The organism is Streptomyces sp. S3(2020) (genome assembly GCF_013044505.1).
In the GTDB taxonomy this organism is placed as follows: domain Bacteria; phylum Actinomycetota; class Actinomycetes; order Streptomycetales; family Streptomycetaceae; genus Streptomyces.
This window is the reverse complement of record NZ_JABERD010000035.1, coordinates 1-55554: the sequence shown is the minus strand read 5'-3', so window position 1 is coordinate 55554 and position 55554 is coordinate 1. Positions and strand designations below refer to the sequence as shown.

At 70.3% G+C, this 55554-nt stretch carries 55 protein-coding genes and 1 tRNA gene (1 of these 56 only partly in view); 26 read left to right on the top strand and 30 right to left on the bottom strand.

From position 1 onward, the window contains the following. On the bottom strand, positions 1 to 332 hold the beginning of the coding sequence (locus HLK59_RS14470; RefSeq protein WP_171141811.1) for an aminotransferase class I/II-fold pyridoxal phosphate-dependent enzyme. It extends 853 nt beyond the left edge of the window; only the first 332 of its 1185 coding nucleotides appear in the window; the start codon lies at positions 330 to 332; its stop codon lies off the left edge, out of view. 153 nt (positions 333 to 485) lie between these two features. Between HLK59_RS14470 and HLK59_RS14465 the strand changes: the two genes are divergently transcribed. From HLK59_RS14465 to HLK59_RS14455, 3 genes are all read left to right on the top strand, one after another. Further along, positions 486 to 929, top strand: a complete 444-nt coding sequence (locus HLK59_RS14465; RefSeq protein WP_171141810.1) for an Lrp/AsnC family transcriptional regulator — start codon at positions 486 to 488, stop codon at positions 927 to 929. 450 nt (positions 930 to 1379) lie between these two features. After that, positions 1380 to 3815, top strand: a complete 2436-nt coding sequence (locus HLK59_RS14460) for a helicase-associated domain-containing protein (RefSeq protein ID WP_171141809.1) — start codon at positions 1380 to 1382, stop codon at positions 3813 to 3815. 63 nt (positions 3816 to 3878) lie between these two features. Continuing rightward, positions 3879 to 5300: an ATP-binding protein gene (locus tag HLK59_RS14455; RefSeq protein WP_171141808.1), complete on the top strand. Its 1422-nt coding sequence runs from the start codon at positions 3879 to 3881 to the stop codon at positions 5298 to 5300. A gap of 1016 nt (positions 5301 to 6316) precedes the next feature. On the opposite strand, the gene HLK59_RS14450 is transcribed toward HLK59_RS14455, so the two are convergent. The 8 genes from HLK59_RS14450 to HLK59_RS14415 form a co-directional block, all read right to left on the bottom strand. Beyond that, complete coding sequence (locus tag HLK59_RS14450; protein ID WP_240982409.1) at positions 6317 to 8083, bottom strand: stealth family protein; 1767 nt, start codon at positions 8081 to 8083, stop codon at positions 6317 to 6319. Between the two features lie 20 nt (positions 8084 to 8103). Further along, positions 8104 to 9801, bottom strand: a complete 1698-nt coding sequence (locus tag HLK59_RS14445; protein ID WP_171141806.1) for a stealth family protein — start codon at positions 9799 to 9801, stop codon at positions 8104 to 8106. 149 nt (positions 9802 to 9950) lie between these two features. Then, a complete protein-coding gene (locus HLK59_RS14440) occupies positions 9951 to 10157 on the bottom strand; it encodes a DUF4287 domain-containing protein (protein WP_171141805.1) in 207 nt (68 codons plus the stop codon). A 58-nt stretch (positions 10158 to 10215) separates the two neighbouring features. After that, positions 10216 to 12204: a beta-galactosidase gene (locus HLK59_RS14435; protein ID WP_171141804.1), complete on the bottom strand. Its 1989-nt coding sequence runs from the start codon at positions 12202 to 12204 to the stop codon at positions 10216 to 10218. Next, positions 12201 to 13514, bottom strand: coding sequence for a glycoside hydrolase family 36 protein (locus HLK59_RS14430; RefSeq protein WP_171141803.1), 1314 nt, complete (start codon positions 13512 to 13514; stop codon positions 12201 to 12203). The genes HLK59_RS14435 and HLK59_RS14430 overlap by 4 nt, the downstream gene beginning before the upstream one ends. A gap of 27 nt (positions 13515 to 13541) precedes the next feature. Further along, complete coding sequence (locus HLK59_RS14425; RefSeq protein ID WP_171141802.1) at positions 13542 to 14426, bottom strand: carbohydrate ABC transporter permease; 885 nt, start codon at positions 14424 to 14426, stop codon at positions 13542 to 13544. Further along, entirely contained in the window at positions 14423 to 15403 is a 981-nt protein-coding gene (locus HLK59_RS14420; protein ID WP_171141801.1) for a sugar ABC transporter permease, read from the bottom strand. The genes HLK59_RS14425 and HLK59_RS14420 overlap by 4 nt, the downstream gene beginning before the upstream one ends. Positions 15404 to 15408: 5 nt before the next feature. After that, complete coding sequence (locus HLK59_RS14415; protein ID WP_171141800.1) at positions 15409 to 16707, bottom strand: ABC transporter substrate-binding protein; 1299 nt, start codon at positions 16705 to 16707, stop codon at positions 15409 to 15411. A gap of 231 nt (positions 16708 to 16938) precedes the next feature. Here HLK59_RS14415 and HLK59_RS14410 point away from each other — a divergent pair, with 231 nt between their 5' ends. After that, entirely contained in the window at positions 16939 to 17784 is an 846-nt protein-coding gene (locus tag HLK59_RS14410; RefSeq protein WP_171141799.1) for a hypothetical protein, read from the top strand. On the opposite strand, the gene HLK59_RS14405 is transcribed toward HLK59_RS14410, so the two are convergent. From HLK59_RS14405 to HLK59_RS14385, 5 genes are all read right to left on the bottom strand, one after another. Then, complete coding sequence (locus HLK59_RS14405) at positions 17781 to 19526, bottom strand: copper resistance protein CopC (RefSeq protein ID WP_171141818.1); 1746 nt, start codon at positions 19524 to 19526, stop codon at positions 17781 to 17783. The genes HLK59_RS14410 and HLK59_RS14405 overlap by 4 nt on opposite strands. Positions 19527 to 19626: 100 nt before the next feature. After that, the gene (locus HLK59_RS14400; RefSeq protein WP_171141798.1) at positions 19627 to 20385 is read right to left on the bottom strand and encodes an SDR family NAD(P)-dependent oxidoreductase; all 759 of its coding nucleotides are present in this window, start codon (positions 20383 to 20385) and stop codon (positions 19627 to 19629) included. After that, complete coding sequence (locus HLK59_RS14395; RefSeq protein WP_171141797.1) at positions 20382 to 20849, bottom strand: cupin domain-containing protein; 468 nt, start codon at positions 20847 to 20849, stop codon at positions 20382 to 20384. The genes HLK59_RS14400 and HLK59_RS14395 overlap by 4 nt, the downstream gene beginning before the upstream one ends. Next, the gene (locus HLK59_RS14390; protein ID WP_171141796.1) at positions 20846 to 21445 is read right to left on the bottom strand and encodes a GNAT family N-acetyltransferase; all 600 of its coding nucleotides are present in this window, start codon (positions 21443 to 21445) and stop codon (positions 20846 to 20848) included. Before HLK59_RS14390 ends, HLK59_RS14395 begins: the two co-directional genes overlap by 4 nt. Then, on the bottom strand, positions 21438 to 23561 hold the full coding sequence (locus HLK59_RS14385) for a penicillin acylase family protein (protein ID WP_171141795.1): 2124 nt from the start codon (positions 23559 to 23561) through the stop codon (positions 21438 to 21440). Before HLK59_RS14385 ends, HLK59_RS14390 begins: the two co-directional genes overlap by 8 nt. Before the next feature lie 78 nt (positions 23562 to 23639). Between HLK59_RS14385 and HLK59_RS14380 the strand changes: the two genes are divergently transcribed. From HLK59_RS14380 to HLK59_RS14365, 4 genes are all read left to right on the top strand, one after another. Beyond that, positions 23640 to 24344 (top strand): siderophore-interacting protein, encoded by a 705-nt coding sequence (locus HLK59_RS14380; protein ID WP_171141794.1) that lies wholly within the window; start codon positions 23640 to 23642, stop codon positions 24342 to 24344. A 25-nt stretch (positions 24345 to 24369) separates the two neighbouring features. Then, positions 24370 to 24963: an HhH-GPD-type base excision DNA repair protein gene (locus HLK59_RS14375; protein ID WP_171141793.1), complete on the top strand. Its 594-nt coding sequence runs from the start codon at positions 24370 to 24372 to the stop codon at positions 24961 to 24963. A gap of 55 nt (positions 24964 to 25018) precedes the next feature. Further along, on the top strand, positions 25019 to 25675 hold the full coding sequence (locus HLK59_RS14370; protein WP_171141792.1) for an HdeD family acid-resistance protein: 657 nt from the start codon (positions 25019 to 25021) through the stop codon (positions 25673 to 25675). Positions 25676 to 25744: 69 nt separating this feature from the next. Continuing rightward, the gene (locus HLK59_RS14365; RefSeq protein WP_171141791.1) at positions 25745 to 26050 is read left to right on the top strand and encodes a hypothetical protein; all 306 of its coding nucleotides are present in this window, start codon (positions 25745 to 25747) and stop codon (positions 26048 to 26050) included. A gap of 195 nt (positions 26051 to 26245) precedes the next feature. On the opposite strand, the gene HLK59_RS14360 is transcribed toward HLK59_RS14365, so the two are convergent. After that, the gene (locus HLK59_RS14360) at positions 26246 to 27844 is read right to left on the bottom strand and encodes a helicase HerA-like domain-containing protein (protein ID WP_171141790.1); all 1599 of its coding nucleotides are present in this window, start codon (positions 27842 to 27844) and stop codon (positions 26246 to 26248) included. A 104-nt stretch (positions 27845 to 27948) separates the two neighbouring features. Between HLK59_RS14360 and HLK59_RS14355 the strand changes: the two genes are divergently transcribed. Together HLK59_RS14355 and HLK59_RS14350 are read left to right on the top strand one after the other, a co-directional pair. Next, positions 27949 to 28245: a type II toxin-antitoxin system VapB family antitoxin gene (locus tag HLK59_RS14355; protein ID WP_003999914.1), complete on the top strand. Its 297-nt coding sequence runs from the start codon at positions 27949 to 27951 to the stop codon at positions 28243 to 28245. Positions 28246 to 28344: 99 nt separating this feature from the next. Next, the gene (locus HLK59_RS14350) at positions 28345 to 28992 is read left to right on the top strand and encodes a LytR C-terminal domain-containing protein (RefSeq protein ID WP_240982408.1); all 648 of its coding nucleotides are present in this window, start codon (positions 28345 to 28347) and stop codon (positions 28990 to 28992) included. Between the two features lie 94 nt (positions 28993 to 29086). Here the strand turns inward: HLK59_RS14350 and upp are convergent, their stop codons facing one another. Further along, the gene (gene upp, locus HLK59_RS14345; protein WP_171141789.1) at positions 29087 to 29722 is read right to left on the bottom strand and encodes a uracil phosphoribosyltransferase; all 636 of its coding nucleotides are present in this window, start codon (positions 29720 to 29722) and stop codon (positions 29087 to 29089) included. A 141-nt stretch (positions 29723 to 29863) separates the two neighbouring features. Between upp and HLK59_RS14340 the strand changes: the two genes are divergently transcribed. From HLK59_RS14340 to HLK59_RS14300, 9 genes are all read left to right on the top strand, one after another. After that, a complete protein-coding gene (locus HLK59_RS14340; protein WP_171141788.1) occupies positions 29864 to 30046 on the top strand; it encodes a hypothetical protein in 183 nt (60 codons plus the stop codon). A gap of 243 nt (positions 30047 to 30289) precedes the next feature. Beyond that, positions 30290 to 30826 (top strand): hypothetical protein, encoded by a 537-nt coding sequence (locus tag HLK59_RS14335; RefSeq protein ID WP_171141816.1) that lies wholly within the window; start codon positions 30290 to 30292, stop codon positions 30824 to 30826. Between the two features lie 56 nt (positions 30827 to 30882). After that, on the top strand, positions 30883 to 31308 hold the full coding sequence (gene tadA / locus HLK59_RS14330) for a tRNA adenosine(34) deaminase TadA (protein WP_240982407.1): 426 nt from the start codon (positions 30883 to 30885) through the stop codon (positions 31306 to 31308). A gap of 44 nt (positions 31309 to 31352) precedes the next feature. Next, positions 31353 to 31437 (top strand) — tRNA-Ser (locus tag HLK59_RS14325). Between the two features lie 345 nt (positions 31438 to 31782). Next, the gene (locus HLK59_RS14320) at positions 31783 to 31959 is read left to right on the top strand and encodes a hypothetical protein (RefSeq protein ID WP_171141787.1); all 177 of its coding nucleotides are present in this window, start codon (positions 31783 to 31785) and stop codon (positions 31957 to 31959) included. 19 nt (positions 31960 to 31978) lie between these two features. Beyond that, entirely contained in the window at positions 31979 to 32272 is a 294-nt protein-coding gene (locus HLK59_RS14315) for a Dabb family protein (RefSeq protein WP_171141786.1), read from the top strand. A gap of 174 nt (positions 32273 to 32446) precedes the next feature. Further along, entirely contained in the window at positions 32447 to 33295 is an 849-nt protein-coding gene (locus tag HLK59_RS14310) for an RNA polymerase sigma factor SigF (RefSeq protein WP_171141785.1), read from the top strand. A 302-nt stretch (positions 33296 to 33597) separates the two neighbouring features. Next, a complete protein-coding gene (locus HLK59_RS14305) occupies positions 33598 to 34485 on the top strand; it encodes an RNA polymerase sigma factor SigF (protein ID WP_171141784.1) in 888 nt (295 codons plus the stop codon). A 68-nt stretch (positions 34486 to 34553) separates the two neighbouring features. Beyond that, entirely contained in the window at positions 34554 to 35291 is a 738-nt protein-coding gene (locus tag HLK59_RS14300; protein ID WP_171141783.1) for a hypothetical protein, read from the top strand. A 15-nt stretch (positions 35292 to 35306) separates the two neighbouring features. Here the strand turns inward: HLK59_RS14300 and HLK59_RS14295 are convergent, their stop codons facing one another. Beyond that, positions 35307 to 35501 (bottom strand): hypothetical protein, encoded by a 195-nt coding sequence (locus tag HLK59_RS14295; protein ID WP_171141782.1) that lies wholly within the window; start codon positions 35499 to 35501, stop codon positions 35307 to 35309. A 301-nt stretch (positions 35502 to 35802) separates the two neighbouring features. On the opposite strand from HLK59_RS14295, the gene HLK59_RS14290 reads away from it, so the two are divergent. The 4 genes from HLK59_RS14290 to HLK59_RS14275 all read left to right on the top strand — a co-directional run bounded on the left by HLK59_RS14290 (position 35803) and on the right by HLK59_RS14275 (position 40475). After that, complete coding sequence (locus tag HLK59_RS14290; RefSeq protein ID WP_171141781.1) at positions 35803 to 36285, top strand: MarR family transcriptional regulator; 483 nt, start codon at positions 35803 to 35805, stop codon at positions 36283 to 36285. A 13-nt stretch (positions 36286 to 36298) separates the two neighbouring features. Further along, positions 36299 to 38812, top strand: a complete 2514-nt coding sequence (locus tag HLK59_RS14285; RefSeq protein WP_171141780.1) for an MFS transporter — start codon at positions 36299 to 36301, stop codon at positions 38810 to 38812. A 158-nt stretch (positions 38813 to 38970) separates the two neighbouring features. Then, a complete protein-coding gene (locus HLK59_RS14280) occupies positions 38971 to 39792 on the top strand; it encodes a YceI family protein (protein WP_171141779.1) in 822 nt (273 codons plus the stop codon). Between the two features lie 209 nt (positions 39793 to 40001). After that, positions 40002 to 40475, top strand: coding sequence for a PPOX class F420-dependent oxidoreductase (locus HLK59_RS14275; RefSeq protein WP_171141778.1), 474 nt, complete (start codon positions 40002 to 40004; stop codon positions 40473 to 40475). Positions 40476 to 40491: 16 nt separating this feature from the next. Here the strand turns inward: HLK59_RS14275 and HLK59_RS50980 are convergent, their stop codons facing one another. From HLK59_RS50980 to HLK59_RS14225, 10 genes are all read right to left on the bottom strand, one after another. After that, positions 40492 to 40827 (bottom strand): hypothetical protein, encoded by a 336-nt coding sequence (locus HLK59_RS50980; RefSeq protein WP_240982406.1) that lies wholly within the window; start codon positions 40825 to 40827, stop codon positions 40492 to 40494. A 296-nt stretch (positions 40828 to 41123) separates the two neighbouring features. Continuing rightward, entirely contained in the window at positions 41124 to 41873 is a 750-nt protein-coding gene (locus tag HLK59_RS14265) for a TetR/AcrR family transcriptional regulator (RefSeq protein WP_171141777.1), read from the bottom strand. 144 nt (positions 41874 to 42017) lie between these two features. Then, a complete protein-coding gene (locus HLK59_RS14260; RefSeq protein ID WP_171141776.1) occupies positions 42018 to 43499 on the bottom strand; it encodes an MFS transporter in 1482 nt (493 codons plus the stop codon). Positions 43500 to 43602: 103 nt separating this feature from the next. Beyond that, positions 43603 to 45843, bottom strand: coding sequence for a glycosyltransferase family 39 protein (locus HLK59_RS14255; RefSeq protein WP_171141775.1), 2241 nt, complete (start codon positions 45841 to 45843; stop codon positions 43603 to 43605). Continuing rightward, complete coding sequence (locus tag HLK59_RS14250) at positions 45840 to 47348, bottom strand: glycosyltransferase (protein WP_171141774.1); 1509 nt, start codon at positions 47346 to 47348, stop codon at positions 45840 to 45842. The genes HLK59_RS14255 and HLK59_RS14250 overlap by 4 nt, the downstream gene beginning before the upstream one ends. 14 nt (positions 47349 to 47362) lie before the next feature. Then, positions 47363 to 48961: a HAMP domain-containing sensor histidine kinase gene (locus HLK59_RS14245; protein WP_171141773.1), complete on the bottom strand. Its 1599-nt coding sequence runs from the start codon at positions 48959 to 48961 to the stop codon at positions 47363 to 47365. Further along, positions 48958 to 49698 carry a response regulator transcription factor gene (locus tag HLK59_RS14240; protein WP_171141772.1) on the bottom strand — a complete coding sequence of 247 codons (741 nt, stop codon included), beginning with the start codon at positions 49696 to 49698 and terminating at the stop codon, positions 48958 to 48960. The genes HLK59_RS14245 and HLK59_RS14240 overlap by 4 nt, the downstream gene beginning before the upstream one ends. Before the next feature lie 140 nt (positions 49699 to 49838). Then, the gene (locus HLK59_RS14235) at positions 49839 to 50216 is read right to left on the bottom strand and encodes an antibiotic biosynthesis monooxygenase (protein ID WP_171141771.1); all 378 of its coding nucleotides are present in this window, start codon (positions 50214 to 50216) and stop codon (positions 49839 to 49841) included. A 108-nt stretch (positions 50217 to 50324) separates the two neighbouring features. After that, complete coding sequence (locus tag HLK59_RS14230) at positions 50325 to 51197, bottom strand: DUF2797 domain-containing protein (protein ID WP_171141770.1); 873 nt, start codon at positions 51195 to 51197, stop codon at positions 50325 to 50327. A 67-nt stretch (positions 51198 to 51264) separates the two neighbouring features. Continuing rightward, entirely contained in the window at positions 51265 to 51639 is a 375-nt protein-coding gene (locus HLK59_RS14225; protein WP_171141769.1) for an HGxxPAAW family protein, read from the bottom strand. A 110-nt stretch (positions 51640 to 51749) separates the two neighbouring features. Here HLK59_RS14225 and HLK59_RS14220 point away from each other — a divergent pair, with 110 nt between their 5' ends. Together HLK59_RS14220 and HLK59_RS14215 are read left to right on the top strand one after the other, a co-directional pair. Continuing rightward, on the top strand, positions 51750 to 52232 hold the full coding sequence (locus HLK59_RS14220; RefSeq protein WP_171141768.1) for a helix-turn-helix domain-containing protein: 483 nt from the start codon (positions 51750 to 51752) through the stop codon (positions 52230 to 52232). A gap of 164 nt (positions 52233 to 52396) precedes the next feature. Then, a complete protein-coding gene (locus tag HLK59_RS14215; protein ID WP_240982405.1) occupies positions 52397 to 52894 on the top strand; it encodes a hypothetical protein in 498 nt (165 codons plus the stop codon). Positions 52895 to 52946: 52 nt separating this feature from the next. Here HLK59_RS14215 and HLK59_RS14210 read toward each other — a convergent pair whose 3' ends face one another. Then, positions 52947 to 54227: a hypothetical protein gene (locus HLK59_RS14210; protein WP_171141767.1), complete on the bottom strand. Its 1281-nt coding sequence runs from the start codon at positions 54225 to 54227 to the stop codon at positions 52947 to 52949. A 380-nt stretch (positions 54228 to 54607) separates the two neighbouring features. Here HLK59_RS14210 and HLK59_RS14205 point away from each other — a divergent pair, with 380 nt between their 5' ends. Beyond that, positions 54608 to 54814: a hypothetical protein gene (locus HLK59_RS14205; RefSeq protein WP_171141766.1), complete on the top strand. Its 207-nt coding sequence runs from the start codon at positions 54608 to 54610 to the stop codon at positions 54812 to 54814. Between the two features lie 94 nt (positions 54815 to 54908). Here HLK59_RS14205 and HLK59_RS14200 read toward each other — a convergent pair whose 3' ends face one another. After that, positions 54909 to 55289, bottom strand: a complete 381-nt coding sequence (locus tag HLK59_RS14200; protein WP_171141765.1) for a hypothetical protein — start codon at positions 55287 to 55289, stop codon at positions 54909 to 54911. Between the two features lie 13 nt (positions 55290 to 55302). Then, positions 55303 to 55554: hypothetical protein (locus tag HLK59_RS14195; RefSeq protein ID WP_206327119.1), on the bottom strand; the 252-nt coding region annotated here is incomplete at its 5' end.

The window sequence follows — 55554 nt, the reverse complement described above, 5'->3', positions numbered from 1 at the left end:
CCGGTGCCGCCGTAGGTGGACTTCTGCCCGATCACATGGTCGCCGGCGGAGACCAGGGCGAGGACGGTGGTGGTGAGGGCGGCCATCCCGGACGCGGTGACCATGGCCGCCTCGGTGCCCTCCAGCTCCGCGACGACGGCTGCGACCTGTGCGTGGTTGGGGTTGCCGAAGCGGGTGTAGAAGTCCTTGCCCCGCGGTTCGACGGCGCCCTGCGCGAACGTCTCGCCGTCCCCGGACCAGAACGCCGCCGTCTGGTAGATGGGCGGTGCCACGGCGCGGCTGGGATGGATCTCGCGATCGGCGTGGACGGTGATGGTGCTCTTGCCCGGCATGGCTGCCCTCCGTGGACCGTTGGGGGTGATGCCATGAAGCGTGGGCGACCGTCACTCAGAAATGGACTGATCACGGCAACTTTGGCAGCAAATTGCGCTCACTGCGGGTTCGTGATTGTGGTACTCCGCTGCCAGGCGCAATAATCTGCCGCCATGGACGAGGTGGACCGGTCGATCCTGGCCGTACTCGAAAGCAATGGCCGGATCAGCAACAACGAGCTGGCCGCCCGGGTCGGGCTGTCGCCGTCGCCCTGCCTGCGGCGCGTGCGGCAGCTGGAGGAAGCCGGGGTCATCCGTGGCTACCGGGCGCTGATCGATCCCGCCGCGGTCGGCCGCGGTCTGCGGGTGTTCGCCGGGGTACGGCTGATGCGGCACACCCGGGCGGACGTCGTCGCGTTCGAGCGTGGGATCACACAGTTGCCCGAGGTGGTCGCCTGTCACCACATCACCGGCAACTTCGACTACCTCCTCCAGGTCGAGGTCGCCGACCTGCCCGCCTACGAGGACTTCCACGCCAACCAGCTGGCCGCCCTGCCCGGTGTGGCCACGGTGACCAGCTACGTCACCATGAAGACGCTCTCCCCCGACACCACATGACGATCCACTCCCGACGGCTGCGGGCCGACGCGGGGCGGCCCGCGCTCCGCCAACTGCGGCGGGAGCGCGGGCGGCGGGGCGGTCAGAGGGTGATGGTGCCGCGATGCAGGCGGTGGCGGCTCCGCTGACCCAGACGGTGCCGTCCTTATCGGCGGTGATCTCGGTACTGGCGGCCCGTCCCAGCCTCGCGCCCGGGGAGACCCGGTAGGAGGAGGGCGCCGCGCCGCTGACGCGGTGAGCCACTGCCCGACGCCGGCGTTCATGCTGCCGCACGCGGGGTCCTCGGACACACCGGCGCCGGGGGCGAGGCAGGCCACAAGCCGCCAACGCCCCTTGGGAGGAACTTGCCCTGATGCGGCACCCGCCGACCATGGAGGTACGCCATTCTTGAAACCCGGCGCCGAGCCTCCCGCCCCACTGCGACTCCCCGGTCTGACGAGGTGCACCCCCATGAAGTCCCGATCGACGCTGGCGACATGGCTGGGCGGTCTCGACGGCTCTCGGCTGGCTCGCGTGCTCGAAGCGCGGAAGGACGCCGTGTCTCCTCCGGAGCCGCGCTCGGTGGGGGAACTGGCGGACCGTCTTCAGCGGCCCGGGTCGGTGGCGCTGGTGCTGCCTCGGCTCGCGCTGCCGCACCTTCAGGTGGCCGAGGCGCTGGCGGCGCTGGACGCACCCGCGTCACGCAAGGCACTGGCAGGGGTGCTGGGGGCTACGGACGACGAGACCGCCCGCCAACTGGACGTCGTACTGGAAGCACTGGCCGATCAGGCCCTGGTCTGGCCGGACGGCGCGGGTGGACTCCGTACCGCCGGACCACTGCGCCAGGCGTGGGACGCGCCCCTGGGACTGGATGCGCCGCTGGAGCAGCTGCTCGCGGGCGTGACCTCCGAGGAGCTGCGCGGCATGCTGGCGGCCCTGGGCATCAAGCCGCCGGGTACCAAGCCGCAGCGTCTGGCCGCACTGGTGGCACATCACAGCGACCCGGAACAGGTCGTCCCACTGGTCGCGAAAGCTCCTGCGGCGGCCCGGAAGCTGCTCGAACGCCGCGCGGAGGGCGTGCCGGGGCAGCCGCGGTTCATCGTGTTCGGCGCTCCCGGCCCCGGTCTCGCGCCGGACGAGCGATGGGCGCTGGAGCGGGGGCTGCTGATCCAGGACCGTCATCGCCACGAGCCGGCCCGTATGCCCGCCGAGGTCGCGTTCGCGCTGCGCGGACCCGGCTGGCATGCCCCGTTCGACCCCGTACCGCCTTCCGTGCCCTCGGCCTCCGTCACCCCGGCCGAGGTGGATCACGAGGCGTCGGCCGCGGCCACGGCGTTCGCGTCACGTGCCGTCTCGGTCCTGTCGACCTGCTCGGGCACCGCGCCGACCCGACTGAAGTCCGGCGGGATAGGGGCGCGTGAACTGGCCCGCATCGGCAAGGCCGCACAGGCCGACGACGCCGTCGTACGCCTTGCTCTTGAGACGGCGTACGCCGCCGGGCTCCTGGGCCGGGACGGCGACCGCGTGGCGCCCACCGAGGCGTACGACGCCTGGGCGGAGCAGGAACCCCCGGAGCAGTTCGCGGTACTGCTCCAGGCATGGCGGAGCCTGCCGCTCACCCCGACCGAGTCGCGCGACGAGGACAACAAGGCGCTTCCCGCTCTCGCGGGAGCACCGCCCTGCAATGGCTGCGTGCAGGCTCGCGACGGGCTGTTGGACGCAGCCGGACAGCTTCCGGCGGGGCAGGGCGCGACGGTCACCTCGGATCTGGGTCCCCTGATCACCTGGCACCGCCCGCTCACCCACTCATCGCCCCAGGACGGAACACCGTTCGCCACCGTGATCCGTGAGGCCGAAATTCTCGGCGTACTCGCTCGCGGCGCTCTGTCCGCTTTCGGTATCCATCTGCGGAACGGCGACACGGAGGCGCTGGGCAGGGAGTGCCGACGACTGCTGTCCTCGGCCACCGCGACGGCACGGATCGGCGCCGATCTCACCGCCGTCGTCACCGGCACGCCGTCCGCGCGGCTGGCCTCGCTGCTGGACTCCGTCGCCGACCGGGAGACCAGCGGTACGGCTTCGGTGTGGCGGTTCAGTGCCGGCAGCATCCGCCGGGCACTGGACGCCGGCCGTCTCTGCGACGACGTCACGGCCGATCTGGCCGCTGTCGCCGCCGGGCCCCTGCCGCAGCCGCTGTCCTACCTGATCGCCGATACCGCACGCGGCCACGGCCGGGTGCGCGTCACCCCCGTCACCTGCGTCATCCACGGCGACGAACCCGCTCTCCTGGCCGAACTCGCCGCCCACCGCAGGCTCGCGGGGCTTGGGCTCCGGCAGTTGGCGCCCACGGTGCTGATCAGCCGCAGTCCGCTCGACACGACCCTCGCCACGCTCCGGGCCGAGGGATACGCCCCCGTCGCCGAGACGGCCGAGGGCACGGTACGGGTCGAGAAGACCCGGCCTCGGCGGGTCGCCGCGCCGGTGCCTGCTCCGCGCGGGGCCGACGCGAGCGGCAGGAGCCGGGGCACTGCCACAGGCGGTGCGCGGAACCCCACCCCGGTCGACCCGATCACCTTGGCGACCCAGCTGCTGGCCGCCCCGCCGACACCTCCGGACCCCGCGCCGTTCGACGGAGGAGCACCCTTCGCCACGGACACCGAGGAGATCGTCGCAACGTGGGCGAAGCGCCTGCCGTACAGCGATGTCCGCCAGCTCGCCCACGCCATCGATGCCGGCGCGCCCATCACCGTCGACTACGTCGCCGCCTCGGGGAATCGGACGGTACGCACCCTCAGCCGCCTCGAACTCGACCCGCCCTACCTCGAAGCCTGGTGCCACCTGCGAGAGGACGATCGCGTCTTCACCCTCTCCCGCATCCACGGCGTCATGAGCCCCGTGCCCGAATGAAGGAAAGATGGTATCGATAGGGATAGTATCTCTGCCGATACTATCCCTATCGGGAGGCTTGCTGTGCGTCGCTTCATCGGGCGGGATCGCGAGCTGAGCGTGCTCGGCAACGCCTTGCGGGCGGTCCGTGATGCCGTCGGGTCGGCGAAGCCGGGGCAGTGCGTCCTCATGCGGGGAAGACGGCGAGTCGGCAAGTCCAGCCTCGTCGAGGAGTTCCTCCGGCGTACCGACACTCCGTACCTCTTCTTCACCGCTGCGGGCGGCACGGCGGAGGACGAACTGACGGAGCTGCTCGACGCCGTCGCCAGATCCAACCTGCCGGAGCGGGAACTGTTCTCCGAGGAAACCCCGGCGCAGTGGAACGCGGCCTTGAGGCTGCTCGCGGAAATGCTTCCCGACGACACCCCGAGCGTGGTGGTCATCGACGAGGTTCCGTATCTCATGGACCGCATCGACGCCTTCGAGGGCATGCTCCAGCGGGCATGGGACCGGCTGCTCAGCCGAAAGCCGGTACTTCTCCTCCTGGTCGGGTCCGATCTGTCGATGATGGAGGCGCTGAACAGCTACGACCGCCCCTTTCACCAGCGGGGGCGGGAAATGATCGTCGGCCCCCTGAACCCCGCCGACATCGGCGAGATGCTCGGTCTGTCTCCGGCGGCCGCGTTCGACGCCGCGCTGGTCACCGGGGGTCTCCCCCTGATCTGCGCGGAGTGGCAGGCCGGGGCCGACGTCTGGGAGTTCCTCCGCGACTCGCTGGACAACCCCATCTCGGCCCTGCTGGTCTCCGCCGAACGCTCAATGGCCGCGGAGTTTCCACCGCAGGCGATGAGCAGGGAGGTACTGCGGGCCATCGGATCCGGAGAGCGGACCTTCACCAACATCGCGCGCGCGGCCGGCGGCATCGCCCACACCACTCTCACCCGAGCCACCGACGTGCTGACCGGGAAACGGGTCGTGGCCGCCGAACTTCCCCTCTCACTGAGGCCGTCGAAGGAACGCCGCTACCGGGTGGCAGACCCCTACCTGCGGTTCTGGCTCACGTTTCTGGATCCGCACATGGCGGAGATCGAACGGATGCGGGGGGATCTCACGCTGAGCCGCATCCAGGAGCGGTGGACGAGCTGGCGGGGCCGCGCCATCGAGCCCCTGGTGCGGGAATCCCTCGCCCGTCTCCTGCCGGACGGGCTCCTGCCCGCCGCCCCCGCGATCGGCGGGTACTGGACCCGCAGCAACGACGTCGAAATCGACTTGGTGGGCGCCGACCGGCAACCAGTGGCCAAGCAGTTGCTCTTCCTCGGCTCGGTCAAGTGGCTCGAGAACTCCGCGTTCGACAGCCACGACCTGGCCGCACTGCAGAAGCACCGGGCGGCGATCACCGACGAGCCGGTGCCGCTCGTGGCGGTCTCCCGCAACGGGGTCGGTTGTTCCGGCCTTCAGGCGGTGTACGGCCCCGAAGAACTGCTCGGCGCCTGGCTCAGGACGTGAGCGGGAACTGAACCCCGGTGGTTGCAGTTCTGGTTGCATGGGGCCCTTCGACGTTGTCGTCGAGCGTCCTTGTCCTGGTGGCTGTGTGCCGGGCGTTGCGGACCCCCGTGTCTTCCAGCAGCCGCTTCAGTGGCTTGGTGAACACGTAGCCGAGGGGGGTGCCCGAAATCCTCGTCCGGCGGACAGGCGTCAGTCGGCGCGGCAGGGGCCACGGTGCCATCGAAACGGCGAGTCGCGCCCCAATCCGCTTCGGGATGCGGAGGTCGCCGTCTCTAGTGCCGCTCAGGTCTCGTCGGTGTGCGTGCGTTCGCCAAGCTTCGCCACCCCAAAACCATCGCTTGCGCTACTGGGGCGCCGGTTAACTTGCGGGGGTCCGATGCGTCTCTCCCCACGCGCCCGCCTGAATCGGGCGGGTCCCAACGCTGTTGGGAACGTTGAGAGATGGGAGATCGGATCAGATGGAGCGATCGACACGAAGAAGACGATGCCGCAGGCGAAGCCAGTTACCGGACTGGGTTCAGCTGGCGGCCCTGATTCTTACGGCGGTCAGTGCCATCGCGGGGTGTGTCGAGCACTTTGTGTGATGCGCCAGGGGGGTCCGGACGACGGCTGGGGCGGCAAGCGAGCCCGACCGCTACCTATTCGGCCGGGCCCGCCTGTAGCCCCGCACGGGAGCCTGGCTTCGGGGTGTCGCCCGGAGCCAGGCCCTATGCGTACGCAGGGAACCTTTCGGCCCTCTGACGAGGAAACCCCAAGTCACCGGGAGCGGCAAGCTTCCGAGCCGGAACCATGATCAAGATCATGGCGAAGAACCCGGGTGAGACATGGCGTTGAGGGGTGGCGTGGGACTCATCGAACGTAGATCGTTTAGAACTGCCTGATGAGCGGTTCGTGGAGGGTGGCGAAACCTGGCGAATGCCGTCGGCATCCGTGAGCACAGCTTTGTGTTCGTCACGGGCAGCCAACCGTAGGAGAGCGGAGTTCGTTGTCGGCCTGCCCCGTGAGATGGCTGCCGATCAGGCGGAGCGGACCGCGTCGGCCGATGGTTCGTCGCGCAGTCGGCCGGCGTCACGGTGCCGGACCGGTCTTTCGTAGCGGCTCGGGAAGGGGTACTTGCGTTCCAGGAAGGCGCTGATGGCCGCCTGGGCGGATGGTCTGGCCTCGGGGGGTGTGTCCACGTCGTTGAGGCAGAAGAAGTCGACGTCCTCGCCGGCCGCGAGGCGGGACAGACGGCGGCGCATGTCCGGGGTGCCCAGTTGGACGTAGCGGAAGCGGTAGTCGGCCGGGACGGCGCGGGCGGTCGCCATCGCCCAGTGGTGGTGGAGGGTCGATGCCGGAGCCACGTCGGCTGTGGAGCGGAAGCGGGAGTACGAGGTGCGGTCCAGTTCCTCGATGCCCAGGCTCTCCATCTCCCGCATGACCGACAGCAGTTGGGGGTGCGGAGTGTGCAGGGACTTGTGGGTGATGTGTCTGCCGTGGAAGCGGCTGATGATCTCGCGGGCGTTCTTGCCGGCCGAGTTGGGGGCCGGTTCCAGGGGGTGGGGGGTGCCGAGGCCGAGCTTCAGGGGCGACAGCGGGATGCGGGCGATGCCGTTGCCGTGGAAGAAGTGCTCGGCCCGTACCGGGCGGTTGATGAAGACGTCGTCGTTGAAGTAGAGGTAGTGCTCCGACAGGCCCGGGATGTGGTGCAGGCGGCTCTCTATCGCGTGCGAGTTGAAGACGGGGAGCGCGTCCGCCGGGAGGATGTCCCGGTGGTCGATCACGGTCAGGCCCGCCGCCCGCGGGTCCAGCCAGTCCGGGATCTGGGAGTCGGTCACCAGGTAGACGTGCCGGACGAAACCGGCGTACATCTCCAGCGAGCGCAGGGCGTACCTCAGTTCGTCATGGCTGGTGTACCGGGAGGCGCCGGTCTCGCGCGGGGCGATGGTGTCGTGGGAGAGCGCCTGGTGGGCGCGGCGCTTGGCCGCCATCGCCGGGTCGTCGCCGTCGACCCAGGTGTAGACGGCGTCGACGGGGAAGCGCACGTCGTCGATGCCGGGCTCGGCGAACGGGGCGAACGTCGGCACCCCGCGATGGCGGCCCGCGATCACGGCGGGGCGTTGCGCCGTCAGCGGGAGCACCTCCGACACCGGGTTGTGGCGCGGGGCGACCAGGGCCGGGCCGAAGACCTCCGGCAGGCGGTCGCCGGGCACCGTGAGCCAGGCGGGGTCCCTGCCGAGGTCCCGGCCGTGCCGCCAGAACTCGATGTCGCAGCCCGTTTCGAGGCCGGTGAGGATCTGCCCGTCCGGGCCCAGGCGGACCACTCCGGTGCGCAGTACCGCGGCTCGCCGCAGCAGCCTCGGGAGCCTGCCGTCGGACCACAGGGCGGTGGCGGTCACGTGGCCGTCCGGCCCCACCGCGCCGACGTACCCCACACCCGAGGCGAAACGCTGGGCGGCGCGGGAGAGCACCGCCTCACGGTAGGTCTCCGGCACGCCGATGACCTGGCGGCCATGGTCGGCGGGGACGAGGAAGTACGGGACGCCGAGTCCGTCCAGCAGGGTGCAGACCCGTTCCAGGTCGGCCTCGACGGCGTCCGCGGCGGTGTATCCGGCGACTGTACGGCCGTAGAGCCGGGTCGGTCCGAAGGCCACCCGGACCAGTCCGGGGACGGCGGCCCGCAGGCGCCGGCGGGCCCGGGCCGCGCGCAGCGACCAGAGCCGGGCCGCGAGCCGGAGTCGTAGGCGCACCAGCAGGTCCCGGACCGCCCGAATGCCCCCCGGCACTTCGAAGCGGTGACGCATGTTCATTCCCCCCGGCCCCCTCAGCCCTGCTTCTCGTACGGGCTCGCGAAGGGGAAGTAGTCCTCCAGGAACTCGTTCATCCGGACGCTCACCTGTTCCCGCTCCTCGGGCGGTACGTCGACGTCGTTGAGGCAGAAGAAGTCGAAACGGCGGTTGCGGCGCAGGTCGGCCAGGCGTCGGTCGGCGTCCGGGCGGCTGATGTTGACGTACCGGAAGCTGTACTTGCCCGGCAGGCCGTGGCCGGTCATCAGGGCGTACTGGTACAGCAGCGGGGCCGTGACGGCGATGTCCTGCGGGGCGCGGAAGCGGGACGCGGTGGTGCGGCGGATGTCCTCGGGGAAGAGTTCCTCCAGGACCTGGTGGGTGCGGCGCTGCTGGGGCAGCGGGGTGTGCATGAAGTTGTTCGTGGTCATCCGGCCGAACCGCTCCAGGAGCAGTCGGCGGACGTTCTTGCTGGCGGAGTTGGTGGCCGTCTCCTCGGCGTGCGGCTTGCCGACGCCGATCTTGAGCGGGGACACCGGGATCTTCATCAGGCCGCTGCCGTGGAAGAAGTGCTCGGGGGTGACGCGGCGGCCGACGAACACGTCGTCGTTGAAGTACAGGTAGTGGTCCGACAGGCCCGGGATGTGGTGCAGCCGGGTCTCGATCGCGTGCGAGTTGAAGACCGGCAGGACGTCCTCGGGGAAGATGTCGCGGTGGTCGACGACCGTGATCCCGGGGGCCGTGTCGTCGAGCCAGTGCGGCTTCTGGCCGTCGGTCACGAGGTAGATGTGCCGGACGAAGTCGGCGTACATCGCGAGCGAGCGCAGCGAGTACTTCAGCTCGTCATGGCTGGTGTAGCGGGAGGCGTTGGTCTCCTTGTCCAGGATCTCGGCGGTGCCGCGGTCCTGGTAGCCGGCCCGCTTGGCCCGCATCGCGGGCTCCTCGCCGTCGACCCAGGTGTAGACGACGTCGACGGGGAAGGTCACGTCGTCGACGGTCGGCAGGGTGAGCGGGACGAAGCTCGGCAGCTCGCGGTCGCCGACCCGCACCGTGGCCGGCTGCTGCTCGGAGGCCGGGAGGACGTCGGTGATGCCGTTGTTCCGGGGGGCGACGAGGGAGTCGGCGAAGATGTCCTCGGACGCCTGCGGCTGCACCTTGGCCAGGCGCCGGGGGCCGTCGGCGGAGGCGAGGAGTTCGGCCCCGTCCTCCCAGAACTCGATGTCGCAGGCGAGTTCGGGGCCGGCGAGCAGCTGGCCCGAGGGGCCGAGGTGGTTCTCCCCGACGCGCAGGATGGGGGCGGTCCGCAGGCCGGCCGGCAGCGCGCCGTCCATGAACAGCGCGGGGTGCTTGAGCTTTCCGCCGGGCATCGGGCGGCCGATGAAGACCGCCCTGCCCTCGTTCTGTGCCTCCAGGGCGGTGAGCAGACGCTCGCGGTCCACGACGTTCACGCCGACCGTGTGGCGGGTGCGGGCGGCCGGGACCAGGAAGTACGGGATCCCTTCCCGTTCCAGCGCGGCGACGACCAGGCCGAGGTTGGCGGCGGCCGCCTCGGCGGCGCTGAACCGCGTGACGACCCGGCCGTAGAGCTGCTGGCCGCGCACCGCCACCGGGCGGAGCACCGGATCCGTGACCGCGGCCCGGCGGCGGCGCCGCATGGTACGCAGCTGCCACACGCTCTCGGCGGCCTTCCGCTCGACTCGCGGGCGCATCCGCCGGGCAAAGGAACGCACGGTCACGTTCTGAGCTCCTCTTCCATGAACCTGTCGAACATCTCTGCGTAAGGCAGACAGACGTATGTGACGGATGGTTGTAGAAGAGTTCTCCGGGATTTAACGGACTAAGGGGTTCCAGTACAGCCGGGCCACAGCTGGGAGTGGTAGAGGAGCTACTTGCCCTCGGCCAGTGTGTGCGCCACCAGCGCGTTGGCGTGGCCGTGCCCCAGGCCGTGTTCCGTCTTGAGCCAGGCGACGAGCTGCATGTGCTTGGTCAGGGGAGAGGAGCGGATCAGTTCCTGCCAGTGGGCGATCGGCCGGCCGTACTTCTTCTCGATGGACGGGAAGTAGCTGGCGGGGCCCTTCACGGGTTCGGTCATGGCGGTCGTGTCCTCTCAGGAAAGGTGTCGGAGGTGAGACCGGCCCGGAAGGCCGAACTCATCGGTCGGCATCCTTCACCACCATCACCCCGCCCGCCGGGACGACGGCCGTACCCGACAACGGCTTCCCCGTGAGCAGTTCGGTGGCCCCCGCGGACACGGGGATCTCCGCGCTCTCCTCGGTGTGGTTGATCAGGAAGAGGTAGTCCGCGTCCGCGCCTCGCCTCAGCACCGCCTCGACCCCCGCCGGAGCCTCGACGACGGGCAGCACACCCGCCTCCGTGCGAATGCGGTCGAGGAGAGCGGCGAGCGTCGCGGGGTCCGGCTGTGTGGCCAGATACCAAGTGGTGCCCGTACCGAAGGAGTTGCGGGTCACCGCGGGTACGTCCGCCAGCGGGCCGGACGTGTACGTCGTGACCGCCTCCGCACCCGCCAGCCGCACCCGTTCCGACCAGAGCCACGCGGTACCCCCGGCGCTCAGCTCCAGCGACTGGCCGGGCAGCAGCGGGAACAGCTCGTCCGTGCGCACGCCGAGGGCCTCGCGGAACGCGCCCGGGTAACCTCCCAGCCGCACATGGCAGTTGGCGTCGACCGCCCCGCTGTGGAAGCCCACGGCCAGCGTGCCGCCGCGCTCCGCGAAGCCCGTCAGGTTCGCCGCGCCCTCGTCGCCGACCAGGTAGAGCGAAGGTGCCAGGACCAGGCGGTACGACGACAGGTCCGCCTCCGGGTGGACGAAGTCCACCGCGATGCCCGATCGCCACAACGGCTCGTACCAGGCACGGACCAGCTCCTGGAAGCGGAGCTCCGCGCTCGGCTGCGAGGGCAGTTCCAGGGCCCAGCGGGCGTTCCAGTCCCAGACGACGGCCACCTGTGCCGGGACGGTCGAGCCGCGCACCTCCCCCAACGCCTTGAGATCCGCGCCCAGTCGGACCACGTCCCGCCAGATCTGGCTGTCCGTCCCGGCGTGCGGCAGCATCGCCGAGTGCCACTGCTCGGCGCCCGCCTTCGCCGCCCGCCACTGGAAGTAGGCGATGCCGTCGGCGCCCCGGGCCACGTGCGCGAGGGCGTTGCGGCGCAACTCCCCCGGATTCTTGGCCCGGTTGACCGGCTGCCAGTTCACCGCGCCCGTCGAGTGCTCCATCAGCAGCCAGGGGCCGCCGGCGAGGGAACGGGTCAGGTCGCCGCTGAGCGCGAGGTCGATGTGCGACTCGGGGTCCGTGGACCGGAGGTAGTGGTCGTTGGAGACCACGTCCAGCTTCGGGGCCCAGCGCCAGTAGTCCAGCGCGTCGAAGTTGTGCATCACCATGAAGTTGGTGGTCGCGGGGATCTCCGGCGCCGCCTCCCGCAGCACCTCCCGCTCCGCCTCGCACAGCGAGAGCAGCGCGTCGCTGCAGAAGCGGCGCCAGTCCAGCTGGTGGGTGGGGTTGGGGACGGCTCCGGTGGCGCGGGGCGGGATGATCTCGTCCCAGTCGTAGTACCACTGGCTCCAGAAGCGGGTGCCCCAGGCGTCGTTGAGCTCCGCCAGACTGCTGTACCTCGCGCGCAGCCAGCCCCGGAACGCCTCCGCGCTCTCCTCGCAGAAGCACTCCGGGTTGTGGCAGCCGTACTCGTTGTGGACGTGCCACATCACGACCGCCGGGTGCCCGGCGTACCGCCGTCCCAGCTGCCCCGCCATCCGCAGCGCCGCCTCCCGGTACGCCGGGCTCGACGGGCAGAACGTCTGGCGGCTGCCGTACGACAGTCCCCTGCCGTCCTTGTCCACGGGCAGCGCCTCGGGGTGCTTGACGAAGAACCACGCCGGCGGTGCCGCCGACGGGGTCGCCAGGTCCGCCGCGATGCCGTGGGCGTGGAGCATGTCGAGGACGCGGTCCAGGAGGGTGAAGTCGTACTCGCCCTCCTTCGGCTCAAGGAGTGCCCAGGAGAAGATCCCGACGCTGACCATGGTCACCCCGGCCTCGGCCATCAGGCGCATGTCCTCGGCCCAGACCTCCTCGGGCCACTGCTCGGGGTTGTAGTCGCCGCCGTAGGCGATGCCCTGCGGGATCATCGGGTGTCTCCGCCCAGGAGTCGGCGGGTCGTCTCCACGCCCCACTGGTCCAGGGACAGCAGCCGGTCGCTCGACGCCATCAGGCCGCCGGTCGCCTCGACATGGGCCGCCCAGCGTTCACGGGTCTCCACGGCGGGGCGGGCCATCAGGCAGTCGGGGTCGTTGACCCAGAACCGGCCGTGCTGCCACTGGCGTCCGACGCCGGTGAACTCCGCCGGGTCTTGTCCGGGCTGACTGAAGTCGTCGGCCTCGGGGCGGCGGTGCGGGGCCGTGTCGGGGCTGACGCGCATGGCGTCGAAGAGGCCGACGGAGGCCAGCAGCGGTGCCCCGCAGCCCAGCAGGTAGGCCTCCTCGCCGATCGCCTCGCGGATCAGGCGGATGCCTTCGCGGTACGCCGTGAGGGGGTCCGCGTCGGAGTGTCGTACGCCCTCCAGCGCGCCCGCGTACAGGAAGTCGACCTTGAAGTAGTCGTAGCCCTCGGCCACGAGGGTCCGGAAGACGTCCGCCAGATACTCAGCCGCCCCCGGGTGAGTGGTGTCCAGGACGCTCAGGTCGTGGCCCCAGTTGCGGCCGGCGTGCAGGAAGCCGCCCTCCGCGTCCCGGACCAGCCAGTCCGGGTGCTCGGCGGCCAGGTCGCTCGCCGGGTCGACGAGGAAGGGTGCCGTCCAGATGCCGGCCCGGCGGCCCCGTGCCCGGATCGCGTCCGCGATGCCCCGGCGGGAGCGGAAGCGGCCGGAGAGGGTGAGCCAGTCGCCGAGGGCCTTCTGGTAGCCGTCGTCGATCTGGACCACGTCGATGGGCAGGTCGAGGGTGTCCATCGCCCGCAGGTTCTCGTGGATGTCGTCCTCGGTGACCTGCGTGAAGTACTCGTACCAGGAGCACCAGACGGTGGGCGCCGGGCGCGGGGGCGCGACCTCCAGGGAGGTGGCCCAACTGCCCAGCACCTCCTGGATGTCCGTGCCCGTCCACTCCTTCACCGGCCCGTCGGCGCTGATCTCCGCCAGGTCGCCGGTGACGGTCAGGCGGATCGACGGGACCTCCCGTGCCGGGTCCACCGCGGCCCAGAGGCGGACCGCCGAGCCGTCGCCCGGGTCCAGGGCCAGCAGGCCCTCGCCCTGGAATGCGCCTACGGGGACGGTGACGCCGGGCCGGTAGCAGACCGTCGCCCAGTTGTCGTTCGTCGGGCGGTACGGCTGGTCGGCGAGCGCGTAGGCGCCGCTGGGGCTCCAGGACTGCCAGCCCTCCTCGTGGACACGGGCGGTGCGCGCGTCCACGGGCACGGAGGCGACCGGGGTGAAGGAGTGGGACACGGTGGTTCTCTTTCAGGTGAAGGGCGGTCAGCCCTTGTTGGCACCGAGCGTCAGACCGCTCACGAACTGCCGCTGGAGTACGAAATAGACGATCAGGGTCGGGATCGCGGTCAGCAGCGCACCGGCCGCGACCAGGTTCGGGTCCGTGAAGTACGTACCGGAGAGGTTGTTCAGCGCCGAGGTGATCGGCATGTTCTCACCGGTGGAGATCAGGACCAGCGCCCAGAAGAAGTCGTTGTAGATCCAGATGGACAGCAAGGTGCCCAGGGCGGCCATCGCGGGCTTGCACAGCGGGAGCACGATCTGCCAGTACTGCCGCCACACGGAGGCACCGTCGACCAGTGCGGCCTCGGTCAGTTCGTGCGGGAGCGAGCGCATGTAGTTGCTGAGCACGAACGCGCAGAAGCCGGACTGGAACGCCACGTGGATCAGCACCAGGCCCAGCGCGGAGTCGTACAGCTTGCCGCTCATCGTGATGCCCGGCAGGTCGATCAGGAGGTACAGCCGGTACAGCGGGGTGATGATGACCTGCTGCGGGAGCAGGTTGCCGGCCGTGAAGACCAGCAGCAGGGCGAGGTTGAGGCGGAAATCGAAGCGGCTGACGTAGAAGGCCACCATCGAGGAGAGGAACAGGGTGAGCAGGACCGCCGGCACGGCGATGACCACCGTGTTGACGAAGTAGTGCGTCATGTCCGACTGCTCGAAGGCGTTGGTGAAGTTGTCCAGGCTCAGGGAGTCCGGCCAGGACACATAGCCCTTCTCGCTGGTCTCCGCGTACGGGCGCAGGGCCGCGTAGACCGCCCACAGCAGCGGGGCGAGCCAGGCCAGGGCCATGGTGGTCAGGACGACGTGCAGCAGGACCCGGGCGGGGCGCACCGGTGCCTTCGGCTTCTTCAGGGCGAGGGTGCTCATGCGCGCCGCTCCTTGCGGAAGGTGCTCACCAGGTACGGGATGATCACGACGAGCGAGATCAGCAGGAGCACGACGGCGATCGCCGAGCCGTACCCGATCCGGCTGGACTCACCGATGATGTTGTTGGTCACGAGGATCGACAGCAGCTCGGTGCCCTCGGCGCCCTTGTTGAAGACGAAGACCAGGTCGAAGGCGCGCAGCGCCTCGATGATCGTGACGACCAGGACGACGGTGTTGGTGGGGCGCAGCACCGGGAAGATGACGTTCTTGAACGTCTGCCACTCGCCCGCCCCGTCCAGCGCGGACGCCTCCCGCAGGGACGGGTCGACGCCCTTCAGGCCGGCCAGGTAGAGGATCATCATGTACCCGGTGTGCCGCCAGCTCGCGGCGATGAGGATCGCCCAGAGGTTGAGGTTCGGGTCGCCGATCCAGTCGATGTAGTGGCCGGGCTTGTTGGCGCCGATGATGCTGTTGATCAGGCCGGTGTCCGGGTTGTAGACGAGCTGCCAGACGAAACCGATGACCGCCATCGACAGCACGACCGGCAGGAAGAAGGCCGTCTGGTAGACCCGGCTGAAGCGGATCTTCTTGTCCAGCTGCACGGCCAGGAACAGGCCGAGCGGGGTCGGGATGCAGATGAGCACCACGAACCAGATGACGTTGTGCTCCACAGCGGGCCAGAACTGCGGGTTGTTGGTGAACAGTTCCCTGAAGTTGTCGAGCCCGACCCACTGGATGGAGTCGAAGCCGATGCCGTTCCAGGAGGTGAAGGCGAGGAGGATCGACGCGAGCGCGGTGACCCAGACCAGGGCCACGTGCAGGATCGTCGGCAGGCCGGCCATCAGGCCGAGCGTGAGCCGGTCGCGGCGGGTGAGCAGGCGCTTGTGGCCCTGCGGGACGCGCTTGTCGACCGGGGCAGCGCCCGAAGGCGGCTCGGGGGCCGCCTCCGGGGACTTCGTGGGGGTGTCGGTGGTCATCTGGATCAGCTGGACGCGAAGATCGTCTTCTTCTGGCGCTCGATCGAGCTGAGCAGACTGTCGATGCCCTTGGGGTCGCGGACGAACTTCTGGAGCGCCGGCTGCATGACCGTCGAGGTGAAGTCGGGGCGGCTGTCGCGGTCCATGAACTGGGTGAGGCTCTTGGCGCCGGAGATCATCTCGTACGCCTTCTTCTGGATCGCGGTGTACGAGGAGGTGTCGGCGCCGGTGGCGGCGTGGACGACGCTCGGGTCGGCCTTGAGGTAGATGTCCTCGGCGGCCGTGGTGCCCAGGTACTCCAGGAGCTTGACCGCGCCGGCCTTGTTCTTCGGGCTCTTGCTCAGCATGAAGCCGTCGGTCGGGGCCTCGACGGTGTCCTGGCCGTACGCCGGGTCGATCTCCGGGAAGGCGAAGAAGTCGAGGTCCTCCAGGGCGGCCTTGTCGGTGAACTGCTGGGCCACGAAGGTGCCCAGGAGGTACATGCCGGCCTTCTTGGAGGCGAGGGTCTGGGCCGCGTCCTGCCAGGTGCGGCCGGTGGCGCCCTCCTGGTGGTACGGGAGGATCTCGGTCCACAGGTCGAAGACCTTGCGCACCTTGGCGTCGGTCCAGGCGGCCTTTCCGGCCATCAGGTCGACGTGGAAGTCGTAGCCGTTCTGGCGGAAATTGATCTGGTCGAAGGTGCCGAGCGCGGGCCAGGCGTCCTTGTCGCCGAAGGCGATCGGGACCAGCTTGTCCTTCTCCATCTGCTTGCACAGGGCGACGAGCTGGTCCCAGGTGGTGGGGACCTCGTAGCCGTACTGCTGGAAGACGCTCTTGCGGTAGAAGAGCGCCCACGGGTACGTGTACAGCGGCACGAAGTAGTACTTGCCGTCCTCGCCCTTGCTGAGCTTGTGCATCGCCTCGGGGAAGTTGCCGCCGATCGTCTTCCACACGTCGTCGATCGGCGTGGCCAGGCCCTTGGCCGCGAAGAACTGCATGCGGTAGCCCGCGAACCAGGTGAACACGTCGTCCGGCGTGCCCTGGAGGTAGGCGTTGATCTGCTCCTGGAAGGTGTTGGAGTCCTTGGTGTTCACGTCGACCGTGATCCCGGAGTCCTTCTTGAAGGCCGCGTAGATGTCCGCGAAGGCCTTCTTCGGGACCGGGTCGGACGCCTTCGAGCCGAGGGTGACCGTCTTCGGGTCGGAGGAGGCGCCGCTGCCGCCGCAGGCGCTCAGCAGGGGGATGCCGGCGCCGAGAACGGCGGCGCCGCCTATGCCGCGCAGGACGGAGCGGCGGCTCGCGGAGGGGAGGGAGAAGTCGGGCATGAACGGCTCCTGGGGAGGGGCAGGTTTCGGCCAGGCAGGGGAGTGTCGAAGTCCGTCGTAACCGACCAGAAATCAACTTGACCGAACACGGTGGCGTAATGACAGCCGTATGTCCTGTCATGCGTCAAGAGGCGCCCGTCACCTTTGTGGAAACGTGACCGACACATCCAAGATCGATCCGATCGCCCGAATCGCCTTCGACCCGTCGAACAAGCCGCTAGCTTTTCCGCCATGACGACATCGCATCTCCCGACCGTGTCCCTGCGTAGCCGCTCCGGCGGGCTGTGGGCGGAGAACGGGAGACTCACCCTGGAGCAGGACGGGGTCCGAAGACGGATACCGCTGGCGGCCGTGCGGGAGGTTCGCGCCACCGACGGCCCGCGCGGCGTGGAGGTGGTGCTGACGGCTCCCGAGGGCGCGCGCCCGACCGTCTACCGCCTCGCCCACCGCAAGGCCGCCGAGGTGGCCGTGTTCGTCTCGGCCGTGAACGCCGGGCTGCCCGCCCCGCGGGACCCGGTGGACGGGGCCGCGCTCGTGGTGGTGGAACCGGGCGGGGCGCGCACACCGTTCTGGGCGTCCCCCGAGTTCTGGCTGTGGACCGTGATCGGGCTCGTGGGCGCGGGCTGGGTCGCCGGGCTGACCACGCTGATCGCGCACTCCGACGTCATCGGCGCGATCCTCTGGGTCTTCGGGACGAAACCCCTGATCGCCGGCGTCGTCATCTACGCGCTCGCCGCGGGTGAGCTGTACGACCGCGCGATCCTGTGGCGGCGCGGCGTCCCCGTCGTGGCGACCTTCTCGCACACCGCCGGCAAGAAGAACCTGTACCGCTTCACGGACCTGGACGGTGTGCAGCGCCACTGCGAACCCGACAGCTCCGCCCACAGCGCCGTGCACTACCTCGGCCTCAAGGAGGTGCAGGTCTCCTACGACCCGCGCAGGCCGGACCGGGTCAAGGCCCGGCTCACGGTGGGCACCTGGGTGCTGCGGTCCCTCGGTGTGGGGATCTTCGGCACGGCCCTGCTGTACACGGGCCTCTGGATGGTCCCGTACCAGCTCTACCAGGTGCTGTCCTAGCCGATCACCACGGACTTCGTCACGCTGGCCTGGTCGATCTCGGAGACCCGGACCGTCACCTTCATCTCCCAGGTGCCGGCGATCGGCAGATCGAAGCCACTGCTTCCCCAATAGCCGCCCTTGTCGGTCAGCTTGGCGTCCAGCGGGCCGATGTCCTGGGACGGGAGCGTGAAGGAGAGGCGGAGTTCGGGGACGATGGCGAAACCGCCCTGGGCGTCGAGGACGACCGCCTCCACCGAGTTCCGGCCGACCCGGCCCGGGTCGAGGGTGATCTGCACCTTGCCCCGGGCGCCGCCGATGTCGAAGGGGACGTAGGAGACGGACGCGACGGGCAGCCCGGTCGCCACGGGGCTCTGCGCGGCCTCCGCCTCCGCGCGGCCCGGCACGGTGCCGGTGAGCACGGTCGTGATCACCAGCACCACGACACCGATGGTGACTTCGGCGAGGACGGACCGTCGCAGACCACGGCGGTCCACAGCGACCGGCGGCTGCTCGGGCGCCTCCGGCACCGGCGGCTCCTCGGGTGCCTCCGGCAGCGGCGGCCCGCCCACCGGCTCCGGCACCCGTTCCGGTACGGCGGTGCGCGCGTCCGCCGTCGCCAGCCGTACCGTCCACAGCCGCGAGAACCCGGCCGCCGTCAGCAGTACGACCACCACGATCAGCTTGGCGACCAGGAGCCGGCCGTACGTCGTGTCCGTCAGCGCGCCCCAGGAACCGAGGCCACGCCAGGACTGGTAGACGCCGGTGAGGACCAGGGCGGTCACGGAGGCGAAGGCGAGGCGGGAGAAGCGGGTGACCGTGGCCGGTTCGACGACCGCCGCCCGGTACAGCGTGACGACCAGTGCCGTCAGTCCGCCCAGCCAGACCGCCATCGCCAGGACGTGCAGGACCGAGGAGGCCATCGCCACGGGCACCTGGATGCCGGCGGAGGCGTGCTCACCGGCGGCCCAGGTGAGGGCGAGACCGAGGGCGAGGACGGTGCCGATCGCGTACGAGGACCGGCGGTGCCGGAACAGCCGCAGGAGGAAGACCGCCGTCAGCGCGAGCAGCGCCAGCCGGGCCAGCAGCACCACTCCCGGCCGGCTCGTCACCGTCCGTTCGAAGGCCGCGGCGTCGAAGGCCGTCGCGGGACCCGTGCCGGCCTCGTAGGGCGCCCGCAGCACGAACAGCGCGACCGTGGCTCCCGCCAGCGTCCACCAGCCCACCCGCAGCAGCCTGGGCAGGATGCTCGCGTCCGCCGGGCGGCAGAACGCGAGGAAGACCGCCGTGCCGATGAGCAGCGCCACCGCGAGATAGGCCAGGTAGCGGGCGATGTTGTAGAGGCCCTCGGTGGCCGGGTTCTCCACGGGGCCCGGGTCCACGGTCACCACCGTGGCCGAGGGTTTCCCGACGGAGAAGGTGAACGCCCCCGACACCGGATGGCTGTCCGCCGAGACGACCCGCCAGGCCACCGTGAAGGTGCCCTGGCCGAGCCCGCTGGTGGGCAGCGAGACCCGGGCGGTGTCCGAGCTCCCCGGCACATGCTCGGCCTCCCCCGTGCGCACCCGCTCGTTCTTCGGGCTCAGTACGCGGAAGGAGTCGTCGAGCAGGCCGACGGACTCGGTGAAGGTCAGGGTGATGTACCGGGGGGCGGACTTGAGGACGGTTCCGTCCTCGGGGTCGGTGGAGCGGAGGGCGGCGTGGGCCGACGCCGGTCCCGCGCCGCCGAAGAGGAGCAGGACCAGCACGGTGCCCAGCAGCACCAGCCCTTGAACTCTCCGCCGTCCTCGTCCACCGTCACGCTCCACGTCAGTACTCCGTCCCGCAGCTCCGGGTTATGTACGCACGCCGGCGCCGGAACACTCACCAGGTGGGCCGCGCCGACACTCCCCCGTCGACGACCAGGTCCTGCCCGGTGATCCAGGAGGCGAGCGGCGAGGCGAGGAACGCGCAGGCGTCGCCGATGTCCTCGGGGCGGCCCAGTCGGCCCAGGGGCGCCTTCGCCTGCCAGCGCCGCACCCCTTGCGGCCAGTCCCGCGCCAGTCCCTCCCGGTCGATCAGCCCCGGCGAGACGCTGTTGACGCGGATGCCGCGGGGCCCGTACTCCAGGGCCGCCGAACGGGCGTGCATCACCAGGGCGGCCTTGGACGCGGAGTAGTGGGCGTGCCCGGCGGCGGGACCGTGCGCCTCGATCGAGGCGATGTGCGTCACCGAGCCGCCGCCGTGCTCCATGACCTCCGCCGCGGCCTGGGTGCACGCGAAGGCGCTCGTCAGGTTGGTGTCGACGACCTCCCGCCACTCGGCGGCCGTCATCCCCGCCAGCTCCCGCACCGGCTGCACCCCCGCGTTGTTGACCAGCGAGGTCAGACCGCCGCCCCACGCGTCCGCCTCCCGGACCAGCTCGCGGCAGTCGGTCTCGTCCGTCAGATCCGCCTGGAGTACGACGGCCCGCGCACCCGACTCCCGGACCCGGGCCGCCACTTCCTCCGCCGCCGTCACCGCCGTACGGCAGTGCAGGACCACCGCGGCCGCCCCCAGCTCGGCGAACCGCACCGCGATCCCCCGCCCGACACCACCACCCGCACCCGTGACAAGCGCGACCTGCCCTTCGAGGAGCCTCATGGACGACACAGTCCCGCGATCCGCTCCGCCTCCCCGGGATAACGCGCCATCAGAGCCCCGGACTCCCCGTGCTCATAGCCCTCGTAGGTGAAGCCGGGAGCCATCGTGCAGCCGAAGAGCGTCCACGCGCCCCGGGTGCGGGCGCCCATCCAGGTACCGGCGGGGACGGTCAGCTGGACGTGCTGGCCGGTGAGGACGTCGGGGCCCAGTACCGGGGTGCTCGATGTGCCGTCGGGGGACAGGAGGAGGAGTTCCAGGGGGTCACCGAGGTAGAAGTGCCAGACCTCGTCGCCGGGCAGGCGGTGCAGGGCGGAGAAGTCGTCGGAGGTGAGCAGGACGACGACGGCCGAGCCCTCCGGCCGTCCGTCCGCGCGCTCGGGGCCCGCCCAGGTACGGCGGAACAGGCCCCCCTCGCGCGGAATCGGCTCCAGTCCGTAATGGGCGACGAGGTCTTCTGGGGTCACCCCTGGAAGGCTACCTCCCGGGTCAGGAACGCCAGTTGGGCGTGCTTCTCGGGCAGGTACACGTCCGGGATGTCGATCTCCGGCAGCACGACCCGCTCGCCGGCCACGAACCCCTGCCGCAGGAAGCGGGCGATCGCCTTCTCGTTGCGCACGTCGGGATCGACCACGACCCGCTCGCGGTCCTTGAGGACGTACTGGGCGACGGCGCCCAGGAGAGCCGACGACCAGCCGTCCCGCGCGCCGGCCGCACCGGCGGGGGCGAGCAGCAGATGGATGCCGATGTCGCCGGGTTCGACCTCGTAGCACTCGCTGACCCGGTCGGCCTCCGGCTCATAGGTCTGGAGCAGTCCGACCGGCTCGCCGTCCTTCTCCAGCAGATAGGCGTGATGGGTGTCGAGGGTGTCCATAAGGGCGTAGATCTCGGCCACTTGGTCCTGGGTGAGGCCGTTCATGCCCCAGAACGCGGCCCGTTCCTCGCTGACCCAGCCGTGCAGCACCCCGGCGTCGGCCTTCGCGTCGAGGATGCGCACCCGGACGGTGCCGAAGCCGTCGACCTCCTGCTCGTGGACGTATTCCTGCGGGGGGAGGTCAGACATCGCTCTCCTTGCTGAGCTGTTCGAAGTCGGTGACGACCGGGACGAGGTCGCCCGCGAGCCACAGGGGCAGTTGATCACGGTGATGGGGCGAGCCGGGCACGCCCGAGGCGCCGAACGGCACCACCCAGCGGCTGTCCTCGCGCCGGGCCAGGTCCCACACGTAGCGGGCGGCCGGACCGCGCGCGGCCAGGTCGGTCAGACCGGGCACGGCGGAGGTGCACAGCACGCAGTCGTGGTCGCCGGAGAGCCCGGGTTGGTCGAACGTCTCGTACTCCTCGCCCTTCTCGTGCTTCTCGTCCGTCTCGTCCGTCTCGTCCTTCTCGTACGTCGTGTTCGGCAACGCCCGCCACGGGTACAGCCGGTGGGTCTCGCCCCAGGTCGCGGGCGGCTTCCCGGCGGCGACCTCCTCGACGGCCGCGCGGATCTCGGCCGGGCGGTCGATGCCGTACAACTCCTGGGCGCGCAGCAGGTGTTCGAGGGCGTAGCCGATGCGCGGCAGCAGGCCGAGCCAGGGCAGGAGGACCTCGGGGTAGGCGGGCGGGGCGGTCAGCGCGGCGAACGCGGGGTGGGCGGCGAGCCGGCGGACGACGGCGCCGCGCACCGCGGAGTAGAGGGCGGCGTCCTGGCTGTCCGCGTCCATGCGGCGGTTCCAGCGCAGGAGGGCGGCGGTGAGCTCCGCGGCCTCCGGCGTCAGATCGCGGAGTGCGGCGAGGTGGTCCAACAGGGGCCCGGCGGACGCCAGATACGTGTCCATGTGGAGGGCGGGCATGTCCTGCGCCGACCACTTGTCCTTCTCCGCGAGCATCGCCGCGATGCGGTTCGCGCGGTGCGGCGGGGCGAACTCGACGCCGAGCGGTTCCGCCGGACCCCGCTGGTTGGCCATGACGGCGACGCCGTCCTCGGTGAGTGAGGCGCGGGGCATGTCGTGCCAGCCCCGCCACTCGTGCCCGGGCTCCCAGGCGGGGACGACACGGGTGCGGTTGGCCCGGGAGCGCACCGGCACCCGGCCCGCGACCCGGTGCAGCAGCCCGCCCTCGGTGTCGGCGGCCTGGACGACGTTGACCGGCTCGGCCCAGCTGTCGAAGGCCCGGTCCACGTCGGCGACCCGGCGGGCGCGCAGCAGCGGCAGAAGGGTGCCGAAGCCCAGGTCGCCGCTGACCCGGGGCGGGTTGCGGAGGCTGAGGGCGAGCGGTGTGCCGTCGTCGAGCCCTTCCGGGCCGCCGGCGATGACCGGCCCGCGCTCGGTCTCGATGATCTCGACCTCGACGGACTCCTCGCCGGCCACCTCGACGGTCTCGGTGTGCCGGGAGGCGCGCGTCCACCTGCCGTCCGGGCCGAGGGCCTCGACACCGGCCCCGGTCCGCCGCAGCCGCTCCTCGTACAGGTCCTGGTAGTCGGCCATGGCGTTGGTGATGGCCCAGGCGACCGTGCCGGTGTGGCCGAAGTGGGCGATGCCGGGGACGCCGGGGACGGCGAGGCCGACGACGTCGAACTCCGGGCAGGAGAGGTGGATCTGCTGGTAGACGCCGGGGTCCTCGATGAAGCGGTGCGGGTCGCCGGCGATGACGGCCCGGCCGGTCACGGTCCGTTCGCCGCTCACCAGCCAGCCGTTGCTGCCGGAGGTGCCGGGACCGTCGATGGCGAAGAGCCCGACGGCCTCCTCGCCGAGGTGCCGCACGGCCTGCTCGCGCCAGAGCTTGGCGGGGAAGCCCGCGAAGAGGATGTGGGCGCCGAGCCAGACGCCGAGCGGGGTCCAGGGCTCCCAGCGGCCGGGGGCACCGAGGGGCAGGGTGGCGGTCGCCTCGGCGAGGCCTTCGTTGACGCCGTCGACGTAGGCCCGTACCCAGTCGGCCGTCTCCGGATCCTGTCGCTCCAGATGCTCGAAGCAGCGTCTGGCGGTGTCGTCGAGCCGGGCCCGCCGCACGAACCGGTCCCAGGCCAGGGAGTCGGGGCCGAGGAGGGACGCCGAGGTGCCGCGGGCGCGGTGCCGCTCGACCTCCAGCTGCCAGGCCCGGTCACGGGCGGTGACGAGGCCCTGGGCACGGGCGAGTTCACGCACGCTGTCGGCACGCAGATGCGGGACACCCCAGGCATCCCGGTAGATCTCGGCGCTCACTCTGTGTCTCTCCTGTGCTTTAGGTTAGGCTCACCTAAGTAACCCGTGGTGAAATCGTACGCGAGGAGTGAAGAGACGATGGGGCAGGGGCATGGCTGGGAGGGCGCGGTCCTCAGACTGCTGCGGGCCAAGGACTACGTCTTCACCGTCACCGGCGCCGAGGACGTCACCGCGAGCTACCGGCGCGTCCACCTCACCGACGGCGGCATGCTCGCCGCGACCGGCGTCCACCCCACGATGTGGGTGCGGCTGTGGTTCTCCGACGCGGGCAAGCCGCACCAGCGGGCCTACACCCTCGTCGACCCGGACCCCGCGGCCGGCACCTTCAGCCTGGAGTTCGCCCTCCACGAGGGCGTGGCGAGCGACTGGGCACGCACCGCGAAGCCCGGCGACACCATCGAGGCGACGGTCCACGGCACGGGCTTCGAGAACCCCGACCCGTCACCGACCCATGTCTTCGCGATAGGCGACCCGGCGTCCCTGCCCGCCATCAACTCCCTGCTGCAAGCACTCGACCGGGCCCCGGCGACGGTGTGGTTCGAGGGCGGCACGGACGGCCTCCCCTTCCGCACGGACCCGTCCCGCCATGACGTCCGCCCGTCCTCGTCCCTGGTCGACGAGGTGAAGAGGGACCTCCCCGACCTCCTGCGGGCCCACCCGGACGCGTACGTCTGGATCGCCTGCGACACCAGGACGACCCGCACCCTGTCCTCGTACGTCCGCAAGGACCTGGGCGTCCCCAAGGAGCGGCTGCACGCGCTGGGGTACTGGCGGGCGGCCTGACCCCGTACGCGGCATGATCGGGGTCATGGACGTCACCCTTCACCTCGCCCAGGACCCCGAGGCCGACGAACTCCTCGGGCGCTCCCCGCTCGCCGCGCTGGTCGGGATGCTGCTGGACCAGCAGGTCCCGATGGAGTGGGCGTTCAAGGGACCCCGGACCATCGCGGACCGGCTCGGCCTGGACGACCTCGACGCGCACGAGATCGCCGCGCAGGACCCGGACGCCTTCGCGGCCCTGCTCTCGGACAAGCCGGCGGTCCACCGCTACCCGGGCTCCATGGCCAAGCGGATCCAGCAGCTGTGCCAGTACCTCGTCGAGCACTACGACGGCAACGCCGAGCTGGTGTGGAAGGGCGTGGACGACGGACGCGAGCTGCTGCGCCGGCTGGAGGACCTTCCCGGCTTCGGCAAGCAGAAGGCCCAGATCTTCCTGGCCCTGCTGGGCAAGCAGCTGGACGTACGGCCCAAGGGCTGGCGGGAGGCGGCCGGCGCGTACGGCGAGGCCCGGTCCTTCCGGTCCGTAGCCGACATCACCGGCCCGGATTCGCTGGTGAAGGTACGGGCGCACAAGCAGGAGATGAAGGCGGCGGCGAAGGCCGCGAAGGCCGCAGGCACATAAGCCGATCGGCCCAGCCCACCGTGCGGGGCGGCCGCGCGCGGTCCCAGCATGGAGCATGACCGAGGCACCGCGCGGCTCCTCCTGGGGGCCCGAGTTCGACGACCGCGAGGTCCACGCGCAGCAACGCGCCCATGAGCCCGAGCCGCCCCTGGAGGGGCCCCTGCACGCCCTGTCCAAGGCGGCCTGGCAGGTGGTCCTGGTCACCGGCCTCGCCTCCCTCGTCCTGGGCGTTCTCGTGCTGGTCTGGCCGGGCTCCACACTCCTCGCCACCGGCATCCTGTTCGGCGTCTATCTCGTCGTCAGCGGCATCTTCCAGCTGGTCTCGGCCTTCGGCACGCACAAGACGACCGGTCTGCGCGTGCTCGCCTTCATCAGCGGCGCCCTGTCGATCCTGCTGGGCCTGTTCTGTTTCCGCGGCCCCATGCAGTCGACCCTGCTGCTCGCCCTGTGGATCGGCATCGGCTGGCTGATCCGCGGCATCACCCAGACCCTGGCCGCCGCCTCCGACCCGTCGATGCCCGCCCGCGGCTGGCAGGTCTTCCTCGGGATCGTCACGTTCGTCGCCGGGATCGTGCTGATCGACTCCCCCTTCGAGTCGGTCGCCGTCCTCACCGTGGTCGGCGGGATCTGGCTGGTCGCCGTGGGCATCGTCGAGATCGTCACGGCGGTGCGGATGCGCGGGCGGGCCGGACAGGTACCGCGCACGGTGTGAGTAACCCGTGCGGGCGGATCTGACGGACGAGGCGATGCACCTCGCGCTCCCCGGGGCAGACCAGCAACCATGAGCAGCACCAGAACCTGGCTCCGCGCCTTCGTCCTGCTGCTCGCGCTGCTCGTGCCGGGCGCCCACAGCGGTGCGCACGCGGCGATCCCCGTCACCTCCGTCACCTCGGTCGCCGCCGGTGAGGCCGCCGAGTACGACGTCCTGGACACGGCCCTGCGGCCACCGGCCCGCGCCGCCCACCGTCCCGTCGCATCCCCACGGACCGCCCCGGCGCCCGGTGTCCCGGCGGTCCGTCCCCTCCCGAAGCCGCCGCACCCGTCGTACGCCCCGCACATCCTGCGCTCGGTGGTCCTGCGCTGCTGACCGGCCCTCGCACGAGAGGCCCCTGTCAGCAACGAACGCGAGGAGCACCACCACCATGCCCGTAGATCCGTACGCCGTCCTGCGCGCCCTGCTGCGCGCCGAGGCCGCCCGCAACACGCCCAAACCGCAGCCCCGGGCGGAGAAGCCGCCGGTGAAGGAAGTGAAGCGCGGCTGATCCCGTGGCGGAGGCGGGCTCTACCGCCTCCGCCGTGCCGTGCCGAAGACCGAGCGGCTGATCTCACGGCCGATCTGTGTCCCCAGGGAGCGGGCGAGGGACTTGAACACCCCGCTGCCGACGACCTGTTCGACGACCGACGGGTCCTTCTTCGGCTGGGCCTTGTCCGGCTGAGCCGCCTTGGGAGGTGCCGTCATCTCGTCCGGCCCCTTCGCGCCCCGCGCCGCGTTCAGCTTCTCGAACGCCGACTCGCGATCCACAGCCTGTGCATAGCGCCCGTGCAACGGCGACGCCTGCACCGCCGCGTCGAGGGCGGTGGCGTCGATGGGGCCCATCAGGGACTCGGGGGCGCGCAGCCGGGTCGCCGCCACCGGGGTGGGGGCACCCTTCTCGCTGAGCACGGTGACCACGGCCTCTCCCGTGCCGAGCCCGGTGAGCAGTTCCTCCAGGTCGTACGCCGAGTTGGGGAACGTCTTCACGGTGGCCTTCAGCGCCTTCTGGTCATCCGGGGTGAAGGCCCTGAGCGCGTGCTGGACGCGGTTGCCCAGCTGGGCCAGGACGTCGGCGGGTACGTCCTTCGGGGTCTGCGTCACGAAGAAGACACCGACCCCTTTCGAGCGAATCAGCCGGACGGTCTGCGTGATCGAGTCCAGGAAGGCCTTCGAGGCGTCGTGGAAGAGCAGATGCGCCTCGTCGAAGAAGAAGACCAGCTTCGGCTTGTCGGCGTCCCCGACCTCGGGCAGATCGTGGAAGAGGTCGGCGAGAAGCCACATCAGGAACGTCGAGAACAGCTGCGGCTTGTCCTGCACGGCGGGCAGTTCGAGGACGGAGACCATGCCGCGCCCGTCCTCGGCCGTGCGCAGCAGTTCGTCCGTGTCGAACTCCGGCTCCCCGAAGAAGTCGGCCATGCCCTGCGCCTCGAAGGCGGTGAGGGAGCGCAGGATCACCCCGGCCGTGGCCGTCGAGAGTCCGCCGATGTTCTTCAGCTCGCCCTTGCCCTCGTCCGAGGTCAGGAAGGTGACGACCGCCCTGAGGTCCTTGAGGTCGACCAGTTCCAGGCCCTTGGTGTCGGCGTAGTGGAAGATCAGGCCGAGCGACTGCTCCTGGGTCTGGTTGAGCTGGAGCACCTTGGACAGCAGCAGCGGACCGAAGTCCGTGATCGTCGCCCGCACGGGGATGCCGTGGCCCAGACCGCCGAGGGCGTAGAACTCCGCCGGGAAGCCGGTCGCCGTCCACTCCTGGTGTACGTCCGCGGCGCGGGCCCGCACCTTGTCGTTACCGGCTCCGGGCGCCGAAATCCCGGACACATCGCCCTTGATGTCCGCGAGGAACACCGGCACGCCCTGCGCCGAGAGCTGCTCGGCGATCAGCTGGAGCGTCTTGGTCTTGCCGGTGCCCGTCGCGCCCGCGACCAGACCGTGCCGGTTCAGCATCGGCAACGGGATCCTGACCTGCGCGTCCGGCAGACACACCCCGTCCCACAGGAGGGCGCCCAGATCGAGGGCGGGCCCGGTGAAGGCGTACCCGGAGGCGATCTCCAGGGCCTCCTTCGGAAGGGCCGGCGCACTCCCCGGGGCCTCGGGAGCGGCGGACTGCGGCATGGTCTCGCTGTCACTCATCTCAGGCACCTGTTCCGGTTTGCCCCCGTTCACGGCATCTTTTCCAGCATCACACTCCGTCGCCATGGCTGCGCCCGGAAGGTCTTGACCGGTAGGCTTTCCGTGTGATCTTCAAGCGCATCGGAAACGGCCGGCCATACCCCGACCATGGCCGGGAAAGCACCCGGCAGTGGGCGGACGTCGCGCCGCGCCCGGTCCGCCTCGATCAACTGGTGACGACCAAGGGCCAGCTCGACCTGGAAACCCTGCTCGCCGAGGACTCCACGTTCTACGGCGACCTCTTCGCGCACGTCGTGAAGTGGCAGGGCGACCTGTACCTGGAGGACGGCCTCCACCGCGCGGTACGGGCGGCGCTCCAGCAGCGCCAGGTGCTGCACGCGCGTGTGCTCGAACTGGATTGAGTGGCGACCCTGTAAAGGGTTGGCCCTTTCGGGTTCTTCTGACCCGGATCCAATGATCATTTAGTAGGCATCGCCGCCCCGGCGCACTACGCTGCGCCCATGAGCATGCTGACTCCCCCAGGCATGGGCGGCAAGTACCGGATCACGGGGGACAAGTACCCGCGCATGCGCCGTCCCCGGCGGCGCGGAAGGCTCGCGGTCGCCCTGGTCGCCTCGGTCACCGCGCTCGGTCTCGTCGGCTGGGGCACGCTACAGCTCATCGACGTCTTCACCGGCGGCGGCGACCAGGCCTCGGCGGCCGGTCCCAAGGCGGACTGCGCCACGAAGGCGTCGCCGTCGGCCTCGGCCTCGGCCTCCACCGCGGCCTATCCCAAGCCCGCCCAGATCACCGTCAACGTCTTCAACGCCACGCCCCGCGCCGGGCTCGCCAAGAAGACCGCGGACGAACTGAAGAAGCGCGGCTTCAAGATCGGTGACGTGGGCAACGCGAGCGCGGAGTTCGACAAGAAGGTCAAGGGCACCGGAATACTGCTGGGCCCCACGTCCGCGGTGAGCACGTCGTTGCCGGTTCTCGGCACGCAGCTCGCGGGCGCGGAGGCGCGGCCCGACGGCCGCAAGGGGACCGACGTCGACCTGATCATCGGGACGGGCTTCAAGTCCCTGACGGCGAAGGCGACGGCGGACAAGGCACTCGCCAAGCTGGGCGCACCCCAGCCGACGCCGACTTCTTCGAAGAAGGCCTGCTGAAACGCGCCCCGTAGGGGCGCGGGGAACTGCGCGACCAGCCACAACGGATCCGCAGTCGCCCGCGTGACGCACCCTCTACGGCGAAAAGGCGTCCTTACTCGGCGGCCCCGTAAAGACGATCGCCCGCATCCCCCAGCCCCGGCACGATGTACCCGTGCTCGTTGAGGTGGTCGTCCACCGCCGCAGTCACCACGGTCACCGGCGTCCCCGCCAGCTCACGCTCCATGACCTCGACGCCCTCCGGCGCGGCCAGCAGCACCACGGCCGTCACATCGTCCGCACCGCGCTTGATCAGCTCCTGGATCGCCGCGACCAGTGTGCCGCCGGTGGCGAGCATCGGGTCGAGGACGTAGACCTGGCGCCCGGAGAGGTCCTCCGGCATGCGCGTGGCGTAGGTGGACGCCTGGAGCGTCTCCTCGTCGCGCACCATGCCCATGAAGCCCACCTCGGCGGTCGGCAGCAGGCGGACCATGCCGTCGAGCATGCCGAGGCCGGCCCGCAGGATCGGCACGACCAGGGGGCGCGGGTAGGAGAGCTTGACGCCGGTGGTGGTGGTGACCGGGGTCGTGATGTCGACCGCTTCGGTGCGCACGTCCCGCGTGGCCTCGTAGGCGAGCAGGGTGACCAGTTCGTCGGCCAGCCGACGGAAGGTCGCGGAGTCGGTGCGCTGGTCGCGCAGCGTGGTGAGCTTGTGGGCGACCAGGGGGTGGTCGACGACGTGGAGGCGCATGTCCACAACATTAACCGGGCCCGTCGGCCCCGGCGTCCCGTGCGGCACCCCTCGCCGGCGTAAACCTCGCTTCACCCGTGCGCTGGCATCAAACCCCCCGTCGGAGGGAAAGTGGGAGGGACGCGACGGGATGGTGCGCCTATGCCGGACCAGGAGTCACCACAGGAGCCACGACAGGAGACCGACGCCCAGCGCCGCAGGCGCCGGGCCCAGTTCCTGCGCGATCTCGCCGAGGCCCGTGAGTTGCGCGACCGTGTCCAGCCCCGGCGCGCCAAGGCGGCACGGCTGCGTCACGCGATGCGCATGCGCACCTTCCGCTGGTAGGCCAACTGGTAGGCCGATCCGCTCTCTTCGGGCTCCCGCGTACGTCCCCGCCGCCCGGGCCGCGTACGATCCCGCTGGTGGCGATCAAAACGGGCGGACACAGGGTGCCGAAGACGTCCCCTGAACGCTCCGTTTCTGCCACGATTCCGAGTGGGCGGGGCTCGGAGCCAATGCCTCCCCGCCCAACAGCCTCCGCCGGGGGGACCCCCAACCGGCACGCCTATGACCAGTGGGAGAGTCACGGTGTACTTCGCCGCACTGCTCGCGCGCACCGAAGACGGGTGGGAAGCGAGCGACAAAGAGCTCGACGATGTGGAGACCCTGTCGGATCTGGCCGACCTGGCCCGTGAAGCCTCACCCGAGGACGACACGGTGCTGGTGCTCATCGAGCAGGAGGACGCCTGGTTCGGCGTCGTCCGGATCGACGGCGAGGACGACCCTCGTATCTACGTCTCGGACGCCGCCGCCGCTGCCCGCAGCAGTTACGGCGAGATCCTGCTCACCGACGAACTGCTCGGAAGGGAGCCCGGGGACGACGACACCGACCTGGACGCCCTCGATCTCGACGGCACCGAGGACGGTGAGGACGGGGACGAGGACGGGGACGACGCCGAGAGCGGCGGCTCCGCCGAGGCCGTGCCGCACGGTCCGGTCGGTGACCCCGGGATCCTCGACGACCTGGGCGTCAGCGAGAAGGAGCTGAAGTCCCTGTCGGAGGACGCGCTCGGCGAGATCGCCGAGGCCCTGGGCGCCTCGGAGGTCCTGGAGACCGTCCGCTGACCGGGGAGACCGCCGAGGGCCCCCCGGACCCGGTACGCGACCGCTGGCGAGCCGCGATGCGGCTCGCCCTGGACGAGGCCGGGCGGGCGGGCCCGGATGTGCCGGTGGGGGCCGTCGTACTGGCCCCGGACGGCACGACCGTGCTCGGGACCGGGCACAACGAACGCGAGGCGGTCGGTGACCCGACCGCCCACGCGGAGGTTCTCGCGATCCGCCGGGCGGCCGCGAAGCTCGGGGAGTGGCGGCTGACGGGCTGCACGCTGGTCGTCACCCTGGAGCCCTGCACGATGTGCGCGGGCGCGCTGGTGCAGTCCCGGGTGGAGCGCGTCGTCTACGGCGCCCGTGACGACAAGGCCGGCGCGGCCGGCTCGCTCTGGGACGTCGTCCGGGACCGGCGGCTCAACCACCGTCCCGAGGTGATCGGAGGCGTGCTCGCCGAGGAGTGCGCGCGGCTCCTCACGGACTTCTTCCGGACCCGGTAATACCGATTTCAGAGCAGGCCCCATAGTGTTGTAAGGTCTCTCTCGGTAGCGTGTCCGAGCGGCCGAAGGAGCTCGCCTCGAAAGCGAGTGTGGCGCAAGTCACCGAGGGTTCAAATCCCTCCGCTACCGCTTCTGAAGGGCCCCGTCGAGAGACGGGGCCCTTCTTGCGTCCCCCGCCGGGGGAAGCGGCGTCGGGGGGACTCGCCGCTTCCCCCGCCGGGGGACGGACCCTCAAGTGCGCGCCGCTTCGGGGGGAAGCCGTGGCGCGTACCCCGCAGTGGGGTCCGTTCCCGCCCGGGGATTCCTGCCGGATCCGCCGGGCTCACCGTCCATGCTGCGCCCCGTCGGGGCACCGCGGGCTCGACAAAGGGCCCGGAACCGCAGGTCGTTGGTCCTTAAATGTGATGTGAGGAAGTTACACTCGCCGCCGGCACAGGAGTCCCAACAGGCACGACAGTCACGGGGGAGGCCGCGGTGGCGGTGAATTCTAAGAAGGCCGCTGTCTACATACTCGTGGTCTTCACTCTGTACGTGATCATCACGGACCCGGCCAAGGCCGCGGACTACGTCCAGGTAGGGTTCGAGGGCATATCGGACGCCGCCAAGGCCATCGGTGACTTCTTCACCTGGCTCGCCGACGGGGCGCAGTAAGCCGTCATCAGGAGTGCTCATGATCCGCCACCTTGTCCTCTTCAAGCTCAACGAGGGCGTCGAGCGCGACGACCCGCGGGTCGTGAAGGGCGTCGAGGCCTTCCGTGCCCTCGACGGCACGATCGAGGACATCCGCTTCTGGGAGCTGGGCTGGAACCTCAGCGACCGGCCCATCGCCTACGACTTCGCCATCAACTCGGGGTTCGAGGACGCGGACGCGCTGCGGCGGTACGCGGAGCACCCGGAGCACCAGGCGGGAGTGGCGCTCTGGAAGGAGTTCGCCACCTGGGTGATCGCGGACTACGCGTACTGAGTGCCCCCTCACCCCGTATGGCCCCTCGCCGGAACGGCGGGGGGCTTTCGTGCGTCTTGTGCCCCAACTCTTCCCTCAACACGGTGTTATGCGGTGCTTGCACACAGTGCACATGTCTTGTGATGCTATGACCGCTTTTGAAGGATGAGTTGACCGATGTAGACCGATGAAGAGGTGGCGTTGACCGTGTCGGCCAGTACTGCGCCGCCCCAGGAAGAGGCGCCCCCCCAGACCCCGGCGCCCGCCGCCCCCCAGCGCAGCCGCGGCGCCGACACCCGGGCACTCACCCAGGTGCTCTTCGCCCAGCTCAAGGACGTCCAGCCGGGCACGCCGGAGCACAACCGGGTACGCGGGGCACTCATCGAGGCCAACCTCCCCCTCGTGCGCTACGCGGCCGCCCGCTTCCGCTCCCGCAACGAGCCGATGGAGGACGTGATCCAGGTCGGCACGATCGGGCTCATCAACGCCATCGACCGCTTCGACCCGGACCGGGGCGTGCAGTTCCCGACGTTCGCGATGCCGACCGTCATCGGCGAGATCAAGCGGTACTTCCGCGACAACGTGCGGACCGTCCACGTGCCGCGCCGGCTCCACGAGCTGTGGGTACAGGTCAACAGCGCCACCGAGGACCTGACCACCGCCTTCGGGCGCACCCCGACCACCGCCGAGATCGCCGAGCGGCTGCGCATCGGCGAGGACGAGGTGCTGTCCTGCATCGAGGCCGGACGCTCGTACCACGCCACCTCGCTGGAGGCCGCGCAGGAGGGCGACGGACTGCCGGGACTGCTGGACCGGCTCGGCTACGAGGACCCGGCACTGGACGGCGTGGAGCACCGCGACCTCGTCCGGCATCTGCTGGTCCAACTGCCGGAGCGGGAACAGCGAATCCTTCTCCTTCGCTACTACAGCAATCTCACCCAGTCCCAAATCAGCGCGGAACTCGGTGTCTCCCAGATGCATGTCTCGCGGCTACTCGCGCGTAGCTTCCAGCGGCTGCGATCCGCCAATCGGATCGATGCATAAGAGGCGCACGGGAGCGCGTTCCGGAACACCGCAGTTCGCAAGCAGGATCGAGACGTAACCGGCACGAGCGAATCGCTCACCAGGGCTCTTCCCGACACTTCTGCGCCGAAAAACAGTCAGACCCCCTTTATCCAGGGCGGATTCACGTCTTACGTGTCGACATGTCACTACAGCGTGTTGCCGACATGTGACATTCTTCCGCCAGAGCGTTTGCCGGGGCTTCGGCTCCGGTATTCAGGTGAAGGCTGACGTTCCTCGATGGAGCGTTCGCCGCGACCGTCCCGCGACCCAAAGGGGGTGGCATGTCCGCAGACCAGGGCAGCTCGAAGGTGCTCACGCTCACCAAGAGCGAGGCTGCGCCCGCGCTCGACGACAACCCGGCTGTCGAGGTCGCCGTAGAGGCCCCGCCCCTGCCGGCGACCTCGGGGGCCCTCGACACCCGCACCCTGTCCCGCTCCCTCTTCCTGCGGCTCGCCGCCCTCGACGAGAACAGCCCCGAGCGTGTGTACGTCCGGGACACCCTCATCGAGCTCAACCTCCCGCTGGTGCGCTACGCGGCGGCCCGCTTCCGCTCGCGCAACGAGCCGATGGAGGACATCGTCCAGGTCGGCACCATCGGCCTGATCAAGGCGATCGACCGCTTCGACTGCGAACGGGGCGTCGAGTTCCCGACGTTCGCGATGCCGACGGTCGTGGGCGAGATCAAGCGGTTCTTCCGCGACACGTCCTGGTCGGTGCGCGTCCCGCGTCGGCTCCAGGAACTGCGCCTGGCCCTCACCAAGGCCAGCGACGAGCTCTCCCAGAAGCTGGACCGCTCCCCGACCGTCGCCGAACTCGCCGTGGTGCTGGGCGTGTCGGAGGAGGACGTCGTCGACGGCCTCGCGGTCGGCAACGCCTACACCGCCTCCTCGCTGGACTCCCCGGCCCCGGAGGACGACGGCGGCGAGGGCTCCCTGGCCGACCGGCTCGGCTACGAGGACACGGCTCTCGAAGGTGTCGAGTACCGCGAGTCCCTCAAGCCCCTGCTCGCCAAACTCCCGCCCCGTGAGCGCCAGATCATCATGCTGCGCTTCTTCGCCAACATGACCCAGTCGCAGATCGGCGAGGAGGTCGGCATCTCCCAGATGCACGTCTCCCGGCTGCTGACCCGGACCCTGGCACAGCTGCGCGAGGGTCTGATCTCGGACTGACGGGACCGGGCTCGCGGAAGTTCCGCACGGGACTTCCTTACTGACGGAGTGTCAGCCACACTGGCGCGATGCTCCGGGCGACGACATGGACACATGGCCGTCGGGGCGCCGCGATCGGCGCGTCGGCGGCCGTCGTCTGTCTGGGCGCGGTGCTGGCCGCCTGCGGCGGCGGGAGCGGCGACGACGGGTACGTCGCGATCGGGGCGGCGGGCGGCACCGGGCCCGCGGTGGCCGCCGAACCGACGGGCGGTGTACGGGTCGTGCCGCTGGACGGGGCCGACTCACCGGGGACAGCGGGGAGTTCGGAGCCGGAGGGGAGCTCGGGGACGGGTGCTCCGGACCGGTCCTCGGCGCCGGGCACGCCGGGAGGTCCGGACGCGGAGAGCGCCCCGGAGGCCTCCGTCACTCCGGGCGGCCCCGCCTCCTCGGCCGACGGCGCCGATCCCGGTCGTACGCCCACGAGTTCACCGACCACCGCAAGCCCTACGGCCTCGGCCGGCCCCGCCGCCCTGACCGTGGGCGATCCGGCGCGGGAGGCCACCGATCAGCGCTGGTGCGAGAAGGTGACCCTGGTCTTCCGCAACTCCGGCGGCAGCGCGGTGCGTTCGGGCACGGTGACCTTCGGGACGCACATCATCGGCGCGCTCGGGTTCGACTGGGGGACCGTCGAGTCGGCCGTGGCGCTTCCGGCGCCGATCGGAGCCGGAGCGCGCAGGGAGAGGACCTGGACGGTGTGCGTCGAGGCGTGGCGGGTGCCGCTCGGGATGCACATCGAGACGCGGGACGTCGACGTGCGGTGGGAGTGAGCGGGGCAGGGCTGGTTACTTGAGCGCCAGCCAGGCCACTGCCGCGACGATCGCCACGGCGACGACGACGCCGAGGATCAGGCCGATACGGGGGCCGGAGGAAGCGGCTGCCTGCTGCGGGCCCCGCGGGGCCTCGTCGACGAACGCGCGGAACATCTGGGTGTTGCCGGCGGGGTCGTGGTTGCCCTGGGGGCCCTGGGTGTTAGCCATGCCCCGAGACACTAGCGAATGAGCGGGGGCTGCCCAAGTGCGGGGCCACGCCGTGGGGGTGCGGGGTCGTTGCCGGGTGCGGCGCCGTTGTGGCTGATCGCGCCCACGCGGCGGAGCCGCATATCGATACAGCCCCGCACCCCTGGGTGGGTTCAGTCACCGTTCCTCGGCCACCACCTGTCGATTTACTTTCGCAATACTTGCCTTTGCCAAGTTTTTATGGCGGCCACCCTTCGTTTTATTTGCCTGTAGCAACCAACTCTCTCTATGGTTGCCCCAAGCAACGAATACGGGAGGTGTGATGGCCGGGCAGGCGCAGTACGAGGAGCTGATGCGTCAGTTCAGTGCCTTCGGTGCCGTGAAGAGGGAGATGGGGCGGATCCTGCCGTCCGACTGTCCCGCCGGTTCCGCCGCCGTGCTGACGCTGCTCGCCCGTCATGGGGACATGCGTATGAGCAAGCTCTCGGAGCTGCTCGCCGTGGACATGTCGGTGACCAGCCGGCATGCGGCGCATCTCGCCGAGCGGGGCTGGATCGACCGGTCCCCCGACCCGGCGGACAAGCGCTCGCGCATCCTGCACCTCACCCCCGCGGGTCTGGCCCAGCTCGAAAGGCTGTCGCGGCGGACCTGCGAGCTGCTCGCCGAGCGGCTCGGTGACTGGAGCGACGAAGAGGTGGCCCAGCTGACCGGCCTCATGGCCCGGCTCAGGGCCAGCTTCGACGACTGCCGTGCCGCCGTCCCTCCCGTATTCGAAGAGACCACCCGTACACCCGCGAACACCTAAGCGAAGGAAGCCCATGGCAACGACCACACCAGCCGGTGTGCGGGCTCACGCCAAGCACGGGGGAGGCGCGGAGCATGCCGCGCACGCCCCGATGACCCACCGGCAGATCATGGAGGCCCTCTCCGGGCTGCTGCTCGGGATGTTCGTGGCGATCCTGTCGTCCACGATCGTCTCGAACGCCCTCCCGGAGATCATCGGCGACCTCGGCGGCGGCCAGTCCGCCTACACCTGGGTCGTCACCGCCGCCCTGCTGTCGATGACGGCCTCCACCCCCCTGTGGGGCAAGCTCGCCGACCTCTACAGCAAGAAGGCGCTCGTCCAGATAGCGCTGGTCATCTATGTGCTGGGTTCGGCCGCCGCCGGGCTCTCCCAGAACGCCGGCATGCTGATCACCTTCCGGGTCGTGCAGGGCATCGGCGTCGGCGGTCTGTCCGCCCTCGCGCAGATCGTGATGGCGGCGATGATCTCCCCGCGCGAGCGCGGCCGTTACTCCGGCTACCTCGGCGCGACCTTCGCCGTCGCCACCGTCGGCGGCCCGCTGCTCGGCGGTGTCATCACCGACACCAGCTGGCTGGGCTGGCGCTGGTGCTTCTACGTCGGTGTCCCCTTCGCCGTCATCGCACTGATCGTGCTCCAGAAGACCCTGCACCTGCCGGTCGTGAAGCGGGACGTGAAGGTCGACTGGGCCGGCGCGTTCTTCGTCGCGGCGGCGGTCTCGCTGCTGCTGATCTGGGTCACCTTCGCCGGTGACAAGTACGAGTGGCTGTCCTGGCAGACCGGTGCCATGGTCGGCGGCTCCATCGCCCTCGCCCTGGTCTTCGTGCTCGTCGAGTCGAAGGCCAGCGAGCCGCTCATCCCGCTGCGGCTGTTCCGCAACCGGACCATCACCCTGTCGTCGATCGCCTCGATGTTCGTGGGCACCGCGATGTTCTCCGGCACGGTCTTCTTCGCCCAGTACTTCCAGCTGGCCCGCGACGAGTCGCCGACGATGTCCGGCGTGCTCACCATCCCGATGATCGCCGGGCTGTTCGTCTCCTCCACCGTCTCCGGGCAGTTCATCACCCGCACCGGGCGCTGGAAGGCCTGGCTGGTCAGCGGTGGCGTGCTCATCACGGCGGGCCTGGGTCTGCTGGGCACCATCCGCTACGACACGGACTACTGGAAGACCGCGATCTTCATGGCGCTGCTGGGCCTCGGCATCGGCATGATGATGCAGAACCTGGTGCTGTGCACGCAGAACCAGGTCGAGCCCAAGGACCTCGGCTCCGCGTCCTCCACGGTCACCTTCTTCCGGTCCCTCGGCGGTGCGATGGGCGTCTCGGTGCTCGGTGCCGTGATGGCCAACAAGATCACCGACTACGCCACGGACGGCATCGCCGGCCTCGGCCCCAAGTACGCCTCCCTCGCCTCCGGTTCCAGCTCCTCCAGCTCGATCCCGGACATGGACACGCTGCCCGCGCCGCTGCGCACGGTCATGGAGAGCGCGTACGGCCACGGCATCGCGGACGTGTTCCTGATCGCGGCGGCCCTGGCGGCGGTCGCCTTCCTGATCACGCTGTTCATCAAGGAGGTCCCGTTGCGGACGAAGGGCGCGCTGGCGCAGCAGGAGTCGCCGGCTCCCGAAGCGGCTCCGGCCGTCGAGCCCGCCGCTGAAGAGCGGGTGCCGAGCTGGGCCGTCGCCGCCTCCGAGACACAGCCCGCCGCCGACGGCACACAGCAGCACGCCACCGTGGCCACCCTCGAGGCTCCCCCGGTCTCCTCCGGCGGCGGCATCCCGGTCCGCGGCCACGTCCGCGGCGCCGAGAGCGCACCCGTCCCGCAGGCCGCGGTCACGCTGATCTCCCTCGCGGGACGGCAGCTCGGCCGGTCGGTGACACAGGCGGACGGTTCCTACGGCGTGGACGCGCCGAGCGTGGGGTCGTACGTCCTGATCGCCTCCGCCGACGGGTTCCAGCCGCAGGCGTCCACGGTCGTCGTCAACGGTGAGCCGGTGGCGTACGACATCCTGCTCAGCGGCACGAGCGGGCTGAGCGGTGTGGTGCGGGCCTCGGACAGCGCGCTGCCCGTCAAGGACGCCATGGTCATCGTGACCGACGTCCGCGGTGATCTGCTGGCCACCGGAACCACCGGTGAGCAGGGCGAGTTCGGCTTCGCCGAGCTGGTGCCGGGTGCGGTGACCGTCGCGGTGAACGCCGCCGGGTACCGGCCGCGCGCGCTGCCCGTCGAGGTCGGCGGCACGGGCGTCACCCGGATCGAGGTCGAGCTGGAGTCCGGAGCCCAGGTCCAGGGCGTCGTACGGGCTCCGCACGGGCCGCTGGCCGACGCGCGGGTCACGCTCGTCGACGCGGCCGGAAACGTCGTAGGGACCGCGACGACCGGGTCGGACGGGGCGTACGCCTTCACCGACCTGGACGGCGGCGACTACACGGTCATCGCCACGGGCTACCCGCCGGTGGCGACGGCCCTCACGGTGGGCGGTCGCGGAACCGACGGCCATGACATCGAGCTCGCCCACCCCGGCGAGTAGGGCCTGCCGGTGAGCGGGGCCGTACCTGGGCCCCGCTCACCCGAGGACGGAAAGAGACCCCGGCCCGTGGCGGGTGGGCGCGCGCTCTGAGCGGAGGTGCGTGCCCCGCCGCGGGCCGGTCGCATTCTTGAGGCCGCATTCGTGAAGGAGTACGTGAGATGGGATTGACCGCGACGATCCGTACGCGGGACGGATGGGCCGTGTCGCACGCGGTCGTCACGCTGGCCGACATGACGGGCTCGCAGGTGCTGCGGGTCGAGGCCGACATCGAGGGCGCGGTACGGGACGTCAACCCGCTGCCGCCCGGGGCGTACACCGTCATCGTCACCGCCGTCGGATACGCGCCCGCCGCCGCCAGTGCGATCGTCACCGCGAGCGGCCGTGCCGAGGTCGGCACGGTGACGCTGGCGCGGCAGGGCGGGACCGAGCTGCCACCGCCGGGGCCGTGGACCGTGGATCCGGCGCACTCCACGGTGGGCGCGGTGGCCCAGCATCTGGGGATCTCCAGCGTGCGCGGGCGGTTCACGGACTTCGCCGCCTCGATCGAGGTCGCGCGGGACGACGTCACCAAGTCCCGGGTGGAGGCGGTCGTCCGCGCCGACTCCATCGACACGGGGAACGCGACGCGGGACGGGCACCTGAAGTCGGCGGACTTCCTGGACGTGGAGAGGTTTCCCCAGATCACCTACCGGTCTTCGGGGTTGACGGTGGCGGGCTCTGATCGGTGGACCGTGCACGGGGAGTTGTCGTTGCACGGAGTCGTACGGCCCGTCGACCTCGACCTCGCCTATCTGGGGACGGGTTCCGATCCGTGGGGCGGGACCCGCGCGGCCTTCCGGGCCACGGCCCAGCTGCGACGGGAGGACTTCGCCATGAACTACAACCAGGTCGTGCAGGCGGGGATCGCGGCGATCGGTACGACGCTGAAGGTGGAGCTGGACATCCAGGCGGTGCAGGGGGATTCGCTGCCTCGGGTGTGAAGTCCCTTGATGTGATGCGTGGTTGACGAGTTCTCCCGGGGCGCCCGGAGCCGCTGCCGTGGGGGAACGCGTGCCCGGTACGGTCGTGCGCGGGCCGGTACGGGGCTCAGACCGTGCCGGTCCAGCGGATGGACGACGGTGTCGAAGCATCCGGGATCGCCGTGGTGGCTCGCCCCTGAGGGAGAGGGTGGTGCGCCTAGGCTGGGGCCATGGCACCGAACATCGCGACGAACACCACCGTCTCCCTCGATGACTTGCTGGACTTCGTACGGCCCCGGCACCGGGCCCTGCTGCTGACCCGGCGGGTGGACGGGAGTCCGCAGGCGTCGCCGTTGACCTGCGGGGTCGACGATTCGGGGCGGATCGTGATGTCCACGTATCCGGAGCGGGCGAAGACGCGGAACGCGAAGCGGGACGAGCGGGTGAGTGTGGTCGTCCTGAGCGACGACTGGAACGGGCCGTGGGTGCAGGTCGACGGTACGGCGGAGGTCATCGACTCGCCCGAGTCCGTCGAGCCGCTGGTGGAGTACTTCCGGAACATCTCGGGTGAGCACCCGGACTGGGACGAGTACCGGGAGGCCATGGTCAAGCAGGGGAAGTCGATCATTCGGGTCACGCCGGTGAAGTGGGGGCCGGTGGCTACGGGTGGTTTTCCGGCGCGGTTGGCTGCGCCGGAAGCCTGAGCCTCAAGAGGCCGGTTCAGTCCTCGACGCCGTAGCGGCGCGCCATCGCCTTGAGGCGGTCCAGTTCACGCTGGGCCGCGACGGGGTGGGCGAGGTCGAGGGCCATTCCGGCGCGGGCGGTGATGTAGGCGATGTCCTGGAGGGTGGCCGTGTCGAGGTCGGGGACGGTCCGCAGGCGGCGGCCGGTGGACCAGAGGAAGAGCTCGATGGTGCCGAGGCGGTCCCGCCGGCCCCGCCGGAGCACCTGCGGCAGGGCGTCCTTGGCGTAGTCGCGGGCTTGGGCGTCGGCCTCGTGGGGGCGGGGATCCGAGGGAGCCCAGGGCAGTTCGGCCCGGTGGGCCTCCTCGTGCATGTCCGCCACCAAGCGGCGCGCCCGGGGGGATCGTGCTCGTCGACGGCCCGTCGGGCCAGGTCCAGCATCGCGCGTAGTCGGGCTCGGACATCGGGGTCCTCGCCCGTGCGGGCGTCCAGATAGCTGGACCAGACGTCGAACGCCTTCTCCAACTCGGCGTCCAGCAGGACCTCGTACGCGTCCGTCACTCGGCTGTCACTCCCCTCCGGCCGCCCCGGCTCGGACGGCAGCGGCTCACGATAGGGCGTGGCGTCGTCACACGGCTCGCGAATTTTCCGTCCCCGGTGCGGGCACGGTCAGGCCCGCTTCACCATCGCCTCGATACCCGCCACCAACAGGTCCAGGGCGAAGTCGAAGTCCCGTTCCCACATCTCCTCGACCGTGTCGCCGCCGCGGGCCGCCATGATGTCCTCGGAGTCCTTGACGATCTCGGCGGCCTGCGGGGCCTGGGTCACCGCGGTCATGGCGTGCCGGAAGTACTCGTCCGGGGTCATGCCGACGTCGGTGGAGCGGGCGATGAAGTGGCCCTCGATCGTGCCGAAGCCGTACACGAACTGGAAGACGGCGGAGATGGCGGCGGCCAGGCCGTGGGCGGGCAGGCCGGTGCGGCGGATGACGCGATGGATGACCTGGGCGAACTCCAGGTAGTTGGGGCCGATGTTGAGGAAGGTCCCGCTCAGCGGGGAGACCCAGGGGTGGTGGACCAGGAGGGCCCGGTAGCCGCGGGCCAGCGTGCGCAGTTGGTCGCGCCAGTCCTCGTCGGCCTCCAGGTCGGGCAGGGTCAGTTCGCCGCAGACCGCGTCCAGGGCGAGTTCGAGGAGGTCGTCCTTGGTGTCGACGTACCAGTAGACGGACATCGCGGTGACATTGAGCTCGGTCGCGAGCCGCCGCATGGAGAACTTGGCCAGTCCCTCGGCGTCCAGGAGCCGGACGGTGACCGAGGTGATGCGGTCCCGGTCGAGACCGGAGGGCTGACCGCCACGCCGCGACTTACCGCTCTCCAGCCACACGCTGGTCCGCGCCGCCCGCCGGCCCGCTTTCACCATGGCGCACCTTCCTAGCCTTGCAATTGCCGATCAGCTTAGGCGCCCCGCCAGGGGCGCGGGACTGTATCGATGTGCGGCTCCGCCGCGTGGGCGCGACCGGCCACAGCCGACCCGCGGTCGCAACGAGGCCGCACCCCCGAGCTCTTAGGCGACCTCTTCCCGCTCAGCCCGCCGCAACAACGCCCCCGCGACCAACCCACCCAGCAACACGGCCACCGCCCCCACCAACAGACTGGTCTCCAGTCCCGAGGAGTAGGCGTCCGTGATGCGCGCCCGCTCCTCCACCGACCCCGCCGCGGCCAACGCCGCCGGCAACGACGACGCCGCCACCGGGATCAGCGCCGCGAACCGGGAGCTCAGCACAGCACCCAGCACCGCGACTCCCAAGCCCTGTCCGAACTCCGCCACCGTGCCGTTGATCCCCGCCCCGATCCCCGCCTTCTCCGGCGGAATGGAGCTCATGATCGCGTGCGCCATCGCCGGGTTGGCGACCGCGGCGCCCGCGCCGATCAGCAGCAGCCCCAGCAGCGTCCCGGTGTAACCGCCGGAGGCCACCGTCGCGATGGACACCAGGCCGCCCGACATCAGCACCATGCCCAGTCCTATCGCGGCCGGATTCCCCAGCCTGGCCGCCCACTTGGCCGCCAGGCCGGAGAAGTTGAGGGCCACGATCGTGAGGGCGAGCGGGGCCGTGCGCAGACCGGCCTCCAAGGGGCCGTATCCGAGGATGAACTGCATGTGCTGGGTGAGCAGGAAGAGCGAGCCGCCCATGCCGAAGGTGATCAGCACCGCGCCCGCGATGGCGCCCGTGAAGCGACGGTCCCTGAAGAAGTGCAGGTCGAGCATGGGGTACTCGATCCGGCTCTCCCAGTACGCGAACCCGGCCAGCACCACGACCGCGACGGTCGCCGATGTCAGCACCCGGCCCGACGTCCAGCCGTGCTCCGGGCCGGAGATGATCGCGAACACCAGGGAGGCCATGCCGATGGTCGACAGGAGGGCGCCGAGGAGGTCGGGGCGGTCACCGCGGGGGTTCTTGGATTCGGGGACCAGGGTGATGGCGGCCACCAGGCCTATCGCCGCGACCGGCAGGTTGACCAGGAAGATCGCGCCCCACCAGAAGTGGTCCAGCATGAAGCCGCCGAGCAGCGGACCGCAGGCGAAGCCGAGCGCGTTGACCGCCGCCCAGATGCCGATCGCCCTGGCGTGCTCCTCGGGCGCGAAGATCTGCATCACGACGGCGAGAGTCGTGGTCAGCAGAAGTGCGCCGCCTACGCCCATCCCGGCGCGCGCCGCGATCAACTGGCCGGTGCTGTCCGCCAGTCCGGCCGTGAGCGAGCCCGCGCCGAACAGGGTCAGACCCGCTATCAGCATCTTCTTGCGGCCGTAGCGGTCGGCGGCGCTGCCGGCGGTGAGCAGCAGGCCCGACTGCACCAGGGAGTACGCGTTGATCATCCACTGGATGTCCGAGGTGGCCGCGCCCAGTTCCTCGGTGAGGGAGGGGATCGCCACGTTCAGGACGGTGTTGTCGAGGACGACGGTGAGCTGGGCGAGGCAGATGACGCCGAGGATGAGCCAGCGCTGGGGGTGGCCTTGGGAGACGGTGACGGGCGCGGGAGCGGACATGCTGTACACCGTAGAACAGTTCCTATACGGCGTACAAGGCAAGTAGAAGGAGAGGGCGACGGCCCTGGTGCGGACCGTCGCCCTCTCCTTCGGTTGCTTTACGTCAGCTGCTCGTCTGCTGGGTCAGGTCGTAGAAGGTGGCCGAACCGACCGTGACGGTCTTGAAGTTGGCCTCCACCCACTCGGTGATCTGCGAGGACGTGCCGCTGCTGCTGGCGCCCATGCCGCCGCCCGAGCCGGACGAGATGAAGTAGTGGATCTTGCCGTCGGCGACGTACTGCTTGAACTGCGCCAGCGTCGGGGACGGGTCGGTGCCGTTGAAGCCGCCGATCGCCATGACCGGGTCGCCGGTGGAGAGCTGGTAGCTCGCCGCGTTCTGGGCGCCGATGGCCGCCGCGACCCAGGTGTAGTCACCGGAGTCGGCCTCCAGGAGCTTCTTGGCCTCGTCGGAGACGGTCGCGCCGTTGAGGAGGCCGCCGACACCGCCGCCGCCACCCATGCCGCCGCCTTCGCCGGTGGTGCCGCCGGGCATGCCGCCGTTCTGCTGGCCCTGGCCCTGCTGCTGGCTCTGGCCGCCCTGGGAGTTGCTGTTCCCGTTGCTGTTGCCGTTGCCGTTCTGGCCGGGCATGCCGCCGCCGAAGCCGCCGTTGCCGCCGCCCTGCTGGCCCTGGCCCTGCGTGTTGCCGTTGCCGTTCTGCTGGTTCTGGCCCGGCATGCCGCCACCCGTACCACCACCGCCGCCACCGGGACCGCCGCCCCGGCCGCCGCCACCGCCGCCCATCATGCTGGCGCCGGCGGGACCGGCCGTCACGATCGAACCGGTGTGGCCCTCCTGGAGGGTGCTGATGGTGTACGCGGTCGGGCCGGCGAGCGAGGCCACCAGACCGACGGAGGCCGCCGCGAGGGCGAGCTGCCGGTTGATCCGGCCCGCGAAGACCAGGCCGAGCGCGGAGACCAGGCCGCCGACCAGGACCAGCCACTTCAGCCAGGGCAGGTAGTCGGAGGTGCGGTTGAGGAGGACGTAACCCCAGGCCGCGCTGGCCACGACCGCGGCCGCGAGGGTGAGGGACGCCCAGATCTCGGACCGCTTCTCCCACAGCAGGGTCGAGCCCATGCCGATCACCGCGGCCATGTAGGGCGCGAGGGCGACCGTGTAGTACTGGTGGAAGATGCCCGCCATGTAGCTGAAGACGACCATGGTGATGAGCAGCGAGCCGCCCCAGACGAGGAACGAACCGCGGGTGACGGACGTCCTGCGCGCCTTCCGCGTGGCCCACAGACCCGCGACCAGCAGGATCAGCGCCGCCGGGAGCAGCCAGGAGATCTGGCCGCCGATCTCGGAGTTGAACATCCGGTCCCAGCCGGTCTCGCCCCACTGGCCGGTTCCGGTGTTGCCGCCACCGCCGCCGACGCTGCCGGTCTCCTCGCCGTTGAGGCGGCCGAGGCCGTTGTAGCCGAAGGTCAGCTCAAGGAAGGAGTTGTTCTGCGAGCCGCCGATGTAGGGGCGGGAGGACGCGGGCCACAGCTCGACGATCGCGACCCACCAGCCGCCGGAGACGATGATCGCGGCCGTCGCCGCGGCCAGCTGACCGAAGCGCTTCTTCAGGGACACCGGCGCGCAGACCGCGTAGACGATCGCGAGCGGCGGAAGGATCAGGAAGGCCTGGAGCGTCTTCGCGAGGAACGCGAAACCGATCGCGACACCGGCCCACAGCAGCCACTTCGTCCGGCCGTCCTCCAGGGCGCGGACCACGAAGTAGCAGGCCACGGCCATCAGCAGGGCCAGCATGGCGTCCGGGTTGTTGAACCGGAACATCAGCGCCGCGACGGGGGTGAGCGCGAGCACGGCGCCCGCGATCAGACCGGCCGCGGGGCTGAAGCGGCGGCGCACGGAGGCGTAGACGACGGCGACCGTGCCGATGCCCATGAGGACCTCGGGCATCAGGATCGCGAAGGAGCTGAGCCCGAAGACCCGCACCGACAGCGCCATCGGCCACAGCGAGGCCGGGGGCTTGTCGACGGTGATGGCGTTGCCCGCGTCCAGCGAGCCGAAGAAGAACGCCTTCCAGGACTGGCTGCCGGCCTGGACGGCCGCGGAGTAGAAGGAGTTGGCGTAGCCGGAGGAGCTCAGGTTGTAGAAGTAGAGCGCCGCGGTGACCAGCAGCAGGCCCCAGAAGGCGGGACGTGCCCAGCGGGGGTCCTCGGGGCGGCCGCGCCACAGTCTCCTGACGAAGGGCTGCTTGGGCTCACCGGCCTGCGGAGCGGGTGCGTTCGGGGGCTCCTGCGGGGCGTTCGCCGACGGCCCCCACTCCTGGATCGTGGGCTGGTCGGTCTGGGTGGTCATCGGGAGTCCCTCGGATCGGTGTCGGTGGGACGGACCGGCTGCAACTGCATGGTCGCGTCCCCCCAGGTGCGGTCCGCGGCTTCACCGGCGCGGAGCGGGGTGTCGTACGGGGTGTGCGGCGCCGAGGCGTACTGGTTCGCCGTCGGGCGCTGCGGCAGCGGCGCGTAGGGCAGCTGCCGGGTGGGGTACTGCGGGGGGTACTGCGTGGAGTAGGTGGGCGAGGAGGGACCGGGGGCCGGCTGGTGCGAGGCCACCACCGTCGACTCGCGGCGCTCGGGGAAGACCCAGGCGCGGAAGAGCAGGAAGCGCAGCACGGTCGCCGCGAGGTTGGCGGCGATCAGCACCGCCAGCTCGGTGGAGTGCGCCGGGTCGCTGCTGGCCGCGTTGAGGGCGGCGAGCGAACCACTGGTCAGCGCGAGGCCGATGCCGAAGACGACCAGACCCTGGGCCTGGTGCTTGACGGCACTGCCACGGCCGCGCACCCCGAAGGTGAGGCGCCGGTTGGCCGCGGTGTTGGCGACCGCCGAGACGAGCAGGGCCAGCGCGTTGGCGACCTGCGAGCCGGAGAAGGTCCTGAAGCCGCTGTAGAGGAGCAGGTAGAACAGGGTCGAAAGACCGCCGACCACACAGAACCCGACGAGCTGGCGGGCCAGCCCCTTCGGTACGTCCTGGATCTCACGGTCGCGCGGATCGTCACCGAACGGCCGGGTGATCCGGTCCAGCGGCAGCGAACCGGTGGCCAGGGCCTTGCCCACGCGCCACACCCCCTTGAGGTCCTCGGTCGCCGTCTTCACGATGTGGACGGTGGAGTCCGGGTCGTCGACCCAGTCGACGGGCACTTCATGGATACGCAGTCCCGCGCGCTCGGCGATGACGAGCATCTCGGTGTCGAAGAACCAGCCGGTGTCCTCGACCATCGGCAGCAGCACCTGGGCCACATCACGCCGGATGGCCTTGAAGCCGCACTGCGCGTCCGAGAAGCGGGCCTGCAGCGAGCCGCGCAGGATCAGGTTGTACGAGCGGCTGATGAACTCCCGCTTGGGGCCGCGCACCACACGTGAGGAGCGCGCGAGCCGGGATCCGATCGCCAGGTCGGAGTGGCCCGAGATCAGCGGGGCCACCAGCGGGAGCAGGGCGTTGAGGTCGGTGGACAGGTCCACGTCCATGTAGGCGAGGATCGGGGCGTCCGAGGCGGACCACACGGTGCGCAGGGCGCGACCGCGACCCTTCTGCTCCAGGCGGAAGTTGCTGACCTCGGCGATCTCCGCCTCCAGCCGTGACGCCACCTGTGGGGTGGTGTCCGTCGACGCGTTGTCCGCGATCGTGATGCGGAACGCGTACGGGAAGGTGCGCTTGAGGTGCTCGTGCAGTCTCAGCACACACGGCTGGAGGTCCTTCTCCTCGTTGTAGACGGGGATCACTACGTCCAGGACAGGCGTACCGGCGTCTCCGGCCGGGAGGTGCTCCCGCGCCGGCAGATTGCCGGGAGAAGAGTCGGTTCGCATGACAACGACTCTGGTCAAGTGCCCTGTTGCACCCATGTGCTGGCACTGTGCTGTACCTGTGAGTGCGATTGCCAATTCGTTTCGGGGGCCGGGCGGGGGACCGCCGGGGCGAGCGCGGGCAGATGCACGGTGAACACGGTCCGCCCCGGAACGCTGTCCACGGTCACGGCACCGCCGTGCGCCGTCACCACGGCCTGCACGATGGCGAGGCCGAGCCCGGTGGACCCGGAGGCCCTGGACCGCGAGGAGTCACCGCGCGCGAACCGCTCGAAGACATGCGGCAGCAGATCGGGCGGGATGCCCTGGCCGTTGTCCTCGACGTCCACACACATCCAGGGTCCGCGCCGCTGGATACGGGCGGTGATGGTGGTGCCGGGCTCCGTGTGCTTGCGGGCGTTGCCGAGCAGGTTGATGAGCACCTGCTGGAGGCGTGCCGCATCACCGGAGACGAGGGCGGGTTCGTCGGGCAGGTCGAGGCGCCAGTTGTGGTCCATGCCGGCCGCGCGGGTGTCGCTGATGGTGTCCACGACGAGCGGGATGAGGTCGGTCTGCTCGAACTGGAGGGGCCGGCCGGCGTCGAGCCTCGCGAGCAGCAGCAGATCCTCCACCAGCAACGTCATCCGGCCCGCCTCGGACTCGATACGGCCGAGGGCGTGCCGGGTGTCGGGGCCGATCTGCTCTCTGCCGCGTCTGGTGAGTTCGGCGTAGCCGCGGATGGAGGCGAGCGGCGTCCTCAGCTCGTGACTGGCGTCGGCGACGAACTGCCGTACCCGCATCTCGCTCTGCTGGCGGGAGTGCAGGGCGGCGTGGACGTGGTCGAGCATCCTGTTGAGCGCGGCGCCGACCTTGCCGACCTCGGTGTTCGGATCACACTCCGACTCCGGCACCCGCTCGCTGAGGTTCACCTCGCCGGTGTGCAGCGGGAGTTCGGAGACCCGGGTCGCCGTGGCAGCGACCCGGCGCAGGGGGCGGGTGGCCACACCGACGATCACGGTGCCGGCGATACCGGCGGCGATGAGGCCTGCGGCGGTGACGCTGGCTTCTACGGCGATGAGGGTGTTGAGGGTATTGCTGACTTCCGCGGTGGGGATCCCGATGTAGAAGTCGCCCTTGGGGCCGGAGCGGTACTCGACGCGGTACTCACCGAGTCCGGGGATGTCGACGGTGTGCGTGCCCCCGGTCTGGGAGACCTCGTTGAGCGCCTCCATCGCCTCGTCGCTCAGGTCCTTCGCCGTCGGCTCGAAGGAGTCGTCCTTCACACCGACCTTGGCAGCGGTGATGACGCCCTTCTTCACCGAGGCCACGACGGTGCCGTCCTGCGGCCCCTTGACGAGGTCAGTCAGTGAGGTCTTGGAGCCCTGGGGCAGGTTGCCGCCGTCGCCTTCCTTGCCTGGCGGAGCGTTCATACCGGCAGCGCGCGCCGCGGCCTCTCCGACCTTGGTGTCCAACTGCTCGTACAGATGCGACCGCAACGCCAGTGTCGTCACCGTACCGATCACCGCGCACACCACCGCGATCAACACCACGGACGCGACGACGAGCCGGGCCCGCAGGGTGCGCGGCTTACCCAGTCGCTTCCGCTGCGGACGCGTCGGCCGTCGTCGTCCGCTCATGACGCGGCGGGCTTGATCAGGTAACCGGCACCACGCCGGGTGTGGATCATGGGCTCACGACCCGCATCGATCTTGCGGCGCAGGTACGAGATGTAGAGCTCGACGACATTGGCCTGCCCTCCGAAGTCGTACGACCAGACACGGTCCAGGATCTGGGCCTTGCTGAGCACTCGACGGGGATTACGCATCAGGAAGCGCAGGAGTTCGAACTCGGTCGCGGTGAGGTGGATGGACTCACCCGCCCGCGACACCTCGTGGCTGTCCTCGTCGAGGGTGAGGTCACCCACGACCAGCACGGAGTCGGAGCGCCGGTCGGCCGCACCGGAGCGGCGGATCAGCCCGCGCAGCCGGGCCACGACCTCTTCGAGGCTGAAGGGCTTGGTGACGTAGTCGTCGCCACCGGCGGTGAGCCCGGCGATCCGGTCCTCGACGGCGTCCTTCGCGGTGAGGAAGAGGACAGGAACGTCCGGCAGCTCACGGCGCATGCGTCCCAGGACGGTCAGGCCGTCCATGTCGGGCAGCATCATGTCGAGAACGACGGCGTCGGGCCGGAACTCCCGAGCGGTCTGGATGGCACCCGTGCCATCTCCCGCACTCCGGATCTGCCATCCCTCATAGCGAAGGGCCATGGACAGCAGCTCGGTGATCGACAGCTCGTCGTCCACCACAAGCACTCGGACGGGGCTCCCGTCCGGCCTCAGCAGTTCGGTGCGCCCCTGGGGCGAGGTCGTGGTCATGTGGACACACTGTCTGGATCCTCTGAGAGCACGCTTTCCAGAACCTGTGATTTTCCTGAGAAACTCACAGGGACCTCTCAGGGAACGCCCTGGAGGTTCCTTGCCTTCTCAGTGCCCGGACCTCTCAGTGCCCGGACCTCTCAACGTCCGGCCCGCTGAAAGCCGTGGCTGTGCTCGACCCGGGCGATGTGCAGCGAGTACCGCTCGTACCAGTGCGCCCGCCCCTGCTTCTTGGCCTCCCGGTGCTCCGCGTTCTGACGCCACTGCTCGATGCCGGCCAGATCCCGGAAGTAGGCGATGGTGATCGACAGCCCACCCGGTGTGCGCGCCGAGTCCTCGCCGAGGAAGCCGGGGATCCGCTGGACCAGCTCGCCCATGCGCTCCGCGGTGGCGCCGTATCCGGTGTCCTCCTCGGTGCGCAGGGAGGTGAAGACGGCGGCGTAGTACGGAGGTTCATGGGCGGCGACGGGCACGACAGGTGCGACAGGTGCGACAGGTGCAATGTGGTGATCGCTCATGTCGTCCACGATCGGTCCCGGTTCGGCACCGCGTCCAGGCACCTTGCCCAAAGGGATCCCAGAGGGATCCGAGTCTTTACCATCCGCCTCCAGCTGCCCGCCGCTTCGTCAGAACAGTCCGTCCTGCACACTCGTCTCCCTCCTGAACTCCCGCACCGGCACCGAAAGTTCCTCGGTGTCGGCGGGGATCAGCCCCCACCCCGTCATCAACCGTGTGTCCAGGACGACCACCCCGCCCCCGGTCTCCAGATGCAGATCGGGTCCGGCGGCCGCGACCAGGCGTCCGCCCACCGCACCCCCGGCGACGAGCTCGGCGACCACACCCGCCGGGGCCGGCAGGTCCGCCAGCCCGAACACCCGCACATGGTCGACGGGTTGGCACGGCTCGGTCCGCAGCGACTCCGGCCACCCGCCCAGCCCCACGGCCCGCGCATGCAGCGCGCGGATCTCGGCGGCCCGCTCCGCCTCGGTGCCGGGCAGCCCGGACCGCACCGCCCGCTTGTCGGCGTAGGGAATGCGGTCAGGCACCCGCAGGGCGGCCCGCAGCAGCTCCTCCGTACGCCGCGCCGCCATGAGCGGGCCGACGCCGAGCCAGGTGAAACAGACGGCACCCTGTTCGAGCAGCCGCGCGGAGCCCCGTTCTTCGGCGGTGATCCCGACCTTGGTCATGCCGGGTCCGAACCAGGCCAGATAGACGTGGTACGGCCGTGGATCGTCCGCGATGGTGTCGGCGGCGACGGAGTGCGCCCGGTCCAGCCGCGCACACTCCTCGCAGCGCGCCCCCTTGCTCCGCCCGGACACGGCCGCCCGCACCGGACACGCGTTCCCCCGCGCTCCCACGCATGTCCGCACACCCCCGTCCGCGACCCCGAAGGCCACCCTTTTCCCCCAGGTCAGCGCACTGCGCCGGCCGCCTTCCCACGCCAGCACGGGACCGTCCGCCGCCCACCGCAGCCCCGAGCACTTCCATGCCTGTGCCATCACCGAGGAGAGTAGAGGCCGGCACTGACAACGGGCCGTGAGCCGCGAGGACTCGGCGGCTCACGGCTCAGCGACCGGGCTCGGCCCCCACCGACTCCGGCACCCCTCGCACCACCGTCGGCTCCACCGCCGTACTCCTGGCCGGACCCCGCCCGGCCAGCCGGCACCCCACACACCCCGGGTGCCCCGCGCGTGCCGACAGGTCCCGGGTCCGCATGCCCCACTGGGCGCGGGGCCGGATCCCCGGCGGCTTGCCCCAGCCGGTGAGATGCAGGGTCCAGGTGGTCAGGACGCTCGCCGCCACGATGGCGAGCCCGCCCGACAGCACCGGGACGGAGACCATGATCACCCCGAGTCCCAGCACGGTCGTACCGACGATGGCCACGGCGAATCCGGTCCAGCCCGCGACGGTGTGCCCCTCGTCATACTGGTGCGCACTCATGTGTCCGCCTCCGTTCCCACGTCGCTCCGCACAGACGGAACGCCTCACAAACGTCTCACGATGTAAGAATTTTAGCACCGAAACCTCTCACGACCTAAGGTAATCAGCAGATGCAAGCCAAGCCCCGCCCCGCCACCACCCCGGCTCAGGCGCTGTCCTCGATGGACTCCCTCATCGCGGCGCATCTGCTCGGCCAGCAGGAGATGGCCCAGCGGCTGGGCCTGAACGTCACCGACCTGCTCTGCTTCGCCTACGTCCTGAAGGCCGGCGAGGACCTGCTCACCGCGGGCGACCTCGCGGAGCACGCCCATGTCACGACGGGCGCGATGACCGGCATCCTCAACCGCCTGGAGCGCGGCGGTTTCCTCACCCGCGTGCCCGACCCGAAGGACCGCCGCCGGGTCCGCGTCGCCGCCGTCCCGGCCGCGGTCGCCCGCGTCACCGCCCTCTACGGCCCCTACTACGCCCGCCTCGACGAGCTCTTCGCCGACTACTCCGCGGCCGAGATCGCCGTACTGAACGACTGGTTCACGCGGACCACGGGCCTGGCCCTCCAGTACATCGAGGAACTGCGGGTCAAGGACGCTGAGTAGGGCGGGTCGGAGGGCCATGGTGGGGCTGGCTCCACCATCGGTTCGGTAGGGGACACCCTCGTTCCGGCGGGCGCGCGACGAGATCGTGGAACCACGCTGATCCGGGCTGAAGCCGGGGTCGGCCGTGGTCCGTCAGATTCGCGCCCCGCCCGGAAGGAACCGTCATGGAGACGCAGCGCACAGAGGCCGAGCCGGTGGGCCCGCTCGCTTCCTTCGTCCGGTTCGTGGTGTGCGGCGGCGGGGTCGGGGTCCTGTCCAGCGCGGCGGTTCCGCTGCTGGCGCTGCTGATGCCCTGGGCGGCGGCGAACGCGGTGATCACGGTCGCGTCGACGATCCTCTGCACCGAACTGCACGCCCTGTTCACCTTCGGCACCGGCGGCCGCGCGGGTCTGCGCCGCCACCTCCAGTCCGCCGGTTCGGCGACCGCCGCCTACGTCGTGACCTGCGCCGCGATGTTCGTCCTGCACACAGTGCAGTCCTCGCCGAGCCTGGTCTGGGAGCAGGCCGTCTACCTGGGCGCCTCGGGTCTCGCCGGCATCGGACGGTTCCTGGTGCTGCGGCTGTTCGTCTTCGCCGGGGGTCGCAAGGAGACGAAGGCGGCGACGGTACGTCCGGTGCGCGGCAGCCGTGTCCGCCACGGCGACCTGCTGCTCGCCCGCTGAACTCCTCGGCCGCGCGGGCCCCGGGATCTCCCCGGGGCCCGCGCTCATGCGTTCAGGAGCCGTCGGCGCGGACCGCGTACACGTACCGCTTGTTGACGTACTCGCTGGCGTTCCAGATCACCGACTCGCTGTACGACCAGCCCGACGCCCCGCTGCTGTGGAAGCTGAGATCCTCACAGCCGATGGCGAGGTCGGCGACGGTGCTCGCGCTGTTCGCGCCGGAGGTGAAGGTGCGCAGGGCGCCCGCGCCGGACGTGCCGTCGCTCACCGAGAGGTAGTGCTTGGTCTTGCGGGAGACCACGCCCTGGATCTTCTTCTGGGCGACGGTGACGGCCTCGGTCGCGGTGAGCGAGCCCGGGTGGCGGTCGGTGTAGTCGAGGTCCCAGCGGACCACCTTGGGCACGGTGTTGGTGGGCTCGGTGGAGCCGTTGAAGGGGTCACCCTCCTCGTCGTAGTCGACGACACCGGCCAGCGAGTACTCGCCTATCACCAGGCTGTCGGGGGTGCTGGCGCGGTCGAGGCCTATCGCCGAGTAGCGCAGCCAGGTGCCCGCGTTGTCGTAGGCGTGGCTCTGCGGGAGGACGTACTTGTAGCCGTAGCCGTAGTACTGGCCGTCGGTGTGCAGACCGCACACGTCCTTCTCCGTGGTGGGAACGGTGAAGAGGGTGTTGAGGTCGAAGATCCTGAGGCCCTTGTACGTGTCGACGACGTACAACAGGTTGCCGTACCACATGATGCCGCCGGCGTGCTTGCGGACCGGATTGAAGGAGTACGCGCCCGTGCTGGTCCGCACCGGTTCGACCAGCAGTATGTGCCGATAGGTGGGTGCGGAGGGGGTGTTGTAGTCGACGAAGGTGAGCCGCATGCCCTTGTCGAGCGTGTAGTCGTCGTCATCGTCGTTGTCAGGGTCGGTCTCGAAGTACCAGGAGACCAGGATGACCTTGTTGCTGCCGCCCTCGGGGTAGAGCCCGTTGCCGTAGGCGTCGGCGCTGGTGGTGACGCCCTGGGGTATCCAGTAGGCGACCTCCTGGTCGTCGCCGTCCCAGGCGAAACCGGCCTGGAAGGCCTCGGACGTGCTGGGGGCGCTGCTGAGCACGTCGGCGCTGCGGTTGGTGTCGGCTATGACAGTGGTCGCGTCCACCTTGGTCAGACTGGCCGCCAACCCGGCTGCCAGGGCGGCGAATTCGCCGTGGCTGTTGGAGGAGCGGCTGGTCAGGGAGTACTGGCCCGCGTCGATGGTCGCGGCGTGTGCGGCGGTGGGGGCGAGCAGGCTGCCGGCGGCACCGACGAACGGTGCGGCCGCGATGCCCTTGATGATCGCTCTTCGCGTCATGGTCATGACGCGAGAAAATATGCGGATTCGAACAGTTAACACAAGCACAAATGTTCGTTACCGAGGTGCCCAACGGGCGTGGACAGCACGCCACTTGCCCCCAGCGGCGCGCCTGCGACCCGGAGGAACCGCGCGAGCAACTGGCCCGGCCGGTCCGGGGAGTTCTCGGCTCCGTGGAGGCCGGCGCCGACGGCCGTTCTCAAGACCCGGTCGAGGGGGGCTAACGGTCTCCTGGGGTACGGCTAGCTCCACCCCCCACCCGGTAGGTCGCTCCATGGCGGCTGAAGGCCGACGGGGGCATCGTGGAAAGCAGAGGATCCGAGAGGCAAGACCCGAGGCACAGCCCGAGGCACAGACCATCTCCCCGGAAGGAAGATCCGATGCAGTCGCTGCCCTCCCCCGAGCCGAACACCACCGTGGCCGCCCTGACCGAGACCTCGCACGAGAGCGAACTCGCCCCGCTCCTCACCGCCTGGGACCAGGCCCACCCGGCCGCGGCCGACCCCGAGTGGCGTCACCTCCTTGACGAACTGGCCCACCCCCGTACCACCGAGGCATTCCACCGCCTGGCGGGAGCCGCAGCTTGAACCCGCCCACTTCTTGCCGCCAGACCGAGAACGCCAGAGGCCCCGGACATCACGCCGGGGCCTCTTCTCGTGGGTGCGGGTTCCTGTCCTTCTCCTACGCGGACTCCACGGTCAGCGCGTAGTCCACCCCCACCGAGAAGTCCTGCGACCTACCGCGGATCTCCAGCGTGTGCTTCCCGCTCCGCAGCGGGGGCAACTGGACCCAGAGACCGCATCCGGTGGCCGTGAAGCGCTCGTCCGCCCCCGTGACGGGATTGCCGGCGACGCCCTCCACGGAGATCGTCTCCCCACGACTGCTCTCCGCGTCGATCTTCTCGCCGTCCAGGACCGCGGACCCCTCGGCCGTGTCCATGAACTCCGCGCAACCCGCCGGGTCGGCGACCAGGTTCACCAAGGGGAACGCGAGCGGGACCCCGCCGGGGACGGTGCAGCTGCGCTCGGCCCGAGTACCGAACGTGCCCGCCAGGAACCACACGTCCTTCGGCTGGTTACGCCCGCAGTCGCTCCCGTCCTCGTCGGCAACCGCGTTCGTGGCTCCGGGCTCCGACGCCGCCCACGTCCACCACCGGCTCTGCAGAACCTCGGAGGACAGCCGGTCCTGCGGGGACGAGGCCGAGGCCGACGGCGACGGCGACGGCGAGACCGATGGCGATGACGATGGTGATGGCGATGGCGATGGCGACGACGACACGGAACCCGCCGCCTCCCCCGCCTTCGCCGAGCCGCCCGAACCCTCGGAC

Bases quoted from the DNA above. Each gene is read 5' to 3' on its own strand.
- HLK59_RS14205 (WP_171141766.1), top strand. From the start codon at position 54,608: ATGCAGTCGCTGCCCTCCCCCGAGCCGAACACCACCGTGGCCGCCCTG.
- HLK59_RS14340 (WP_171141788.1), top strand. From the start codon at position 29,864: ATGCCGGACCAGGAGTCACCACAGGAGCCACGACAGGAGACCGACGCC.
- HLK59_RS14425 (WP_171141802.1), bottom strand. From the start codon at position 14,426: ATGAGCACCCTCGCCCTGAAGAAGCCGAAGGCACCGGTGCGCCCCGCC.
- HLK59_RS14240 (WP_171141772.1), bottom strand. From the start codon at position 49,698: ATGACCACGACCTCGCCCCAGGGGCGCACCGAACTGCTGAGGCCGGAC.
- HLK59_RS14315 (WP_171141786.1), top strand. From the start codon at position 31,979: ATGATCCGCCACCTTGTCCTCTTCAAGCTCAACGAGGGCGTCGAGCGC.
- HLK59_RS14285 (WP_171141780.1), top strand. From the start codon at position 36,299: ATGGCAACGACCACACCAGCCGGTGTGCGGGCTCACGCCAAGCACGGG.
- HLK59_RS14305 (WP_171141784.1), top strand. From the start codon at position 33,598: ATGTCCGCAGACCAGGGCAGCTCGAAGGTGCTCACGCTCACCAAGAGC.
- HLK59_RS14370 (WP_171141792.1), top strand. From the start codon at position 25,019: ATGACCGAGGCACCGCGCGGCTCCTCCTGGGGGCCCGAGTTCGACGAC.
- HLK59_RS14350 (WP_240982408.1), top strand. From the start codon at position 28,345: ATGAGCATGCTGACTCCCCCAGGCATGGGCGGCAAGTACCGGATCACG.
- HLK59_RS14250 (WP_171141774.1), bottom strand. From the start codon at position 47,348: ATGCGAACCGACTCTTCTCCCGGCAATCTGCCGGCGCGGGAGCACCTC.
- HLK59_RS14255 (WP_171141775.1), bottom strand. From the start codon at position 45,843: ATGACCACCCAGACCGACCAGCCCACGATCCAGGAGTGGGGGCCGTCG.
- HLK59_RS14290 (WP_171141781.1), top strand. From the start codon at position 35,803: ATGGCCGGGCAGGCGCAGTACGAGGAGCTGATGCGTCAGTTCAGTGCC.
- HLK59_RS14280 (WP_171141779.1), top strand. From the start codon at position 38,971: ATGGGATTGACCGCGACGATCCGTACGCGGGACGGATGGGCCGTGTCG.
- HLK59_RS14435 (WP_171141804.1), bottom strand. From the start codon at position 12,204: ATGATCCCGCAGGGCATCGCCTACGGCGGCGACTACAACCCCGAGCAG.
- tadA (WP_240982407.1), top strand. From the start codon at position 30,883: ATGCGGCTCGCCCTGGACGAGGCCGGGCGGGCGGGCCCGGATGTGCCG.
- HLK59_RS14210 (WP_171141767.1), bottom strand. From the start codon at position 54,227: ATGACGCGAAGAGCGATCATCAAGGGCATCGCGGCCGCACCGTTCGTC.
- HLK59_RS14220 (WP_171141768.1), top strand. From the start codon at position 51,750: ATGCAAGCCAAGCCCCGCCCCGCCACCACCCCGGCTCAGGCGCTGTCC.
- HLK59_RS14260 (WP_171141776.1), bottom strand. From the start codon at position 43,499: ATGTCCGCTCCCGCGCCCGTCACCGTCTCCCAAGGCCACCCCCAGCGC.
- HLK59_RS14230 (WP_171141770.1), bottom strand. From the start codon at position 51,197: ATGGCACAGGCATGGAAGTGCTCGGGGCTGCGGTGGGCGGCGGACGGT.
- HLK59_RS14365 (WP_171141791.1), top strand. From the start codon at position 25,745: ATGAGCAGCACCAGAACCTGGCTCCGCGCCTTCGTCCTGCTGCTCGCG.
- HLK59_RS14400 (WP_171141798.1), bottom strand. From the start codon at position 20,385: ATGAGGCTCCTCGAAGGGCAGGTCGCGCTTGTCACGGGTGCGGGTGGT.
- HLK59_RS14215 (WP_240982405.1), top strand. From the start codon at position 52,397: ATGGAGACGCAGCGCACAGAGGCCGAGCCGGTGGGCCCGCTCGCTTCC.
- HLK59_RS14295 (WP_171141782.1), bottom strand. From the start codon at position 35,501: ATGGCTAACACCCAGGGCCCCCAGGGCAACCACGACCCCGCCGGCAAC.
- HLK59_RS14440 (WP_171141805.1), bottom strand. From the start codon at position 10,157: ATGACCGAACCCGTGAAGGGCCCCGCCAGCTACTTCCCGTCCATCGAG.
- HLK59_RS14265 (WP_171141777.1), bottom strand. From the start codon at position 41,873: ATGGTGAAAGCGGGCCGGCGGGCGGCGCGGACCAGCGTGTGGCTGGAG.
- HLK59_RS14420 (WP_171141801.1), bottom strand. From the start codon at position 15,403: ATGACCACCGACACCCCCACGAAGTCCCCGGAGGCGGCCCCCGAGCCG.
- HLK59_RS14460 (WP_171141809.1), top strand. From the start codon at position 1,380: ATGAAGTCCCGATCGACGCTGGCGACATGGCTGGGCGGTCTCGACGGC.
- HLK59_RS14410 (WP_171141799.1), top strand. From the start codon at position 16,939: ATGACGACATCGCATCTCCCGACCGTGTCCCTGCGTAGCCGCTCCGGC.
- HLK59_RS14275 (WP_171141778.1), top strand. From the start codon at position 40,002: ATGGCACCGAACATCGCGACGAACACCACCGTCTCCCTCGATGACTTG.
- HLK59_RS14380 (WP_171141794.1), top strand. From the start codon at position 23,640: ATGGGGCAGGGGCATGGCTGGGAGGGCGCGGTCCTCAGACTGCTGCGG.
- HLK59_RS14415 (WP_171141800.1), bottom strand. From the start codon at position 16,707: ATGCCCGACTTCTCCCTCCCCTCCGCGAGCCGCCGCTCCGTCCTGCGC.
- HLK59_RS14390 (WP_171141796.1), bottom strand. From the start codon at position 21,445: ATGTCTGACCTCCCCCCGCAGGAATACGTCCACGAGCAGGAGGTCGAC.
- HLK59_RS14375 (WP_171141793.1), top strand. From the start codon at position 24,370: ATGGACGTCACCCTTCACCTCGCCCAGGACCCCGAGGCCGACGAACTC.
- HLK59_RS50980 (WP_240982406.1), bottom strand. From the start codon at position 40,827: ATGCACGAGGAGGCCCACCGGGCCGAACTGCCCTGGGCTCCCTCGGAT.
- HLK59_RS14245 (WP_171141773.1), bottom strand. From the start codon at position 48,961: ATGAGCGGACGACGACGGCCGACGCGTCCGCAGCGGAAGCGACTGGGT.
- HLK59_RS14465 (WP_171141810.1), top strand. From the start codon at position 486: ATGGACGAGGTGGACCGGTCGATCCTGGCCGTACTCGAAAGCAATGGC.
- HLK59_RS14360 (WP_171141790.1), bottom strand. From the start codon at position 27,844: ATGAGTGACAGCGAGACCATGCCGCAGTCCGCCGCTCCCGAGGCCCCG.
- HLK59_RS14235 (WP_171141771.1), bottom strand. From the start codon at position 50,216: ATGAGCGATCACCACATTGCACCTGTCGCACCTGTCGCACCTGTCGTG.
- HLK59_RS14225 (WP_171141769.1), bottom strand. From the start codon at position 51,639: ATGAGTGCGCACCAGTATGACGAGGGGCACACCGTCGCGGGCTGGACC.
- HLK59_RS14300 (WP_171141783.1), top strand. From the start codon at position 34,554: ATGCTCCGGGCGACGACATGGACACATGGCCGTCGGGGCGCCGCGATC.
- upp (WP_171141789.1), bottom strand. From the start codon at position 29,722: ATGCGCCTCCACGTCGTCGACCACCCCCTGGTCGCCCACAAGCTCACC.
- HLK59_RS14450 (WP_240982409.1), bottom strand. From the start codon at position 8,083: ATGCGTCACCGCTTCGAAGTGCCGGGGGGCATTCGGGCGGTCCGGGAC.